The organism is Halomonas sp. McH1-25, from assembly GCF_022348165.1.
Classification (GTDB): domain Bacteria; phylum Pseudomonadota; class Gammaproteobacteria; order Pseudomonadales; family Halomonadaceae; genus Modicisalibacter.
Genome location: NZ_JAKRFI010000005.1, coordinates 57,672 through 115,342 on the forward strand (window position 1 = coordinate 57,672; position 57,671 = coordinate 115,342).

Annotated in this window: 51 protein-coding genes and 1 tRNA gene (2 of these 52 cut by a window edge); 27 read left to right on the forward strand and 25 right to left on the reverse strand. The window is 57.7% G+C overall.

What is annotated here, in order from left to right; all coding sequences use genetic code 11:
• The 3 genes from MHM84_RS13870 to MHM84_RS13880 all read right to left on the reverse strand — a co-directional run.
• A protein-coding gene (locus tag MHM84_RS13870) for a cation-transporting P-type ATPase (RefSeq protein ID WP_239266954.1) crosses the window boundary here: on the reverse strand, positions 1-1,643 show its 5' portion. 1,093 nt of this gene lie to the left of the window's left edge; 1,643 of the gene's 2,736 nt are visible here — the first part of the coding sequence; the start codon lies at positions 1,641-1,643; its stop codon lies off the left edge, out of view.
• A 610-nt stretch (positions 1,644-2,253) separates the two neighbouring features.
• Complete coding sequence (locus MHM84_RS13875) at positions 2,254-3,258, reverse strand: zinc-dependent alcohol dehydrogenase family protein (protein WP_239266955.1); 1,005 nt, start codon at positions 3,256-3,258, stop codon at positions 2,254-2,256.
• 57 nt (positions 3,259-3,315) lie between these two features.
• Positions 3,316-3,819, reverse strand: coding sequence for an Hsp20/alpha crystallin family protein (locus tag MHM84_RS13880; RefSeq protein ID WP_239266956.1), 504 nt, complete (start codon positions 3,817-3,819; stop codon positions 3,316-3,318).
• Between the two features lie 547 nt (positions 3,820-4,366).
• Here MHM84_RS13880 and MHM84_RS13885 point away from each other — a divergent pair.
• From MHM84_RS13885 to MHM84_RS13975, 19 genes are all read left to right on the forward strand, one after another.
• Complete coding sequence (locus MHM84_RS13885; RefSeq protein WP_239266957.1) at positions 4,367-5,395, forward strand: zinc-dependent alcohol dehydrogenase family protein; 1,029 nt, start codon at positions 4,367-4,369, stop codon at positions 5,393-5,395.
• Positions 5,396-5,592: 197 nt separating this feature from the next.
• Positions 5,593-5,952, forward strand: coding sequence for a hypothetical protein (locus tag MHM84_RS13890; protein WP_239266958.1), 360 nt, complete (start codon positions 5,593-5,595; stop codon positions 5,950-5,952).
• A 52-nt stretch (positions 5,953-6,004) separates the two neighbouring features.
• Complete coding sequence (locus tag MHM84_RS13895) at positions 6,005-6,463, forward strand: hypothetical protein (protein WP_239266959.1); 459 nt, start codon at positions 6,005-6,007, stop codon at positions 6,461-6,463.
• 20 nt (positions 6,464-6,483) lie between these two features.
• The gene (locus tag MHM84_RS13900) at positions 6,484-8,211 is read left to right on the forward strand and encodes an alpha/beta fold hydrolase (RefSeq protein ID WP_239266960.1); all 1,728 of its coding nucleotides are present in this window, start codon (positions 6,484-6,486) and stop codon (positions 8,209-8,211) included.
• A gap of 83 nt (positions 8,212-8,294) precedes the next feature.
• Positions 8,295-8,621: a TraR/DksA family transcriptional regulator gene (locus MHM84_RS13905; protein WP_239266961.1), complete on the forward strand. Its 327-nt coding sequence runs from the start codon at positions 8,295-8,297 to the stop codon at positions 8,619-8,621.
• A 53-nt stretch (positions 8,622-8,674) separates the two neighbouring features.
• Positions 8,675-10,525: an ATP-dependent zinc metalloprotease FtsH gene (ftsH, locus tag MHM84_RS13910; RefSeq protein ID WP_239266962.1), complete on the forward strand. Its 1,851-nt coding sequence runs from the start codon at positions 8,675-8,677 to the stop codon at positions 10,523-10,525.
• A 298-nt stretch (positions 10,526-10,823) separates the two neighbouring features.
• Entirely contained in the window at positions 10,824-12,251 is a 1,428-nt protein-coding gene (gene arcD / locus MHM84_RS13915) for an arginine-ornithine antiporter (RefSeq protein WP_239266963.1), read from the forward strand.
• 60 nt (positions 12,252-12,311) lie between these two features.
• Positions 12,312-13,565 (forward strand): arginine deiminase, encoded by a 1,254-nt coding sequence (gene arcA, locus MHM84_RS13920; protein WP_239266964.1) that lies wholly within the window; start codon positions 12,312-12,314, stop codon positions 13,563-13,565.
• A gap of 39 nt (positions 13,566-13,604) precedes the next feature.
• Positions 13,605-14,615, forward strand: a complete 1,011-nt coding sequence (locus MHM84_RS13925) for an ornithine carbamoyltransferase (RefSeq protein ID WP_239266965.1) — start codon at positions 13,605-13,607, stop codon at positions 14,613-14,615.
• A gap of 19 nt (positions 14,616-14,634) precedes the next feature.
• Entirely contained in the window at positions 14,635-15,564 is a 930-nt protein-coding gene (arcC, locus tag MHM84_RS13930; protein ID WP_239266966.1) for a carbamate kinase, read from the forward strand.
• 385 nt (positions 15,565-15,949) lie between these two features.
• On the forward strand, positions 15,950-17,377 hold the full coding sequence (gene atpD / locus MHM84_RS13935; protein ID WP_239266967.1) for a F0F1 ATP synthase subunit beta: 1,428 nt from the start codon (positions 15,950-15,952) through the stop codon (positions 17,375-17,377).
• Complete coding sequence (locus MHM84_RS13940) at positions 17,374-17,820, forward strand: F0F1 ATP synthase subunit epsilon (protein WP_239266968.1); 447 nt, start codon at positions 17,374-17,376, stop codon at positions 17,818-17,820. The genes atpD and MHM84_RS13940 overlap by 4 nt, the downstream gene beginning before the upstream one ends.
• The gene (locus tag MHM84_RS13945) at positions 17,810-18,091 is read left to right on the forward strand and encodes an AtpZ/AtpI family protein (RefSeq protein ID WP_239266969.1); all 282 of its coding nucleotides are present in this window, start codon (positions 17,810-17,812) and stop codon (positions 18,089-18,091) included. The genes MHM84_RS13940 and MHM84_RS13945 overlap by 11 nt, the downstream gene beginning before the upstream one ends.
• A gap of 37 nt (positions 18,092-18,128) precedes the next feature.
• Positions 18,129-18,398 carry an ATP synthase subunit I gene (locus MHM84_RS13950; protein ID WP_239266970.1) on the forward strand — a complete coding sequence of 90 codons (270 nt, stop codon included), beginning with the start codon at positions 18,129-18,131 and terminating at the stop codon, positions 18,396-18,398.
• Positions 18,395-19,090, forward strand: a complete 696-nt coding sequence (locus MHM84_RS13955) for a F0F1 ATP synthase subunit A (RefSeq protein WP_239266971.1) — start codon at positions 18,395-18,397, stop codon at positions 19,088-19,090. The genes MHM84_RS13950 and MHM84_RS13955 overlap by 4 nt, the downstream gene beginning before the upstream one ends.
• 1 nt (position 19,091) lies before the next feature.
• Entirely contained in the window at positions 19,092-19,340 is a 249-nt protein-coding gene (locus MHM84_RS13960; RefSeq protein ID WP_092844411.1) for a F0F1 ATP synthase subunit C, read from the forward strand.
• A gap of 4 nt (positions 19,341-19,344) precedes the next feature.
• Entirely contained in the window at positions 19,345-20,094 is a 750-nt protein-coding gene (locus tag MHM84_RS13965) for a hypothetical protein (protein WP_239266972.1), read from the forward strand.
• The gene (locus tag MHM84_RS13970) at positions 20,075-21,613 is read left to right on the forward strand and encodes a F0F1 ATP synthase subunit alpha (RefSeq protein ID WP_239266973.1); all 1,539 of its coding nucleotides are present in this window, start codon (positions 20,075-20,077) and stop codon (positions 21,611-21,613) included. Before MHM84_RS13965 ends, MHM84_RS13970 begins: the two co-directional genes overlap by 20 nt.
• Positions 21,610-22,461 carry a FoF1 ATP synthase subunit gamma gene (locus MHM84_RS13975; protein ID WP_239266974.1) on the forward strand — a complete coding sequence of 284 codons (852 nt, stop codon included), beginning with the start codon at positions 21,610-21,612 and terminating at the stop codon, positions 22,459-22,461. Before MHM84_RS13970 ends, MHM84_RS13975 begins: the two co-directional genes overlap by 4 nt.
• Before the next feature lie 95 nt (positions 22,462-22,556).
• Here MHM84_RS13975 and glgX read toward each other — a convergent pair whose 3' ends face one another.
• The 7 genes from glgX to MHM84_RS14010 all read right to left on the reverse strand — a co-directional run bounded on the left by glgX (position 22,557) and on the right by MHM84_RS14010 (position 31,553).
• Entirely contained in the window at positions 22,557-24,734 is a 2,178-nt protein-coding gene (gene glgX, locus MHM84_RS13980) for a glycogen debranching protein GlgX (protein WP_239266975.1), read from the reverse strand.
• A gap of 122 nt (positions 24,735-24,856) precedes the next feature.
• Positions 24,857-25,381, reverse strand: coding sequence for an outer membrane beta-barrel protein (locus tag MHM84_RS13985; protein ID WP_239266976.1), 525 nt, complete (start codon positions 25,379-25,381; stop codon positions 24,857-24,859).
• 70 nt (positions 25,382-25,451) lie between these two features.
• A complete protein-coding gene (locus MHM84_RS13990; RefSeq protein WP_239266977.1) occupies positions 25,452-25,640 on the reverse strand; it encodes a hypothetical protein in 189 nt (62 codons plus the stop codon).
• Between the two features lie 862 nt (positions 25,641-26,502).
• On the reverse strand, positions 26,503-27,048 hold the full coding sequence (locus MHM84_RS13995; RefSeq protein WP_239266978.1) for a phasin family protein: 546 nt from the start codon (positions 27,046-27,048) through the stop codon (positions 26,503-26,505).
• Positions 27,049-27,273: 225 nt separating this feature from the next.
• Positions 27,274-27,975 carry a helix-turn-helix domain-containing protein gene (locus tag MHM84_RS14000; protein ID WP_239266979.1) on the reverse strand — a complete coding sequence of 234 codons (702 nt, stop codon included), beginning with the start codon at positions 27,973-27,975 and terminating at the stop codon, positions 27,274-27,276.
• A 643-nt stretch (positions 27,976-28,618) separates the two neighbouring features.
• Positions 28,619-30,520 (reverse strand): heavy metal translocating P-type ATPase, encoded by a 1,902-nt coding sequence (locus MHM84_RS14005; protein ID WP_239266980.1) that lies wholly within the window; start codon positions 30,518-30,520, stop codon positions 28,619-28,621.
• A gap of 52 nt (positions 30,521-30,572) precedes the next feature.
• Entirely contained in the window at positions 30,573-31,553 is a 981-nt protein-coding gene (locus tag MHM84_RS14010) for a histone deacetylase (protein WP_239266981.1), read from the reverse strand.
• A gap of 491 nt (positions 31,554-32,044) precedes the next feature.
• Between MHM84_RS14010 and glgP the strand changes: the two genes are divergently transcribed.
• Complete coding sequence (gene glgP, locus MHM84_RS14015; RefSeq protein ID WP_239266982.1) at positions 32,045-34,558, forward strand: alpha-glucan family phosphorylase; 2,514 nt, start codon at positions 32,045-32,047, stop codon at positions 34,556-34,558.
• A gap of 86 nt (positions 34,559-34,644) precedes the next feature.
• Here glgP and MHM84_RS14020 read toward each other — a convergent pair whose 3' ends face one another.
• Entirely contained in the window at positions 34,645-35,118 is a 474-nt protein-coding gene (locus tag MHM84_RS14020) for a host attachment family protein (RefSeq protein WP_239266983.1), read from the reverse strand.
• Between the two features lie 52 nt (positions 35,119-35,170).
• Positions 35,171-36,493 (reverse strand): erythromycin esterase family protein, encoded by a 1,323-nt coding sequence (locus tag MHM84_RS14025; protein ID WP_239266984.1) that lies wholly within the window; start codon positions 36,491-36,493, stop codon positions 35,171-35,173.
• A gap of 238 nt (positions 36,494-36,731) precedes the next feature.
• On the opposite strand from MHM84_RS14025, the gene MHM84_RS14030 reads away from it, so the two are divergent.
• The 4 genes from MHM84_RS14030 (at position 36,732) to MHM84_RS14045 (ending at position 39,319) form a co-directional block, all read left to right on the forward strand.
• Complete coding sequence (locus tag MHM84_RS14030; RefSeq protein WP_239266985.1) at positions 36,732-37,286, forward strand: nicotinamidase; 555 nt, start codon at positions 36,732-36,734, stop codon at positions 37,284-37,286.
• 18 nt (positions 37,287-37,304) lie between these two features.
• Entirely contained in the window at positions 37,305-37,859 is a 555-nt protein-coding gene (locus tag MHM84_RS14035) for a hypothetical protein (RefSeq protein ID WP_239266986.1), read from the forward strand.
• Between the two features lie 160 nt (positions 37,860-38,019).
• Complete coding sequence (locus MHM84_RS14040) at positions 38,020-39,000, forward strand: DnaJ C-terminal domain-containing protein (RefSeq protein ID WP_239266987.1); 981 nt, start codon at positions 38,020-38,022, stop codon at positions 38,998-39,000.
• A gap of 4 nt (positions 39,001-39,004) precedes the next feature.
• The gene (locus MHM84_RS14045) at positions 39,005-39,319 is read left to right on the forward strand and encodes a chaperone modulator CbpM (protein ID WP_239266988.1); all 315 of its coding nucleotides are present in this window, start codon (positions 39,005-39,007) and stop codon (positions 39,317-39,319) included.
• Positions 39,320-39,323: 4 nt separating this feature from the next.
• Here the strand turns inward: MHM84_RS14045 and MHM84_RS14050 are convergent, their stop codons facing one another.
• Entirely contained in the window at positions 39,324-40,058 is a 735-nt protein-coding gene (locus tag MHM84_RS14050) for a murein L,D-transpeptidase catalytic domain family protein (protein ID WP_239266989.1), read from the reverse strand.
• 110 nt (positions 40,059-40,168) lie between these two features.
• Between MHM84_RS14050 and MHM84_RS14055 the strand changes: the two genes are divergently transcribed.
• Complete coding sequence (locus MHM84_RS14055) at positions 40,169-41,809, forward strand: L,D-transpeptidase family protein (protein WP_239266990.1); 1,641 nt, start codon at positions 40,169-40,171, stop codon at positions 41,807-41,809.
• A gap of 316 nt (positions 41,810-42,125) precedes the next feature.
• On the opposite strand, the gene MHM84_RS14060 is transcribed toward MHM84_RS14055, so the two are convergent.
• The 5 genes from MHM84_RS14060 to MHM84_RS14080 are packed head-to-tail and all read right to left on the reverse strand — an operon-like array spanning position 42,126 to position 50,295.
• Complete coding sequence (locus tag MHM84_RS14060; protein WP_239266991.1) at positions 42,126-44,558, reverse strand: glycosyl hydrolase family 65 protein; 2,433 nt, start codon at positions 44,556-44,558, stop codon at positions 42,126-42,128.
• Entirely contained in the window at positions 44,555-45,328 is a 774-nt protein-coding gene (locus MHM84_RS14065; RefSeq protein WP_239266992.1) for a beta-phosphoglucomutase family hydrolase, read from the reverse strand. The genes MHM84_RS14060 and MHM84_RS14065 overlap by 4 nt, the downstream gene beginning before the upstream one ends.
• Positions 45,329-45,384: 56 nt before the next feature.
• Positions 45,385-46,500 carry an ABC transporter permease gene (locus MHM84_RS14070; RefSeq protein ID WP_239266993.1) on the reverse strand — a complete coding sequence of 372 codons (1,116 nt, stop codon included), beginning with the start codon at positions 46,498-46,500 and terminating at the stop codon, positions 45,385-45,387.
• Between the two features lies 1 nt (position 46,501).
• Positions 46,502-49,222: a ribosome-associated ATPase/putative transporter RbbA gene (gene rbbA / locus MHM84_RS14075; RefSeq protein ID WP_239266994.1), complete on the reverse strand. Its 2,721-nt coding sequence runs from the start codon at positions 49,220-49,222 to the stop codon at positions 46,502-46,504.
• Positions 49,219-50,295 (reverse strand): HlyD family efflux transporter periplasmic adaptor subunit, encoded by a 1,077-nt coding sequence (locus tag MHM84_RS14080; protein ID WP_239266995.1) that lies wholly within the window; start codon positions 50,293-50,295, stop codon positions 49,219-49,221. The genes rbbA and MHM84_RS14080 overlap by 4 nt, the downstream gene beginning before the upstream one ends.
• 124 nt (positions 50,296-50,419) lie before the next feature.
• Between MHM84_RS14080 and MHM84_RS14085 the strand changes: the two genes are divergently transcribed.
• Positions 50,420-50,977: a hypothetical protein gene (locus MHM84_RS14085; RefSeq protein ID WP_239266996.1), complete on the forward strand. Its 558-nt coding sequence runs from the start codon at positions 50,420-50,422 to the stop codon at positions 50,975-50,977.
• A gap of 197 nt (positions 50,978-51,174) precedes the next feature.
• Here the strand turns inward: MHM84_RS14085 and MHM84_RS14090 are convergent, their stop codons facing one another.
• Entirely contained in the window at positions 51,175-52,884 is a 1,710-nt protein-coding gene (locus MHM84_RS14090; RefSeq protein WP_239266997.1) for a methyl-accepting chemotaxis protein, read from the reverse strand.
• Between the two features lie 434 nt (positions 52,885-53,318).
• Here MHM84_RS14090 and MHM84_RS14095 point away from each other — a divergent pair, with 434 nt between their 5' ends.
• Positions 53,319-53,609 carry a hypothetical protein gene (locus MHM84_RS14095; RefSeq protein ID WP_239266998.1) on the forward strand — a complete coding sequence of 97 codons (291 nt, stop codon included), beginning with the start codon at positions 53,319-53,321 and terminating at the stop codon, positions 53,607-53,609.
• Between the two features lie 234 nt (positions 53,610-53,843).
• Here MHM84_RS14095 and MHM84_RS14100 read toward each other — a convergent pair.
• From MHM84_RS14100 to MHM84_RS14125, 6 genes are all read right to left on the reverse strand, one after another.
• Positions 53,844-53,931, reverse strand: a tRNA-Ser gene (locus tag MHM84_RS14100).
• 91 nt (positions 53,932-54,022) lie between these two features.
• The gene (locus MHM84_RS14105; protein ID WP_239266999.1) at positions 54,023-54,535 is read right to left on the reverse strand and encodes a YiiD C-terminal domain-containing protein; all 513 of its coding nucleotides are present in this window, start codon (positions 54,533-54,535) and stop codon (positions 54,023-54,025) included.
• 3 nt (positions 54,536-54,538) lie between these two features.
• Positions 54,539-55,099 carry a nitroreductase family protein gene (locus MHM84_RS14110; RefSeq protein WP_239267000.1) on the reverse strand — a complete coding sequence of 187 codons (561 nt, stop codon included), beginning with the start codon at positions 55,097-55,099 and terminating at the stop codon, positions 54,539-54,541.
• A gap of 48 nt (positions 55,100-55,147) precedes the next feature.
• Positions 55,148-55,981 carry an NADPH-dependent 7-cyano-7-deazaguanine reductase QueF gene (gene queF, locus MHM84_RS14115; RefSeq protein ID WP_239267001.1) on the reverse strand — a complete coding sequence of 278 codons (834 nt, stop codon included), beginning with the start codon at positions 55,979-55,981 and terminating at the stop codon, positions 55,148-55,150.
• 4 nt (positions 55,982-55,985) lie between these two features.
• Positions 55,986-56,759 (reverse strand): ABC transporter permease, encoded by a 774-nt coding sequence (locus tag MHM84_RS14120; protein WP_239267002.1) that lies wholly within the window; start codon positions 56,757-56,759, stop codon positions 55,986-55,988.
• Positions 56,756-57,671: the 3' portion of an ABC transporter ATP-binding protein gene (locus tag MHM84_RS14125; RefSeq protein WP_239267003.1), read on the reverse strand. The gene runs 47 nt beyond the window's last position; only the last 916 of its 963 coding nucleotides appear in the window; its start codon lies beyond the right edge, outside the window — the gene reads right to left on this strand; the stop codon is at positions 56,756-56,758. The genes MHM84_RS14120 and MHM84_RS14125 overlap by 4 nt, the downstream gene beginning before the upstream one ends.

Sequence of the window (57,671 nt, forward strand, 5' to 3'; positions counted from 1 at the left end):
AACCCCACCAGGCCGATAAAGACTAGGCCCTCCTCGAGGTCGGCGAAGCCCACCTTGTCGACATCGGAGGATGCCGGCTTGACGGCAACACCGAGCACACGCTCGCCCTGGGCCGCCGCGTCCGCGATCCGTGCCGTCCATTCGTCCCGATCCAGCGGCACAGTCCCCTCGCCATTCGGCTGGGCGGAACATAGCTGCAGGAGTTCGTCCGGCGCGCCCTTGACGAAGATATGACGCTCGCCCTTCGCACTACGGTTGAGCGTGGCCATGAAGCGATGCTTGGCATCGAATGGAATCTGATCGAGGCGTGTCCATTCATGCCGTGCGCGCTCTGGGTCCAGGCCTGCCTTGATAGCCAGTGCCACGAGCGCCCCCTCCATCGGGTCGCCAATGACATGCCATTCCCCGTCGGCCTGGCTCAGTTGGGCATCGTTACAGAGCAACCCAGCCAGGATCAGCCGGTCACTGTCCTTCGACGTACTGGAAATACCCTTTGCCGGCTCGGCTTCCAACCGTCCTTCCGGCACATAGCCCGACCCGCTCACGGTGACTCGGCCACTGGGCACGTCCAGCTGTCTTACAGTCATCTCGTTGCGGGTCAGGGTGCCGGTCTTGTCGGAGCAGATTACCGAGGTCGCCCCGAGTGTTTCCACGGCGGGTAACTGCCGTATTGCGGCGTTGCGCCGCGCCATGCGCTGCACGCCAATCGCCAATGTAATGGTGATGACCGCCGGCAAGCCTTCGGGAATGGCCCCCACTGCCAACGCCACCACGGCAATCAAGGCTTCCGGCCAGGCATAACCGCGCACCAGCACCGCAAAGGCGAACAATGCCGCGGCTACACCCAACGTGATCCAGGTAAACTGCGTCCCAAAACGATTGATCTGACGCAGCAAGGGCGTTGTCAGTGGCTGAACTTCACGCAGCAGCGTGCTGATACGCCCGATCTCGGTCTCGCTGCCCGTGGCCACTACCACCCCGGTTGCCTGTCCGGTGGCCACCAGCGTGCCCGAGTACGCCATGGAGTGACGATCACCGAGTGCCGTCTCCTTCGGCGCAGGCGTTTCCCGCTTTTCTGCCGCAATAGACTCGCCCGTCAGGATGGCTTCCTCAATGCGCAGCGAACTGGCCTGCATGAGCCGCAGGTCAGCAGGCACACGATCTCCTGCTTCCAGCGTTACTATATCGCCGGGAACGATCTCATCGACCGGTACATTGACCCGCCGGCCTTCGCGGACCAGGTGAGCGTGCGGTGCAATCAGGTTGCGGATCGCATTCAGCGCCTTTTCCGCCTTGCCTTCCTGAACGAAGCCGACCACAGCGTTAATGACCACAACGGCAACGATGACTGCTGCATCGATGATGTGCCCCAGCAGCAACGCCGCTATAGCCGCTGCAATAAGAAAGTAGATCAGCGCATTATGAAAATGTCTGAGAAAGCGAAACAGCGGATGACGGCCGGCCACCGCCGGCAGCTGGTTGCGCCCGTATGAGGCCAGGCGTCTGGTCGCCTCGTCTTCCGTCAGTCCGGAAGGTGACGACTTCAGGACCTTGATGACCTCATCGACGGGCTGGGCATGAACGTCCCCGGGCTGGCTATCTAGCGAAGACTCGGTATCTCGAGTGGCAGTGGGTGTCTCCATGCCGCCTCCCTGGTATCGGAATGAGAGAGTAATGAGGCATTGCCGTTACACGTTGAGCGACTTGCCATCCATACGCCCCCCCCTAGCCGAAGCCTGCCGTGATCACTAAGCTCCTTAATCAACCTCGGGGCAGTGTCGGGAGGAGTCGCGATAATCGCCATATCCGGTGCCAGCGGCAACTCACTGATGAGTAGTAGTTCAGATCGAGCGAATGGCTCCGTTCCCTCGGGCTCACGGTCAGGATAGACCCAGCGAAGCCGGTATCGGCTAGCACAGCCCCTGAGCGGTAGATGCCAAGAGCCAAGTCATTGTATGGTAGTTTGATGCTTGTGGCGGCATTAACATGCGTTATGCAGGTTGATCTAAAACAATATTTGTGCAAATCGAAGAACAAGGCTCGGTTATAAAACCAGAATTTATCCTGATGCTGCGAGCGGTAAGCGGGAGTGAAGAGAAAACAATTAGTTTTTACGGCTTAGAAGGTCTTTTGCGGGGACAATGGCTGACCTGAGTCGAGCATGCCTTTGCGCTAAAAACAGCATGACAGTATTATCGAGCACATCGTGTCTAGTCTTGAATTCACCAGCGCTTAGCTAAGTGATGTAATTAATTAGTCTTGACTGTTCACTTCAGCCATTACCAACACAGCGGCACCGGTCAGCTTGCCCTCTCTTAGATTTGTAAGTGCCTCATTAGCAGCATGAAGCGGATAACACTCTACCTGAGTATGGATTGTCGTATTGGAGGCCAACTCAAGGAATTTCTCACCGTCTTTGCGGGTCAGGTTGGCAACCGAGCGCAACTGGCGTTCGCCCCAGAGCAACGCATAGGGGAAAGAAGGTATGTCACTCATATGAATGCCGCCGCAAACAACCGAACCGCCTTTACGCACTGCACGTAGTGCAGCGGGTACAAGATCACCGACAGGTGCAAAGATGATGGCTGCATCCAGTGGCACATCGGGAAGTTGATTGGAGCTACCTACCCAAGTTGCACCTAGATGATGCGCAAACAGTTGGGCACGTTCGTCTCCTGGACGAGTAAACGCGTACAGTGCGATGCCCTGCCATAAGGCTACTTGGGCTACGATATGGGCCGCAGCGCCAAAGCCATAAATACCTAAGCGTTGCAGGTCGTTGCCACACATGCTTAACGAGCGGTAACCAATCAGGCCAGCGCACATTAATGGCGCTGCTTCTGCAGCACTATAGTCGGAACTAATAGGAAAGCAGAAGCGATGATCCGCCAAAGTATATTCGGCAAATCCACCATCGATCTGGTAGCCAGTAAAGCGCGCCCGGTCACAAAGGTTTTCCTGTTCATGTAAGCAATACCAGCACTCGCCACAACTATATCCCAACCACGGAACGCCCAGGCGCATTCCATTCTCTAGCATAACCCCGGGCCCACAACTAGCAACATGGCCAATGATTTCGTGTCCGGGAACGATTGGGTAGTGGATTTCGGGTAGCTCTCCATCCAACAGATGGAGGTCAGTGCGGCATACCGCACAGGCTTCTACCTTGAGCAGCACCTGCCCCGGGCCAGGTACAGGAATAGGCCTTTCCCGCGCCTGAAGCGGGCCGCCTCGTTTTTCAAGCACCATAACTTTCATGCGATTGTGCCTGTACTCAAGTTAGCGTCGGTGAGGAATCTCACCGACGCCATCAGCTTATTTGACTTCTAGCTTGCGCCGCGCATCATGTTTTGTCTTGGGCAACGTGATCGTAAGTATGCCGTCCTTGAAAGTGGCTTCAGCATGGTGAGAGTCCACATCAACAGGTAGAGCGACAGTCCGGGCGAACGAGCCCTGCCACATTTCAGAATGGTAGTACTTTTCCTTTTCTTCTTTGGCTTCTCCCGCACGGTGTCCCTTGATCGTCAAGGAATGGTCGGTTATCTCGACATCTATTTCCTTGCGGTCTACGCCAGGCATTTCTGCGCGAACGATGATTTCCTTGTCGCGGTCAACAATATCTATCTTGGGGTTATGTTGCCCAAAAAAGCCCAAGCGTTCCTTCATAAGGTCATCCCTGAAGAAAGGCTTCATCCAACTACGCTCGAAGAACCCTTCTATCATACGATCGAACTCTTCCAGAGGACTTAACGAATGATGGGCCGGCGCCGGGTCGGGTTCTTGGCCGGCTTTCACAGGCTGGACAGCGGTCTTATCCATGGTGACGCTCCTGTATCATGCATTCCCAGAGGCTACAACAGAGGTTGGGGTCGTTATGCCGTATTAACCCGCCTTTTTCGCAGTACAGCTTCACGACATGAATAGTTATAGCCGGAAGATCTGTCTTGAAAAGCTGCGTCAGGGACCAAAGAAGCCGAATTGATGGGTATTTTGATCTGCAACAAAAATTCATAGATTCTAAATAAGCTTTCATTAATAAAGAATTAAATCTATACTATCACTTGCGAGTGGTAGATTTAAGCATCACTCAGTCACTTGGCTTGTGCGCCATGCTGCGCGGCGGTGCCCACCGAGGTTTTACCCCCATAGGCCTTTACTAAGCAAAGCCTGAGAACGAGCAATCTGATTAATTATAATGAAGCCATACTGTACGATAAACGCTGACAAAAAAACGACCTTCCCTTCCATAGTTACAACAAAATATTTTCCTGCACCACCTTTGATGCCGGTCAAACTATTTTATCGTCTCACGTCCATGGAATGGTCAATAATCAACCAAACAGCAACCACAGGTGGGAGCAAGATAATGAAAGCGCTTGTCTACGAGGGGGTGGGTCAACGTAACTGGAAAGACAAATCCCATCCTGGCATCGAGAAGCCCACAGATGCCATCGTTCGAATCACCCACACCACTATCTGTGGTACTGACCTACACATTCTCAAAGGCGACGTTCCTGCGGTCGAACCCGGTCGGACGCTGGGCCACGAAGGCATTGGCATCGTCGAAGAAATAGGCGATAGTGTAAGCAGCCTCAAGCCTGGCGATCAGGTGCTTATCTCCTGCATCACGTCCTGCGGCCATTGCGACTACTGCAAGCAGGGTATGTACGCGCATTGCCGCGATGGTGGCTGGATACTGGGCCACAAGATCGACGGTACCCAGGCCGAATTCGTGCGGATACCGCATGCCGACAACAGTCTCTACCGCTTACCGGCGGGACTCGACCCTGCCGCTGCCCTGATGCTGAGCGATATTCTACCGACTGGCCATGAGATCGGCGCGCTCAATGGAGAGGTCAGGCTCGGTGATACCGTGGCCATCGTCGGGGCCGGCCCGATCGGTCTGGCGGCTCTACTCACTTCCCGCTTTTACTCGCCAGCCCGCATCATCATGGTCGACCCCGACGAGAATCGGCTGTCTGTGGCCCGCCAGTTGGGCGCAACCGACACCGTCAGTGCCGACCCGGTCGAAGCGATCATGGAACTCACCGATGGCGAAGGCGTCGACGTGGCCATGGAGGCAGTAGGTATTCCCGAGTCATTCGATACCTGCCAACGTATCCTGCGTCCCGGCGGTCGGCTCGCCAACATCGGGGTGCATGGCCGTAGCGTCGAATTCCGGATCGAGGAACTGTGGATCAAGAATGTCACGGTCCGCACGGGGCTGGTTAACACCAACACTATTCCAGTGTTGATGCGTTTCCTCGAGGCCGGGGGCATCGAGGCAGAGAGCCTGATCACGCACCGGTTCGCCCTGAGCGAGATAGACCAGGCCTATGATGTGTTCGCACGCGCCGCCTCGGAAAAAGCGATCAAGATGTTACTGACAGCTTGATCATTGAACCGGCCCAAACTCAGCCATGGGTTTAGGCCGGTCTTTCACTTGCCTCTTTTGCCAATTAACCAGCTAACAACCTTAATTAAAATTACTTCACTAAATTAAAAATGACGCCCGTCAATTATCTGACCGGTAAATGATACAGGAAAACTGAAGGCTTCTATACTTCTTTCCTTCACTGGGGAGATGAGACAATGACAACGTTAGAATTACCCAAGGCATCCTTTAACACGTTCAATAACGATAACCTGTTCACATGGTGGTATCAGCCTTGGATGGAAACCACCGATTCGGCGGCTAAATTACAGCGTATCTGGCTGGAGACGTTCAATGACGCCATGCGTCATGAATTCGAGTTCTTTTCGACCATGGCAACCTCCTATAGCAAGCTCACCCACTGTATGCTGGGTCTTGGCGGACCGCAGACTCCGGCGTCAATGGCGTCTTGCTATCATGAGGTCGCCAGCGACATGACCGAGGCCACATTGAAACGTATGCGCAAGGTCTCGGAACTTAGCGATGATTTGAGAGAGCGCATTTGGTGCGAGATCTGAAAAGACTCGATCCATTTAACTCAGCCTCGCCAACCAGGGGATGGAACGGGCCATGACGGTTGAAACCATTCAAGACGTGCTGGAGCTGACCCGACAACTGCATGCCAATCTGGCCAATGCGCTGGAGCGCGCTGCCAAGGAGGCACAGCAGGAAAGGCTGCGCATGTTGCTCGATTACCTCTCCCTGCACGAGCGGGAACTCAGCCGCGTCGTGGCACTGAGCGAAGACGATGCCCAGGCGGCCACCATTCATACTTGGTGTACCGACTATTTCGATAAGTACACCTTTGACCAAAAAGCTCTCGAGCGAATCGATTATGCCAACATGAGCACGTCCGACATCATGCGCTCATTGTTGGCAATACATGACCGTATCATTGATCTGTATCGTTATTTGGCCACGCATGCTGAGGTATCGTCTGTAGAAGAATTATTGCACAGTCTCCTCGCTCTGGAACAGCATGAAGCCATGCGCATGGTACGTGACGCTGAAGAGCTGGAGGACCTTTAATCAGCTTCGAGGGCACTCTCATGCTTTTCGACGATACCCAGCACGATAGCCTGGACAGGTTCGTGCGCGCCTCGCTGGCACGGGTAACACTAGGCATTTCGCCTGCCTCGGTCATGCTGACGTATCTGGACTGGCTGTCCAGTATCACCCTCTCCCCCGGCACCCAGGTCCACCTATGGCAGAAAGCCCTGAAGAAGCAACTCCGTCTGGCGCACTGGACCAGCCATTCGGCCTTCGATCCCAAGGCGGAGCCTTGCATCGAGCCGTTGCCTCAGGATCGCCGGTTCCGCGATCCTGCCTGGCGGCATTTCCCTTACAACGTGCTGTACCAAGGCTTCCTTCTGCAGCAACAATGGTGGCATAACGCTACCACCGGTCTGCGTGGCCTGTCGCCTCATCACGAACAGGCCATCGAGTTCGGAGCCCGCCAGTGGCTCGACGTGCTATCGCCTTCCAACTATCTATTAACCAACCCCGTCGTGCTCGAGCGGACGGTGACCAGTGGTGGGCTCAACCTGCTCCAGGGTATGGCGCACTGGTGGGAAGATACTCAGACTCTGTGGAGCGGCAAGACGCCGGCCGGCACCGAAGCGTATGTCGTGGGTCGCAATGTCGCAGTCACGCCAGGTAAGGTCGTGTACCGCAATCACCTGATCGAACTGATTCAGTACACGCCGACTACTAAAGATGTCCACCCGGAGCCCTTATTGATCGTGCCGGCTTGGATCATGAAGTACTACATTCTCGACCTCTCGCCTCATAACTCGCTAGTCAAGTTCCTTGTCGATCAGGGTCATACCGTCTTCATGATCTCCTGGCGCAACCCGACGGAAGAGGACCGTGACATCGGGATGGATGACTATCGGCGACAAGGCATCCTGGCCAGTGTCGATGTCATCAATCATCTCATGTCCGACCATAAGATACATGCCGTAGGCTACTGTCTGGGTGGAACGCTACTGGCCATTACCGCCTCGGCCATGGCTCGCGATGATGACAATCGACTGGCATCGATCACCTTGTTCGCTGCGCAGACCGATTTCCGCGAGGCCGGCGAACTCATGCTGTTCATCGACGACAAGCAACTCGCTTTCCTCGAAGATCTCATGTGGGCCCAAGGGATGCTCGATACCAAGCAGATGGCGGGAGCCTTCCAGATCCTGCGCTCCAACGATCTGATCTGGTCGCGGATCGTCAACGAGTATCTTCTTGCCACCCGTCAGCCCATGAACGATCTGATGGCCTGGAATGCCGATGCGACCCGCATGCCCTACCGCATGCATTCCGAGTATCTGCGCCAACTCTTTTTGAACAACGATTTTGCCGAAGGCCGGCTTCGAGTGGACGCTCGCCCAGTAACCTTCAGTGACATTAAAATACCGATCTTTTGTGTCGGCACCGAATGGGATCATGTCGCGCCCTGGCGCTCGACCTACAAGTTGCATCTGCTCGCAGACGCGCCGGAAATCACCTTTCTCCTCACCAATGGCGGGCATAATGCTGGCATCGTCAGCCCGCCGGAGTATCCTCGGCGCCATTACCGCATGACGACCGCTTACGCCGAGGACACTTACATCGACCCGGATACCTGGCTAGCGCATACGCCGGCTCAATCCGGCTCCTGGTGGCCCGCCTGGCAGGCGTGGCTGGCGGAGCGCTCTGGGCCACGTATCGCTGCGCCAGCCGTTGGCTCAAGGGATTATCCGCCGCTAGACGACGCACCGGGCAGCTATGTACGACAAGCGTGAGCTGTCGTGACCTGCGTCAAGAACATTGTGTCTCACATGCCGTTAAATGGAATTGATCCTGAATCGACATTGCCGGGTGCATCATGACGACACAAGAGCGAAGGGCCAAGCTGGAAGAACTGCGTGCCGACCTTCAGACACGCATTCAGCGTTACCAGAACCATCAGCACCGTACCAATGGTGCCTTGGACAAGGATCTCGAAGAGCAAGCCCTGGAGATCCAGAACGACGAAGTGGTCGAGCGGCTGGAGGATGAAGCCAGGGAGGAGCTGAGCCAGGTCGAACGAGCCTTGGCGCGCATCGATGCCCAGGTAGGCGATCGCTGCGAGGAGTGTGGCGATCCGATTGCACCCGGGCGCCTGGAAGCCCTGCCCTACACGACCCGCTGCAAGGATTGCGCCAATCTCTAAGGTAAACGGTCTATCCTCCGCTTTCGCCTTGCGACAATGCCAGGGAGGTCAGCATGGACAAACGATACCAGGCCCACGTTTTGTTCTTCGTCATCGGCTTTATTTTCGTGCTGATCGCACAGGATTTCATCGCCGCAGGGCGTACCTACGCACCGATTGCCTATTCCGAGTTTCGCCAGCACCTCGAGCAAGGCGATATCGATACCCTGGAAATCAGTTCGGAACGCATCAAGGGAACCTACAAGTCGCCGCTCGCCGATGGTACCAGTGGCTTTACTACCCATCGCATCGATCCCGAGCTGGCCACCGAGCTAGCCCAATACGATGTCACGTTCGACGGTGAGCCGGATCAGACTTGGCTGGCCTCCCTGCTCTCCTGGCTACTGCCGGTACTGTTCGTATTCGCCATCTGGGGCTTTTTCCTGCGACGGCTAACCGCAAGTCAGGGCGGCCTCGGCGGCATGATGACACTAGGCAAATCCAAGGCCCGCGTTTATGTCGAGACCGAAACCAAGGTAACCTTCGCCGATGTGGCGGGTATCGACGAAGCCAAGGACGAGCTCAAGGAGGTCGTGGCGTTTCTGCGCGACCCTCAGCGCTACGGCCGTTTGGGCGCTCACGTGCCCAAGGGCATCCTGTTGGTCGGCCCGCCGGGCACCGGCAAGACACTGCTCGCCCGGGCCGTGGCCGGCGAGGCCGGCGTGCCCTTCTTCTCGATTTCCGGATCGGAGTTCGTTGAAATGTTCGTCGGGGTCGGTGCTGCCCGGGTGCGTGATCTCTTTGCCCAGGCTGCCAAGGCTACGCCGTGCATCATTTTCATCGACGAACTGGATGCGCTCGGCGGCGCTCGCGGCTTGGGCATGCCTGGTGGCGGCCACGATGAGAAGGAGCAGACGCTCAATCAGCTACTGACCGAGCTCGACGGCTTCGATACCTCGTCCGGCATCGTGCTGCTGGCCGCTACCAACCGCCCCGAAATTCTCGACCCCGCGCTGCTACGCGCCGGACGCTTCGACCGTCAGGTGCTGGTCGATCGCCCCGAGCGCAAGGGGCGTATCGCTATCCTCAAGGTGCACCTGAGGAAGATCAGCAAGTTGGCGCCCGATGTCGATGTCGAGCAGATCGCCGCCCTGACACCAGGCTTTACCGGCGCCGATCTGGCCAATCTGGTCAACGAGGCAGCCCTGCTGGCTACGCGTCGCGATGCCGACGCAGTCACCTTGGATGATTTCACCCAGGCTGTGGAACGTATCGTTGCCGGACTGGAAAAGAAAAGCCGCGTGCTCAATGTGCACGAACGAAATGTAGTGGCACATCACGAAATGGGCCATGCCCTGGTCGCTGCATCGCTGCCGGGTATGGATCCCGTGCACAAGGTCTCGATCATTCCACGTGGTGTCGGCGCCTTGGGGTATACCATTCAGCGCCCTACCGAAGAGCGTTTCCTGCAGACCGTCGCCGACCTGAAAAGCCGCATGGCAGTACTGATGGGCGGTCGGGCCGCCGAACGCCTGATCTTCGATGAGATATCCACGGGAGCGGCCGATGACCTAGCCAAGGTCACCGATATCGCCCGTAGCATGGTCACTCGCTTCGGGATGAGCGACGAGGGTGGCCAGGTCATCTACGAGGAGGACCGCCAAGCCTTTCTGGGCGACAAGTTCGGCCTTACCAAGCCCAAGTCCTATTCCGAGGCAACGGCTCGCGACATCGATGCCGCCGTGCGCCGGCTGGTAGACAACGCCTTCGACCACGCCATACAGATCCTGACCCGCCGCCGCGAGGATCTGGAGAAAGGTGCAGCAATGCTGCTGGAACGTGAAACGCTCACCGCTCAGGATTTTCCGCCTATCGCAGGAGCAGCGAAAACTCCTGCCCCGATAGCGCCGCATCGCCAAGTATAACTGGGTTCTTAACTAAAATTTAATGCAAAGTGATCGAGCAAGGTTGTTATTCATACAAGCGTAAGAAAATTCGCCCTAGAATTTATCACTCCCAAGCTACGCTGCCAGAACTTAGCTAATGTTGATATAGAGCAAATTACATAAACATGCTTGTGCGTAGAATGGATTTTTAACAGCACACGAGTCACCTTGATCGTAATGATGATCTTACTTTGCTTGCCGATCAGCTAAAGAGATTCATGAAATCAAGTTTGAACTTACCAGTTACGAAGACATGCTTCCTTTAGTGAGGCTAAAAATGACGCAGGCTACACAGAAACTAAAACTCGGGGCACTCATCGCTCTTGTTGTCGGCTCGATGATCGGTGGAGGAATCTTCTCCCTGCCACAAAACATGGCCTCAAGCGCCAGTGCCGGTGCGATACTGATCGGCTGGGCGATAACCGCGATCGGCATGTTGACCCTAGCCTTCGTCTTCCAGACGCTGGCCAACCGCAAGCCTGACCTGGACTCGGGTATTTATGCCTATGCCAAGGCGGGCTTCGGCGACTACATGGGGTTCTCGTCCGCCTGGGGCTACTGGATCAGCGCCTGGCTAGGCAACGTCAGCTATTTCGTCCTTTTGTTCAGCACCCTGGGCTATTTCTTTCCCGTATTTGGCGAAGGCAACACGCCTGTTGCCATCGCATGTGCCTCGCTGCTGTTGTGGGGCATCCACTTCCTGATACTGAACGGGATCAAGGAAGCCGCCTTCATCAACCTCGTCACAACCGTGGCGAAAGTCGTGCCGTTGATCCTATTTATCATCATTACGCTATTTGCATTCGATGCCGACATTTTCCTGACCGACTTTTGGGGGGAGAAGAATCTCGAACTTGGCAGTGTGATGGATCAGGTCAGGAACATGATGCTGGTGACTGTCTGGGTATTCATCGGTATCGAAGGTGCCAGCATCTATTCGGCTCGAGCCGAGAAGCGCAGCGACGTCGGCAAGGCTACGGTAACCGGCTTCCTGGGCGTGCTACTTTTACTGGTGCTGGTCAACGTGCTATCCATGGGCGTCATGCAGCAGCCCGAACTGGCAGCTCTGCAAAACCCCTCCATGGCCGGTGTGCTGGAGCAGGTTGTGGGTCGTTGGGGGTCCATCCTGATTAGTGTTGGGCTGGTGGTTTCGTTGGCCGGCGGCCTGTTGGCCTGGACGCTACTGTGCGCGGAGATTCTTTTCGCAGGCGCACGCGACCACACCATGCCGAACTTCTTGAAGAAGGAAAACCGTAAGCAGGTCCCCAGCAATGCCCTATGGATTTCGAACGGTCTGGTTCAGTTATTCCTGGTCGTCACGCTATTTAGCGAGTCCACGTATCTAAGCCTTTTTTATCTGGCCACCTCAATGATCCTGGTGCCCTACTTCTGGTCAGCCGCGTATGCCTTACTGGTGAGCTGGCGAGGCGAAACCTATGAGTCCCAACGGCGTGAACGCCGCAAGGACCTGCTCATTGCACTAATTGCTGTGATCTATAGTGTCTGGCTGATTTATGCGGGAGGTATCCAGTACATCCTGCTTTCGGCGTTGCTATATGCCCCTGGCGCTCTGTTCTTTGCCCAGGCCAAGCGGGAACAGAACAGGCCGGTCTTTCGTCCTGTCGAAAAGCTGATCTTCGCTGGCGTGCTGGCCGGCGCCGTCATTGCTGCCTATGGCCTATATACCGGTTATCTGTCGCTCTGAACACGGTGCCCTGTCGATTACCGAGCCGGCAGGGTCGGCATAGTATCCAAGGAGAATCCCATGACTGCCCCCCTGCAACTCGGCGTGTACTCGGAAATCGGCAAGCTGCGCAAGGTGCTGGTCTGCTCGCCGGGTCTTGCCCATCAACGCCTCACCCCCAGCAATTGCGATGACCTGCTCTTCGACGACGTTCTTTGGGTCAATCAGGCCAAGCGCGACCATTTCGACTTCGTCACCAAAATGCGCGAACGCGGTGTCGACGTTCTCGAAATGCACAATCTGCTGACGGAAACGGTCAAATATCCCGAAGCTCGACAGTGGATACTCGACCGAAAGGTCACGGCCAATCAGGTTGGCCTGGGACTGCAACAGGAAGTTCGCGCCTGGCTTGAAGAGCAGGAGCCACGCCGACTCGCCGAATTCCTTATCGGAGGCGTCTCGGGGAATGACCTGCCTGGCGATCACGCCAGTGCGATCGTCAGGATGTTCCGCGATTACCTTGGCCATTCGAGCTTCATTCTTCCCCCGCTGCCCAACACGTTGTTCACCCGGGACACCACCTGTTGGATTTACGGCGGCGTGACACTGAACCCCATGCACTGGATGGCACGCCGTCAGGAAACCCTGCTGACCGCCGCGATCTACAAATTCCATCCCGAATTCGCCAACGCCAGCTTCCAAGTCTGGTATGGCGATCCCGATATCGATCATGGCATGGCCTCGCTGGAGGGTGGCGACGTCATGCCGCTCGGCAAGGGCATCGTGCTGATCGGCATGGGAGAGCGGACCTCACGCCAGGCGATTGGCCAGCTTGCACAGTCGTTATTCAACCAGGGTGCGGCCGAGCGGATCATTGTCGCGGGCCTGCCGAAATCCCGTGCTGCCATGCATCTGGATACCGTATTCAGCTTCTGTGATCACGATCTTGTGACGGTCTTTCCGGAGGCCGTGCAGTCCATCGTCGCGTTCAGTCTGCGCCCGGATGAAAGCAAGCCGGGCGGCATCGACGTGCGCCGTGAAGAGCAGGGCTTCCTCGAAGTTGTGGCACAGGCGCTGGGTCTGGAGAAGCTACGTACGGTCCAAACCGGAGGCGACAGCTACGAGGCCGAGCGGGAGCAGTGGGACGATGGCAACAACGTAGTGGCCCTAGAGCCCGGCGTCGTCATCGGCTATGACCGCAATACCTATACCAATACGCTGCTGCGCAAGGCCGGGGTGGAAGTCATCACGATCGACGCCAGTGAGCTGGGCCGAGGCCGTGGAGGCGGTCATTGCATGACTTGCCCGATCATTCGAGACCCCGTGGATTATTGATTCAGTCCTACTCTATTTGCATCTCCGAGGAGAACCTGTATGGCCTTCAATATTCACAATCGCAGCCTGCTCAGTCTGATGCGCCACGACCCACGCGAGCTGCGCTATCTGCTGGATCTTTCCCGGGATTTAAAGCGCGCCCGGTACACAGGCAGCGAACGGCAACACCTGAAAGGCAAGAACATTGCGCTAATCTTCGAGAAGTCATCTACCCGTACACGCTGCGCCTTCGAGGTAGCCGCCTACCAGCAAGGGGCCAACGTGACCTACATCGACCCCTCCTCTTCCCAAATCGGCCACAAGGAGACGATAAAAGACACAGCACGAGTCTTGGGGCGGATGTACGATGCCATCGAATACCGGGGCTTCAGCCAAGCCATCGTTGAAGAGCTGGCCAGGTATGCTGGCGTCCCGGTATTCAATGGACTGACCGATGAATACCATCCGACCCAGATGCTCGCTGACGTATTGACCATGCGCGAACACAGCGACAAGCCATTGCATGAGATCCGCTACGCCTATCTGGGTGACGCTCGCAACAATATGGGCAACTCGTTGCTGCTGATCGGTGCCAAACTGGGCATGGACGTTCGCATCGGGGCACCCAAGGCGCTGTGGCCTCACTCCGAGCATGTCGAGGCATGTCGACGATTCGCCGAGGAATCAGGTGGCCGATTGACACTCACCGAAACACCTGCCGGTGCGGTCCAGGACGTCGACTTCATTCATACCGACGTCTGGGTCTCCATGGGTGAGCCCTTGGAGACCTGGGACGAGCGAATCAGGCTCCTGGAAGCCTACCAAGTGAACAAGGCCCTACTGGACGCCAGCGGTAATCCTCGGGTGAAGTTCATGCATTGTTTGCCGGCCCTGCACAACGCCGACACCAAGATCGGCAAGCAGATCGCTGCACAGTACCCTCAACTGGCGAACGGCATCGAAGTCACCGAGGAGGTCTTCGAATCCCCCGCCTGCATCGCCTTCGAACAGGCCGAGAACCGCATGCACACGATCAAGGCGGTGCTGGTTGCTACCCTCGGCGATATCTGACACCTGGGAGATAAACTCGATGCGCATCGTCACTGCCCTGGGCGGCAATGCCCTGCTTCGCCGTGGTGAGCCGTTGACGGCGGATAACCAGCGCGAAAATGTGCGGGTAGCCTGTGCCCAGCTCGCCAGGATCATTCCCGGCAACGAGGTGGTGATTGCTCATGGCAATGGCCCCCAGGTCGGCCTTTTGGCGCTGCAGAGTGCAGCCTACAGCGATGTACCCCCCTACCCACTGGATGTACTCGGTGCCCAGACGGAAGGCATGATCGGTTACATGATCGAGCAGGAACTGGGTAACCTGCTGCCTGTCGAGGTCCCGTTCGCCACCATTCTCACCCAGGTCGAGGTGGACGCCTCCGATCCGGCCCTCCTCCACCCGAGCAAGCCCATCGGGCCGGTATACTCGCAGCAGGAGGCCCAGCGTCTGGTCAAAGAAAAGGGCTGGGACATCGCCCCCGATGGCGATGCTTTTCGCCGCGTGGTTCCGAGCCCGCGGCCCAAACGAATCTTCGAGCTCCGTCCCGTTAAGTGGTTGCTCGAAAAAGGCAGCGTCGTCATCTGCGCTGGTGGCGGTGGCATTCCGACCCTCTACGATGAAGGACGCAAGCTGCATGGTATCGAAGCTGTCATCGACAAGGATTTATGCTCGGCACTCCTGGCACAGGAGCTCGACAGTGATCTGTTGGTCATTGCCACCGATGTCGATGCTGCCTATATCGACTGGGGTCATCCCTCTCAGCGGGCCATAGCATGCGCTCATCCCGATGTGCTGGAAAAGTTGCCCTTCGCGCCAGGCTCGATGGGTCCCAAGATCCAGGCTGCCTGCGACTTCGCTCGTAATACTGGCAAGGAAGCCGTCATCGGTTCCCTGGCGGATATCGAGGCCATTGTCCAGGGCACGGCCGGAACCCGCATCAGCCTGTCGACATCGGGAGTCGAGTATCGCTGAGCAACGATTCGGCAGGCCGCGGACGCCCCGACCGGGCGCTGCAAACCTCGCTCGGAAGCGACATGTATCCCCGTATGCATTTTATGCTACTGGTGCAAGGCATTTTGTTTCGAGGTGCAGGCCTATTGATCGTCTGGCCACAGTTAAGGGCATTAGTGGCAATTGGTGCTGCCTTCATCAAGCTTGATGTCGGTCAAAGCTTACCGGCGCTCCACTGCCATACTCACAAAAGGGATATCTCTGCAGTTGAAGCCGATCGCACCTTAAGTCATGAGGTAATTGTCCAGAGGTGTGGCTGGCAAAACGCTCGGGGCCACGTGTCGTTGCATCGTCCGTTGGCTCCACCTGACCGGCGCGGCACTAGGCATAGGAATCCAGCGTCATCATGACTGACAAGCTGCAGGGGCGAATCAGTGCTATACGAGGCGCGGTGGTTGACGTCGCCTTTCCGCATGGCTTGCCATGCATCAACGATGCTCTGGCCATCCCGCGCGATGATGGCTCTTCGCTGCTGGCCGAAGTGCAAGCCCATCTCGGCGATCAGCACGTGCGCTGCATCGCTTTGGCAAATACCTCGGGCCTGTCCCGAGGCGGCCCAGTCCGTGCACTCGATGGGCCGCTAAGCGTGCCAGTGGGCGATACCGTGCTGGGGCGTCTGCTCGACGTGACTGGTGCTTTGGGTGACGCGGGCCCTACCCTGCCCGACGATATCGCAAGGCGCTCGATTCATCGGTCACCCCCGGCACTGGCCGCCCAGCATGCAGCAAGCGAGCGCTTTGCCACTGGGATCAAGGTCATCGACCTGCTCACGCCATTGTTTCAAGGAGGCAAGGCCGCCATGTTCGGTGGCGCTGGGGTCGGCAAGACTGTGCTGGTCATGGAACTGATCCACGCGATGGTCGAGCGCTATCAGGGCATTTCCGTGTTCGCCGGGGTTGGCGAACGCTCCCGCGAGGGCCATGAAATGCTCCTAGACATGCGCCAGTCCGGTGTCCTGCCACATACCGTGCTCGTCTACGGCCAGATGAACGAGCCTCCCGGCGCGCGCTGGCATGTTCCGCTAACGGCGCTTTCCATCGCCGAATACTTTCGCGATGAGCGTCGCAAGAATGTGCTACTGCTGATGGACAATGTGTTCCGCTTTGTGCAGGCCGGCGCCGAGGTGTCCGGCCTGCTCGGTCGACTGCCCTCGCGTGTCGGCTATCAGCCTACCCTGGCCGATGAGGTGGCCGCGCTTCAAGAGCGCATCGTGTCGGTCGAAGGTGTCGCCGTTACCGCCATCGAAGCCGTCTATGTGCCCGCCGACGACTTCACCGACCCCGCAGTCACCGCCCTTGCCAGCCATGTCGACAGCATGGTCGTGCTGTCCCGAGCCATGGCAGCACAAGGCATGTATCCGGCCATTGATCCCATTGCCTCGTCGTCGATACTGCTTGATCCGTTGGTGGTTGGCGAAAAGCACTTTGCCATCGCCACCGAGGTGCGCCGCACCATTGAGCATTACCGTAGTCTGCAGGATGTCATCTCATTGCTCGGAGTCGAGGAGCTGGGCAGCGAGGATCGGCGTATCGTCGCACGAGCCCGGCGGTTGCAGCGCTTCTTGACCCAACCGTTCGCGGTCACGGAAGCATTCACGGGCATGCCAGGTCGCTCGGTATCGCTCGAGGACACCCTGGCAGGTTGCCAGACTATCCTGGCTGGGGAATGCGATGATTGGCAGGAACGTTCGCTATATATGGTCGGGACGCTCGATGAAGCGCGCAGCAAGGAACAGGCGACCCGACAGGACAGGCACGGGAAAACGCCTACATGAGTCGGGCGCCTTTTCATCTAGTGGTCGCCGCACCGCAGCAGATCCTCGTTGACCGCGACGATATCGTGGCCCTGCGCGCCGAAGATGCCAGCGGCAGCTTTGGACTGCTGCCTGGCCACGTGGATTGCCTAACGGTGCTCACCCCCACGGTGGTGCGCTGGCGCTGCCAGGCGGGTCGTCTGGGGTACTGTGCGATAAACAGTGGCGTATTGAGTCTGGTTGGCCATGAATTGCGTATTGCCTGCCGCGAGGGAGTGACCGGTGATGATCTCGATGCGCTCGAAGCCCGGGTTCATCAGGCCCGCGAATATCAGCAGGACAATGTTCGGCAGGCGCGCGTGGAGCATCTTCGCCTGCATACCCAGGCAGTACGGCAACTGGTGCGCTATCTGCGCCCTGGCAGTGAAACGACGCTGCATGAGGATGGCAACCATGAGCCGTGAATCTGAACGCAATCATATTCACGATGCGGCTCGCCGTGCCGCGGAACGTGCTCGTCAAGGCAGAGAGGACCCCGAACCGTCGCTGGCAAGGCGCCTGGGCCAGATCGGTGTGCTGGGATGGGTCATCGTCATTCCACTGCTACTGGGCCTGTTCCTGGGACGCTGGCTGGATCGCCTGTTGGGAACGGGAGTGCTGTTTGCAGCGGCGCTGTTATGTGTCGGCGCGGGGATCGGGCTGTGGTCGGCCTGGCGCTGGATGCATCACCAATGATGTACCTGAAGGGCACTCTAACGAGGAGGCTTGTCGCATGAGCCTGATCGGGCATGGTGCAGCGGGGCTTTTCCTGGGTCTGGTAGGCGGGTTTGCTCACTTCCTGTCGCTGAATTGGAATCTGAAGTTGTTCCTGGGCGGCAGAACATGGCAAGCCCTGGGGCTACAGGGGGTGCGTCTGACGTTGACAGTCGCCCTGCTGGCCGGTTTGGCCCATTGGGGCGTGTTCGCCGTTTTGACCGGCCTGGCCGGGCTGCTGGCAGCTCGCCACCTGACACTATGCACCCGCAAGACAACAGCGCCATGACCGAATCTCCGCTGCTCACTCCCGTTCTGTTTCATGCCGGCCCGATACCCATCAGTGGCGCCGTTGTGGTGACATGGTTGCTGATCGCAGTGATGACCGCGACCAGTTGGGCGCTGACCCGACATCTCTCGCTGCGCCCCGGTAAAGCCCAGTGCATTCTCGAGCTGTTCGTCGAAACGCTCGACAATCAGATTCGCGATACCATGCAGGTGCCGCCCGAACCCTATAGAGCCCTTATCGGCACCCTGTTCCTCTATATTCTTGCAGCCAACTGGTCGTCGCTGATTCCTGGCATTGAGCCGCCAACGGCACATCTGGAAACCGATATCGTGCTGGCCATGATCGTGTTGCTAGCCAGTATCGGTTACGGCATGGCGACCCGTGGCATTGGGGGCTATCTACGCACCTTCGCCGAGCCGAGCTGGGTAATGATTCCATTGAACCTCGTCGAACAGCTCACACGGACTTTCTCGTTAATCGTGAGGCTGTTTGGCAACGTCATGAGCGGCGTGTTCGTGCTGGGTATTACCTTGTCACTGGCCGGCCTGCTGGTGCCGATCCCGTTCATGGCGCTGGATCTGCTGACCGGTGCCATCCAGGCCTACATCTTCAGCGTCCTCGCCATGGTTTTTCTGGGTGCAGCCATAGAGGCCCACCCGCTACCCGAGCCACTGAAACACAAGGAGCCCTGAGTTGGATAACCTGATCCAGATCGTTAGCATTCTTGCGGCGGCGATTGCCGTTTCCTTCGGCGCCATCGGCCCAGCACTCGCCGAAGGGCGGGCCGTTGCCGCTGCCATGGATGCCATCGCCCGTCAGCCCGAGTCGGCCGGTACGCTGTCACGAACGCTTTTCGTGGGGTTAGCCATGATCGAGACAATGGCCATCTACTGTCTGGTCATTGCCGTGCTGGTTTTGTTCGCCAATCCTTTCGTCGGGTAACATGATGGCGCTCGATTGGTGGACCCTAGGGCTGCAAACCCTCAATGTCCTGGTCCTGCTCTGGTTGCTGTCACGCTTTTTGCTGCAGCCGATAGCGGCAATCATTGCCGCGCGTCAGCAGTCAGCCAGCCACCTGCTCGACGACGCCGCGACAGCGAAGGACGAGGCCCAGCAAATTCGCGAGGCCGCCGAACAGGCCCGTGCCGAGGCCAACCGCCAGCGCACCGCTGCCTTGCAGAAAGCCGAACGCGATGCCGACCTAGCCCGACGCCGGCGGCTTCAGGAAGCCGATGCCGAGATCGAGCGTCGCCGCCAGCAGGCGCAGGAAGCACTAAATACCGAGCAGCAAATGCTGCAGACCGCTATTGAGGCGCGTGCCGGCCATCTGGCTCTCGCCATTGCCGACAGGCTCATGCAGCGTCTGCCGGACAGCGCTCGAGTCGAGGGTTTCATCGATGGCCTCGTCGAAGGGCTGGAGTCGTTGCCGGCGGAGACGCGTCGTTCATTGGCTCAAGCCGATGCCGTCCTGCGTCTCAAGGCCCCCCGGCCATTGACCGGGACCGAGCATAGCTCCTGCATGGCTGCCCTTCGACGTGCCATAAAAATTCCGCTCGAGCCTCAAGTCATCGTCGACCCTACGCTGATCGCCGGATTAGAACTGGAAACCGAGCACGCTATGGTGCGCAACAGCTTGCGCGCCGATCTGGCACGTCTGCAGACGGAGATCTCCCCGCATGACATCGAGCAGTCCTGAAGCCATCGCCGATGCTTGGCTGACCCGCAACCAAGCCGTACTTGAACGCACGCCCTTCGGGGTAGAGGTCGGAGAGATCGGACGTGTCAACCAGATCGCTGATGGGATCGCCCGAGTCACGGGCCTGCCAAATGTGAAGCTCAACGAGTTGCTGCGCTTTGCCGATGGCAGTATGGGCTTTGCCTTGTCGCTAGATGCGGCAAATATCAGTGTGGTATTGCTGGACGATACCAGTGCCATTGCAGCCGGTAGCGAGGTGCATGCTACTGGGGAAGTACTGCAAGTCCCGGTCGGCGAGACACTGCTTGGGCGTGTCATAGATCCACTGGGCCGCCCTCTGGATCGCGATGAACCGATCGAGCCCGAAGGCATGTTGCCGATCGAGCGCCCCGCCCCCGCCATCATCGAGCGCGATCTGGTCAACGAGCCGCTCGACACGGGTATCCTTGTTATCGACAGCCTGTTTCCCATCGGTCGCGGTCAACGCGAACTGATCATTGGCGACCGTGCCACGGGCAAGACGTCTCTGGGCGTCGATACTATCATCAATCAGAAGCACAGCGATGTGATCTGCGTATATGTCGCCGTCGGGCAGCGTGCCCGGGCGGTACAGCAAGTCATCGAGTCGGTGCAAAGGCATGGCGATCCGAGCCGCTGTATCTTCGTCATCGCTGCTGCATCGGCGACCGCCGGCCTGCAGTGGGCAGCCCCTTTCGCGGGATTCAGCGTCGCCGAGTATTTTCGGGATCGCGGCCAACACGCTTTGGTGGTCATTGATGACCTTAGCCAGCATGCCGCCACGCATCGCGAACTCGCCTTGCTGACCCACGAGCCACCGGGCCGCGAAGCCTATCCCGGCGATATATTCTATCTGCATGCCCGTCTTCTCGAGCGGGCCGCCAAGCTCAGCCCCGAGCGCGGTAGCGGCTCGCTGACGGCGCTACCGATCGCCCAGACCGAGGCCGGCAACCTTTCTGCCTATATCCCTACCAACCTTATCTCAATTACCGATGGTCAGATCGTACTCGATGCGCATCTGGCTGCAGCCAATCAACGGCCTTCCGTGGATGTGGGCCTTTCGGTAAGCCGTGTAGGTGGCAAGGCCCAGCCCCACGCCTTGCGCGATGTTTCAGGACGACTGCGGCTGCAGTATTCGCAATTTCAGGAACTCGAAATGTTCACCCGTTTCGGTGGGCTGAGCGACGATCACGTCAAGCAGCAGATCCTGCGTGGGCGTATCATACGCACCCTGCTTACCCAGCCACGATTCGACGCCCTGCGCCGGATAGATCAGATTGCCCTGTTGGCAGCCCTGGCCGAGAGTCGCTTCGATAATTTCCCCCTGTCCCGCATCGCCCGGCTCAGGGCCCACCTCCCGACCTGGCTGGATGCTCGCCTGGGCGCCGACATGCCCGATGCCTCCAGGCTGGCTAACGAGCCACTGGATGATGCGTTACGCCACCGATTGATGGAGGAAGTACAAGCCTTGGCTGACGACATAGCGGGTCGGGCCTCATGAGCGGGCACCTGAACGACGTCACCACGCACCTCGGCACGACCCACGAGCTCGGTCTGGTTATCGCTGCCATGCGGGGTATCGCTGCTGCACGCTCCCGTGAAGCCCAGCAGTACCTGCAGGGTATTCGTACCTATGCAGACACCATCGGCACGGCTATCGGCGAGGCTTTGACGCTGCTTGATACCACAGAGCGACTAACCGTCTCCTCGGCCAAAACTCAGCGGCACCTGCGTATCGTCCTATGTGCCGAACAGGGTTTTGCCGGCAGTTTCAGCGAGCGCATCCTGGCAATGGCATCGGAATCGGAAAACGCATCGGAAAACCCCCTGTTTCTCGTGGGTGAACGTGGTTTGCAACTCGCTGCGGAGCAGTCGATAACACCGACCTGGTCGGCTTCCATGGCAATTCACCCGGACGCCATGCCTTCACTGGCGGGTCACATTTCAGACGCACTCTATGCACAGCTCGACCACGCTGTTCCCACCCGCGTGACGCTGATATACGCCCTACCAGACGGGACTGAGGCCCAACCCATCGTCAGTCGCCCTTTGTTGCCGTTCGATTATTCGCGCTTCCCCGCGACACGCCATGCTCGTCCACCGCATGTCACGCTGCCACCTACCCAGCTGATAGCCAGCCTGGCGGAAGAATACGTCTACGCGGAACTGCACGAAGCCTTGATGTTGTCTTTTGCCGCAGAAAATGAAGCACGCATGCAGTCCATGGTGACCGCCCAAAGCAATATCGAGCAACGGCGAGACACCCTGCTGGCTGAATTTCGGAGCTTGCGCCAGGAAGAGATCACGGAAGAGATCATCGAGCTATCCGCTTCTCGGCTGGGACATTGACAACTCAGAAGTGAAGTTTAAAGACAATACATTTAACGTACCGCATTGCCTGTACACCAGCTTTGCGGGTTCCAGCGCTAATGGAACGCAGGACACTACTCCCTACAAGAGTTTTCGCCCATCGCTCGGGTAACGTAATCGTGCTGTGCGCACTGTCTCGCTAAGAGAATTGCACTGGATCGCATGCTGAGCTGGTAAGTAGTCGCATCCTTTAGAACATGTTCCGTTTCCGCGGCAAACAGGTCCTGTAGCGCTTCGTGGCCGGTATCCACGACGAGACGCCACCGCATACCAGAAGCTACGGGAGGCAAGTGAAAATCCACGGCATCCGCCCCGGCGTTGAACATCAAGAGTAGTGCATGCTCTGCATCCTCCCGGATCAAGCAGGCGCATTGCTTTGCGTGGGGGTGATGCCATTCGGGCGGCCCACCCTGCGGTCCAAGCCAGAGGATCTCCTCGCTTGTGTAGAAGCTTTCCCTGCTCAACACCGGATGAGCATGGCGAAAAGCGATCATGCTCTGCACGAAGCGGAAAAGCCTCGCATGCTTTTCCAGACAGCGCCAGTCACACCAACTCGTCTCGTTATCCTGACAGTAGGCATTATTGTTCCCACCTTGGGTACGACGAAACTCATCGCCACCAAGCAGCATCGGTACGCCGCGTGAAATCAGTAGAGTCAGAAAAAAATTCTTGATCTGTCTCTCACGCATCATTTCGATAATGGCATCGGAGGTTTCGCCTTCCGTGCCGTAGTTCGCACTATAGTTTTCATCGGTGCCATCACAATTGTGCTCACCGTTAGCTTCATTGTGCTTTCTGCTGTAACTCACCAGATCGTTGAGTGTGAAGCCATCATGACAGGTCACGAAGTTGATACTGTTCTCGGGTCCTTTACCCGACACCGCGTAAATGTCGGCACTACCACAAATGCGGCTCGCAAATACCCCGAGCATGCCCTCATCGCCGCGCCAAAAACGTCTGATATCATCCCTGTAGCGGCCGTTCCACTCCGACCAGCGTCGCTCAGAAAAGGTACCCAACTCATAAGCGCCAGCAATATCCCACGCCTCGGCAATGAGCTTCACGTTCCGTAGTACCGGATCTTCGGCAATTTGTGCAGGAAGTGGCGCATTAGCCAATAGCTTGCCATCGCAGTCCCGTCCAAGGATCGATGCCAGGTCAAACCGGAACCCGTCCACATGCATTTCCACGACCCAATAGCGCAACGAATCCAGAATATAGCCGCGCACCACCGGATGATTGGCATTGAACGTATTGCCGGTTCCCGAGTAGTTTCTATAGCGCCGCTTGTCATCGGCCAGCATGTAATAAATGCTGTTGTCTATTCCACGGAAACTCAGGGTGGGACCGAGTTCATTCCCTTCCGCCGTATGGTTGAATACAACGTCCAGAATCACCTCGATACCCGCCTGATGTAGGGTTCGTACCAGCGTTTTGAACTCCCTCACCTGCTGCCGCTGGCTCCCGGCACTGCTGTAGGAGGCTTTCGGTGCAAAATAGCCCACCGAGTTGTACCCCCAGTAGTTGTAGACAGTAAACGACTCTCCGGTAAGTGGATGAATCTCGGGTAGTTGGCGTTCGTTGAACTCGTGTACCGGCATCAATTCTAGTGCCGTCACGCCCAACTCCTTCAGGTAGGGGATCTTTTCCATCAGGCCGCGATAGGTGCCAGGATGCATCACGTCAGCGCTCGGATGCCGAGTGAAGCCACGCACATGAGTTTCGTAGATGACAGTCTTCGACCAAGGGTGACGGGGCGGTAAATCGTCCTGCCAGTCAAAGTCATCTTGTATGACGATACACTTCGGCATGGCATCTGCGCTATCGAGCATGGAGCGCGTCAGCTCCAATGTCGAAGGGTCATAGTCCCGCGCCGGCCCGTAATCCCAGTTAGAGTTTAGTGTGATTGCCCGTGCATAGGGGTCTAGGAGCAGTTTATGAAAATTGAACCGGTGGCCCTCCTCGGGCTGGCACGGGCCATCCAGTCGATAGGCATAAAGCTGGCCCGGGCGAATGCCGTTCACCCAGACATGCCATACGTCTCCGGTGCGGTTACGGAACGGATCGAGCCTAATGACCCTGGCAGGTTCGGCGTCTTCGGGAAGCTCAAAGAGTTCTAAGTGAACGCGGCGGGCATGACGACTGAAAAGAGCAAAGTTGGCTCCCTCGCCATGGATGTGCGCTCCCATGGGAAGAGGAGCGCCTCTTTGAACTTCGATCAGTTCCGCAACCGGCTGGGTGCCTTTCGCCATGGTTTCTGCCGCGGTCTGTCAGGTTACGGAAGAACGTTATCGAGCTTTCCGCCTTTCGACTGGGACCTCATGAGTGGGAGGCTATATGAATTACCGCCCATTCACGAAAATCGCATCTCCAACTAATGGAAATGATAGACCACCCCTACACTGATCGCGTCGAAAATAGCATCTGAAGTATCGGTATAGCGCATATAGTCGGCATTGATCACCAGGTTGGGCGCTATGCTCATTTCAGTTCCGAACCCACCTGAGAGATCGGCCACGTTATCGTCGCCGGGAGAGAAATCGCCACCGAGTACGCTAAACCCCAATAATGCATAAAGATGTAGCGCACGATCGATAGGCAGTATGAACTTCCCATAGGCTCCTGCCAGAAAATCCAGGTCACCGCTCGTGCGCTTCTCCTTGTCAGTTCCACCCGTTGCTAACTGACCTTCCACACCGAGAAATTCATTGAACAACTCCCCGGCACGAAGCCGCACGCCAAGATCGTTAACGGCAGGCGCCCCCTCGGGATCGTACTCCCACAAGAAGGCATCGGCAGCGACATACTGCTCGCTGTGGCTGTCATGATATGCATGTACAGGCACAGCAAGCAGTCCAAGGCATATGACGAAACTACCGAACACAAGAGGAGAGTTCATGCAGTGTCTCACTTCGAGAGAAGTAGTTTCTGTCCTGTCTGACTATCGTTTGCCATGGCTCAGGCGAAGCTCAAACGGCGTGTTCCTTATTCAAGCGTTCTGCCTGTGCTTCAGCGTCTCTCTGGTTGTCAAAACGATCCACGACCAGGCGATCCGCATGGGAACTGGGCGATCGACTATCGACGACCCAGAATTCTTCTTTTTCTTGAGCACTGGCTGGCGAAACGCAAACAGCTTTATAAACATGATAGATAGGCATCTTCCCCTCCAGTATTGACTATTAGCAACATTTATTAAGACAGCTGATAGATCATAGATTTTTGCAAAGGAAGTTATGCGTGTCAGGGCCAACCTCTTTTCTTCCTCTATAATGAAGTATAAATCATTTTCACCATCTACGCCCCATGATGTATGCAATCTATGATCCGCATCAAGAAAACAATGAAAACCAACTAACACCTCAAGAATTTAGAAAATACTGGCAATAACGTTTTATGAATTTCAACATTTATATCTCTATTTTAGGTTGTTGGCATGCAAAGAAAAGTTCCTATAGAGATGGCTACTATTTCTGACATTCTTGGACAAGCCATCGAGCACGAATCCGATGAAATGAAGCGTTACCATAGCTTGGCATTGCGCTATGTCACGTTCCGATCCAGCCTGGCACAACAGATGGCAGATATAGCCAATGAATGCTAGGCCCGGCTGAATAGGCTCGTCGATGCGGATATCACCGCTAATGCCGTACATTGCGACAGTTTCATGTCCTTGCCATTAATGACCAGCGTAACGCTGAAAGGCAGGCCCTTCTTTATTTTCAGCGAAGCGGCGGCATTTCAATTACTGGACGAAGCGCATTACCTTTCTCATCGTTCCTTACGTCAGTACCAGACATGGACACACCGACTCCACCATGGCAAACTAGGCACCTTGTTCAGTGATATTCTTGCACAGAAAGGCGCCGAATGCAGAGTTCTGCATGTCTACCAGACTCAATGGCCCTATTGTTCTCCTTGCCTTGCAGCCTGGCCCCAGGCTTGTGATAAACGATACTGATACACAGCAAAGACAAGCGGGCCAGCAATCCTCTCTTTGTTATTCGTTAGCTCACCATTGTTTTATGCCCGGCTTTTGCCTTGCCTGGAAGATGTACTCTCGGCCCTGCTTCGAGATGCTGTGGACTTAGAAGAAGCAGACGCTACATTTTTTTCTGTTGCTTCCTTGGTAGCGGCCTCTATCTCGCTCCCGGCAGCCTCCGATGCCTTATCTATCGCCTTATCGACTATCTGCTTGCTGGCCTCGTTGACATGATTGGATAAATCTTCAACTTGATGGGCAACTTGGCTTCCCGCTACGGAGAACGCCTTGCTCAACTCATCCCGGAATTCCATGCTTAGATCGGTCATGGTTCGGAAGTCACCCATCATCTGATCGACCCAGCTGCCGAATAGATCGCCGTAATGCTGGGCATCGCCAATGCTCCGCAATCCATTGGCCACTTTCAGTTGCTCGGTGCCCAAATGACTGTAACGCTGCATGGTCTCCAACTGAAACTGGATAGCCTTCTGCATATTATCGAACATGACATTGTTTACTCTGGCCCACGGTTCGAAGGCATTAAGCACCTGATCGAAATAGCTACTGGCATTTTGTTCGCGTTGCATAACAGCCTCCCATAGAGAAATTACAATTCTGTGACGAGCGCTACATTAAAGCCAACACAGCAAACGTAACTTACTGTTCATTTTGCCAATTCCCTTTAATTCGCGTTACGCACATTGTATAGCAAGAAATGGTTACTTTTTATTGACAGAAATCATAAAAAACACCAACAAGCATTTTCCTCGACTCTCACGCAACCTAAGAAATATAGTTTATAGAAAGGCTTATCATTTCACCGACTCAGCAATATCAATCAAGGATTCGTAATCCTTGATACAATACTCATGACCATGCGCAGTCAGAATCCCAGTTTTTTGAAGTCGGCTGATCAGACGGCTGGTGGTTTCAAACGCCATGCATAGATAATTGGCAATATCACACCGGGTCATCGGTAACCTGAACTGATAGGGAGAGAACCCCTGAGCCTTGAAACTATTGGACATGATCAAAAAGAAACGCGCCAAACGAACATCCGAGGCTTGGCTCATCATGTGCCGCATACATGAACGCTCTCTCTGCATGGCCCGGCTCAAGTAACCCAACAATTGCAAATGATTTTCTTGTGCACCGGGAAACTCCTCGAGTCGCGCAAACGGGATATGCACCAGACCGACAGTATCCAATGCTGTGACTTTTCCTAGGTATCGCCTGTCCTCGATGGCGTCCAGCCCGATGACATCACCAGGAAGAAAGAAATGCGTGATTTGCTCATCGCCGTTTTTGGACCGGTGACTCTGCTTCAACATGCCACACCGGACGATGTACAGGCCATGAAAGGATTCATCTTGCCTGACAAGCACTTGCTTTCTTCTAAGTGCAGGCAGCGAACGGCAGGCGCCTCGGAGGCCATCAGTTTCAGTCAAACCGGCAACTTTCCCCGTCGAGGGCTGGTTGAACAGGCTGGCTGTTCTTGGCCGCGCCAACTTCATGCTCGGCAGCTCCTTCACATATTCATTCTAGCATTGCGCCTCAATGATCACTAGCGCTCGTATAATGAGACCCGATGAAAATTAATTCTTTCATCCACTTGACTGCTAACACAGTGGATGCGACGGGCTCAGCCAGTATTTGAAACTCGCTATGCTGGCAATGCGGGCAGGTAGGCAAGGGGAACCCTACCGGGGCGTAGACCATACCTTGACAGCATCGGCACTCAAAAAGACGCCGACTCTGCTCAATACTACCAGTCTTATTGTACACTCCCTGTATCATTCCCTCCCCCTTGCACAACTAGCATATAAATTAACGACTAATAATTTTCCGTCATGGCAGCAGGACCCAATTCGCCTCTAACCTAACAAATGTTAACTACGCATCCAACTAAAAAGCATGCTCCATTAGCCACTACCAGTTAATCAAAGACCACACTTTGAATATCTTTTTAGGACAAACTTAAGTTAACCTCAATTCTTTTTTACAAAAAAAATTACACAACAAAATCCCGCACAAGAAACAGCAATGAAAATATAATATATACCGTCTCCTTTAAGTGACAAAAAAGCCGAACTGTCGCCATACACAATCTAAGTAAATTCGAATGATTAAATTTAAACCAAAGTTTACTGTCACAATTTAAGACGGCCCATCTTTATTAACTAGGTCGGAAAGCGGATGAGGCGTGAGCGCAGCTCGTAAGGCATTGAGTATCGCCATGACATCAATGACTTCCTGAAGAATCGCCCCATGGACGGGAGATAAGTAGCCCATGGAAGCGATGCCGACTGCCGCCAGGCTCAGGCCCATGCCACCGACGGCGCTTTGCAGGGCGATCGTCCGCATGCGCCGTCCGATATGCAACAATTCATCGACACGGCCCAGGCTGCTATCCAGCACGACGGCGTCAGCGGCTTCCGAGGCAACCTCACTGCCCTGCCCAAAGGCTATCCCGACAGTCGCAGCAGTGAGCGCAGGTGCATCATTGGTGCCATCGCCCATGAACAGAGTCGGCGCATCCCGGGTCGCCTCGCGTACGAGAGCGAGTTTCTGTTCCGGACTTTGGCCAGCGTGGATCTCGAATACGCCTATCTTGTCAGCGAGGTAGCGCACTTCGCTCTCGCGATCGCCCGACACGATCATCACCCGCTCGAAGCCGTGCAAGGGAGCTAGATGATGGATAAAGTCGCGTCCTTCCAGGCGCGGCTCGTCACGCAACCGAAACAAGGCTGCGTAAGCGTCGTCGACCAGGACGACACACTCCAGCCCACCAGCAGGAGGTGGCAACGTTGCAAGCAACTTCGGATGACTGGTCAGGAGCTTGCCACGTCCGGTGATCTCCAGGCGCTTGCCCGCCACCCTACCCTTTAACCCCTCGCCTGAGCATTCGCTGACTTCATCAGCGTCGCTCAGCGTCAGGCTTTCCTTCCGAGCCACTGCCAGAATAGCAGCTGCTAGAGGGTGTCGAGAGTAGCGCTCAAGGCTGGCCACCCAAGCCAGAACGTCTTCACGCGCCATGCCAGGCGCTGTCAGGATGTCCGTGACTGCTGGGTGGCCATAAGTCAAAGTACCAGTCTTGTCGAAGATCGCTATTCGGCAGGTGGCAATCTGTTCAAGCAGGCCGGGGTTGCGGATGACGATCCCTCGCCGTGCCGCCAGCGAGACCGAGCCAATCACCGCCACGGGAATGGCGAGCAGCAATGGGCAAGGCGTCGCCACGACGAGAACACTCAAAAAGCGTACAGGGTCGCCGCTAATCACCCAGGCCAGCAAGGCAATACCTAGCGTCAGCGGCGTATATAATGCGCCAATACGGTCGCCGAGCCGGCGAAGCCGTGGCCGCTTCTGCTCCGATTCGCGCATGACCTGCATGATCTTGGCGTAGCGCGAATCGACGGCGCGAGACGTAGCCCGGATCGTTAGCCTTCCCTCACCATTGACGGTACCCGAAATGACGTTGGCGCCGACAGCCTTGGGCAACAGAAATGGCTCACCCGTCAGATAGGCTTCATTCATGGTACTCTGGCCTTCGAGCACAATGCCGTCGACAGGGCATGTCTCATGCGGGTAAACCGAGACTGAGTCGCCTACCGCAACGTCATCGAGCGCGACATCCTCTGCTTGCCCATTGCAGAGACGGTGCACCACGCTGGGCATGCGATTCGCCAACGCCTCAAGCGCGAACGAGGCACGGCGTACGGCCCACCCCTCGAGCGCCTGCCCTCCCGACAGCATTAATACGATCAACGCCCCCGCCAGGTATTCATCGAGCAATAGCGCGGTAAGAATGGATGACCCGGCCAGAAGGTCGGCGCCAAATTCGAACTTGACCAGCTTCTTCGCCAGGTCGAACAACAGCGGAATACCGGCAGCCAAGGCCAAGAGCAGAGGCAGATCGACCATTGCGATACCAGATTGCTCGGTCCGATACCCTAGCCCAAAACGCAATACAAGATGAATGGCGATGGCCAGCAAGACCACCAAAGCAATCAGGGATTCCCGGTTGCTGACAAGCCGACCAAGCAAAGGGAAACTTGGCATCGTCGCGATCTCATGAAACTAACACGACACTTCTTTTATAAGGCTGGAGTGTTCAGTTGTTGTCTTCCGGCGGGATAAATGCCTCCCGATGGAAAGCGATGGCGTTATCGACTTCCTTAAGGCCGGTGACCCCTGGTACGGGTGGCTCGCTCCCCGCCAAGACATCAAGCACGCTTCTTACCCCTTGCGACAATGACGTGAGGTTGTACCCCCCCTCCAGCACGAAAACCAGGCGACCATCACAATGTCGACGAGCCAGATCCTGAACGATACCGGTCATTGCGCCGAAGCCTTCATAGGAAACACTAAGTGCCAAATCGTTCCAATGCGGATCGAATCCCGCCGAGACGAGAATCAGGTCAGGCTGGAACCACTCGGCGGCAGGCACGAGGATTTCGCGAAAGGCTTTTATATAGGCCGTATCCCCGGCGCCGGCCGGCAGCGGCACGTTGACCGTCGTGCCCTCCCCCAAGCCACCTCCAACATCTTCCAGGTTGCCAGAACCGGGAAAGAACGGTGCGGCACGGTGAATGTCGAAAAATAGCACACTAGGGTCGGCCCAGAAGATCTCCTGTGTACCGTTGCCATGGTGGGCATCCCAGTCGACGATCATTACTCGAGAACAGCCAAGGGCAGCCCTGGCATGTGCGGCAGCCACGGCGACATTATTAAACAGGCAGAAACCCCGGGCGCGCACCGACTCGGCGTGATGGCCAGGGGGCCGAACCAGGGCAAACGCCGATTCCGCCCGTCCCGACATGACTGTCTCCACAGCAGCCACAGCGGTACCGGCGGCGACTTCCGCCGCTTCGATACTGCCTGGCGATATGGCCGTTGTATCCACATCAAGCCATGCCTTCTGACCACGCAATCGATAGAGGGATTCCAGATAGCCCATCGTATGCACTCGGCACAGCTGCTCGTGAGTCGCCTGGGCACCTGTCTCAAAACGCACGCCGGGGACAGGACTGCGCTCGAGCAGTTCAAGTATCGCGGTCAACCGGCCAGGATGCTCGGGGTACTTCCAAGCCACTCCCAATCCCGCCAAAATTTCCCGCAGGCGCTTATCCATGCGCCGGGAAAGAAAGGCACCATGACTGTCGGGCTGATGTGCCAGTACGCGGTCATCATAAAAAACTATAACACTACCTCTTTCAGCCACTTTGCCTCCTTCGAGAGCTTGCCCTCCTTCAACGCCGTGTGCGGCTACTTCAGATATTTATAGTCTAGCCAACAAGCGAAATCTGACATTTAGAGAACAGGATATAGGTCAACAAATTCCCGATTCCTCCAGGCGATGCCTGAGAACTGAAATGGCATCCATCAAGGGAGACAGAGGCGGCCACCGAGCGCATCACTTTAGATGCAGAGGCGTCTCGCTCCTTGCCGATTGCTGACTATGCTGACGTTTGTGGAAGCCAAACGGCCATGGACAGCCATGTGTTTCCTCACGTTCAGAACAAACAAATCTTTCATGGTATTTCAACTTTGCCCATATCACGCGTTACCAAGATCACTGCCAACATGTGCGCAGATGTTGAAGGGTTCGATGCTCTGGCCGAGCTTGCCCTGGATCTGCGCTCGTCTTGGAATCACACGACCGATCGGCTATGGCGCACGCTAGACCCGGAACTCTGGGAACTGACCCATAACCCTTGGGTCGTGCTGCAGACGGTTTCCCGGCAAACGTTGGAGCGGCTGCTCGCTTCGCCCGACTTCCGCCAGGAAATGGAAGCGCTTCTCCAGGCTCGGCGGCACGCCAATCAGCTACCTTCCTGGTTCCAGAACTCCTACCCTCAGGACTCGCTGGGTACGGTCGCCTATTTCTGCATGGAGTTCATGCTCAGCGAAGCCCTGCCGATCTATTCCGGCGGTCTGGGTAACGTCGCTGGCGATCAGTTGAAAGCCGCCAGTGACCTGGGTCTGCCAGTCGTGGGCGTGGGCCTGCTGTACCAGCAAGGCTACTTTCGCCAGATCTTCGACCTGCATGGGAGACAACAGGCGCTCTTTCCGTATAACGACCCAGGGCAATTGCCGATCGTTCCCTTACGCTCCGCCGATGGCGAATGGCTGCGGATCAAGGTCGAGTTGCCGGCGCATGCTGTCTGGCTGCGTGCCTGGGAGGCCCAGGTCGGTCGCGTGAAGCTGTACCTGCTGGATAGCAACGATGCCGCCAATATCCCCGTGCATCGAGGCATTACCAGTGACTTGTACGGTGGGGGACCGGAGTTGCGGCTGTTGCAGGAGTTAGTGCTCGGCATCGGTGGATGGCGCCTATTGACGATGCTGGATATCGAACCGGAAGTCTGCCACCTGAACGAAGGGCACGCTGCATTCGTCGTGCTTGAGCGGGCGGCACATTTCATGCGCTCACATGCCTTGCCATTTGACGCTGCCCTGGACGTTACCCGCGCAGGTAATGTCTTTACGACCCATACTGCAGTAGCGGCGGGGTTCGACCGCTTTGAACCCAGCCTGATCAGGCAATACCTGACGGCTTATGCCGAGCAGACATTGGGTATACCCGTAGAGTCGTTACTGACACTGGGGCGGCAAGATCCTGAAAATCCACATGAACCATTGACTACCGCTTACCTTGCGATACGTGGCAGCGGTGCGGTCAATGGCGTAAGTCGCTTGCACGCTCGCGTCAGCCGCCATCTGTTCGCCCCGCTCTTTCCCCGCTGGCCTATCCACGAGGTCCCGGTTGGCCATGTCACCAACGGTGTTCATGTACCAAGCTGGGACTCGGTGGCAGCCGATGAATTATGGACCGAGGCCTGCGGGCACGATCGCTGGCTTGGCACAGTGGCGGATGTCGTCGAGCCAATCCGTCACGTCTCCATCGCGCAACTCTGGCAATTTAGGTTAGCGGCAAGCACGGTACTGGTCGACTATATTCGCGAACGGCTGTCTCGCCAGTTGGCGGCTTCCGGTGCGCCCTCTCATGACATCGAAGCGGCAAGACATGTCTTCGATCCCGATGCCTTGACGTTGGGCTTCGCTCGCCGCTTCGCCGAATACAAGCGACCTAACCTGCTTCTGCATGATCCGGAGCGCCTGCTCAGGCTATTGAACGACCCTGCCAGGCCGGTACAACTCGTTATCGCTGGCAAGGCTCACCCGGCAGACCTGAGCGGCCAGGCCATGATTCAGGCATGGCTGCGTTTCATCCACCGTCCGGAAGCCCGGGGACGTGTCGTATTCCTGAGCGACTATGACATGCAGGTTGCCGAGCAATTGGTCCAGGGCGTCGATGTCTGGCTCAACACCCCACGCCGACCCTGGGAAGCGAGTGGCACCAGTGGCATGAAAGTGTTGGTGAACGGCGGCATCAATCTTTCGGTTCTGGATGGCTGGTGGGCGGAGGCCTATTCCCCTGGCGTGGGCTGGTCGATAGGAGACGGTCTCGAGCATGACGATGTTGCCGCCTGGGATGCTGCCGAAGCTAATGAACTGTACGAACGTCTCGAACGGGAAGTCATTCCTGCTTTCTATGATCGCGATGAATCGGGAGTCCCCTATGCCTGGGTCAGCCGCATGCGTGAGAGCATGGCCACGTTGACATCGCGGTTTTCCACTAATCGTTCGCTACGCGACTACCTCATACAATATTACCTTCCCGCTGCCAGGAACTTTCGTCATCGCGTTGCCGAGTGTCAATGCGGCGCCTACCTTCACCGGACACGGTACGGCCAGCAGCTCTTCGATACCCGGCGCTGGGCTGGAGTGCATTTTGGCAGATCCTCGACTGTCAGCCATGAGGGCCAGCGCCACTACGAAGTCGAGGTTTACCTGGGTGATGTTGCTCCCGACACCGCACAGGTCCAACTCTACGCCAGTGAAATGGCGGGAGGGGATCCCGAGATCATTCCCATGAAGCGTGTACGACAACTGGCCAACGCCGCCAACGGTTATGTCTATGAGGCCATGAGCACGACACACCGGCCCGAGACCGACTACACGGCCAGGATCATCCCTCGCCTTCACGACCGAGCGATCCCCTTGGAAAATCAGCATATCGTCTGGCAGAGATGAGACCAATCAGCCTCGCGCCCTTTCAATCATAGCGATACGAGCAGCGGAGGAAACACTCCTACATATGTGCTTCCGAAAACAATCGCCTACGCCGCTGGCGACCTGGCCGGCTGAACGATGGCAGGTAACTCTTTCATCAGGTGTGCCCGAATGTCCTTTTCCTCCAAATGCACGAAGTCCTTGCCCAGCTCCATGAATACGCTTTCAACCACCGGCTCGGACAAGGCCTCGCGGAGAAAGCCAAGCAGCTTGGGCGGCGCGCACAGCACAAGACGTTGGAAGTCGTCCCGGCGCAGATGGTCAGCCAGCAAGTCACCGATCAGGCCGGCAAAGCGAATTTCCTGCTGTGTCGTCGCGGAATGCTGTTTACTCATGGCATGCCGGCCCATGCCCATGGTATCGAAGGTTCGTCCGGGGCGATCGGAGTCGATGTCACTGTCATGCAAACGCCCCTTGGCATTGTTCAGATCCGCAATTTCCTCGAGTGGATCTTTCGGATGGCGAATGGTGAACAGACGAGCCAAGGTCTGGTCTGCGACTAAGATGCCAGTGGTCTTCATATGTTAACCTCGTATCAGGCGCGGCCAGTCAATAAAAAGTGATCTGCGTATATCAGGTGCCAAACGGATAGGTTTCTGGAATGTCTTCTCGCTGCCAGGGCTCACGTTTGTCGAAAGGCTCCGCGGCACTCGTTTCATCCAGATGGAAAAGTGCATCGAACTGCTGAGGCAAGGAGGCGCGAAGATAATGACTGCCCCGCTCCGTCTCGGGGCGATAGATCACCCCAATGGCCCGCTCCAGCAACCTGGCACGCAAAGGGTCGGCATGCATGCCTTCCAGTGGCAGATAGAAACGGTCCAGTCCGCTGCGGTGAAATAGACGTTCGTAACTGTCTTCGTGTGAAGGCCGGACCCAGCGGTGCTCGACCGGAGCATCCCAGTCCCGGGCTGCCGAGACATAGCCCGTATGCGTGGTGAAGCCGACCAGCAGTACACGACGGCGACCGAAGCGCTGCCGAGCCAGCTGGCCAATACTATGCTGGCGTCGCCCCCACCCCATTTCCGTTCCACGCGCGTCGCCAAGGTGAGAATTGTGCGCCCAGACAACGACTCGCCCTCGCCCGCCCTGACTGCGAAGGTAGTAATGCAGTTCGGTCAAGGTGTCAGTCATATGCTTGTCGCGCAGGTTCCAGGTATCGACTCGCGCCTGGAACGTGGCGCGGTAATACTCTTCAGCATTGACCACGACCCGCGCATTCTGCTCGGCAAAGAATTGTTCATCCGAGGCCAGCCGCCCGTCATGAGCGAGGTAATCCCCAGCCTTGTTGATCAACTCGCATAACAGCTGCACGGAGGCTTCTTCACAGGAACGACTCAGCCCAAAGGCGACATTGCGGCCATACTGGAAAGGGTCGCCATGATGGTCGAGACAAGCATAACCATGTCGCGCCAATTCGGCCTGCTCGGGGTCGATCTGCGATAAATAGGCAATCACAGCCTCGGCGGAACGATGCAAGCTATAGAGGTCGAGACCATAGAATCCAACCTGCTCCGCCAACGGCTTATCAGCGTTATGCTCATACAGGTTAGCAATGAAGTCGCGAACATCGTCGTTGCGCCACATCCATTGGGGAAAACGCTGAAAATCGCCGAAGGCTTCCATCAAGGAATCCTGGCTGATGCCTCTCACGTAGCGGTTGAGGCGCAGTGCATCGGGCCAATCGGCTTCGACCAGAACCGCTTCGAACCCCTTTTCCTCGATCAGACGCTGGGTAATCTCCCCGCGCATGAGATAAAACTCGGCCGTGCCATGGGACGCCTCGCCGAGTAATACGAAATCGCGTTCCCCGACTTGTTCGAGCAACGCGTCGTAATCGCTGGAGCGTTCGTTGAATCGGGTGGCAAGCTGACGAACGCAAGTGAGTGAAGTAACCATGGCTGCGGCCTCTCGCCAAGCTCAACCAAAGTCTAGAAGACAGGGAGAAGTCGTGAGGAACTAGTCGTCAAAAGCTTGTCGCGGAGCAAACTTGGCTAGATTAATGCTGGTTCTTCAAAAGCTTGGACCAAGCTAGCCACTTCAAAATGCATACTTCCGCACCATTATTTTCCAGTAGCTTGGCTACAATGAGTGTTACCTCCCTTTATCAAAGCTCTGACATCGTATGGAGTCACTCATGGCTTATCAGCTCGGTGATGCCTTGTTGGTTGTCGATATGCAACGTGACTTCTGTGAAGGCGGGGCCTTGCCCGTCCATGGGGGAGCGGCGCTGATGGAAGGTATCAATGCCGAGGCGAATGATGCCCAGGCGGCCGGCGCCCTCATCATTGCTACCCGGGACTGGCACCCGGTCGGGCACTGTAGCTTCTCCAGCCAGGGCGGACCGTGGCCTGAGCATTGCATTCAGGACACGCTGGGCGCTGAATTTCATCCCAGCCTGCAACTACCCGAAGGCACCATCATTGTCAGCAAGGGTACCGCATTCGACCGCGACGCCTATTCCGCCTTCGAGGGCACGGGCCTGGCCACGTATCTTAGAAAGCATGGCATCGTTCGTGTCATTGTCTGCGGCCTCGCCTTGGACTTCTGCGTCAGGGCGACCGTACAGGATGCTATTAAGGCTGAATTTCAGACCCGCCTGTTGAGCCGATTCACGGCCCCGGTGGTTACTTCCAATTGCGAGGCCTGTGAACAGGAGCTGCGTCATACCGGATGCGAGATTGTGGCATGAATAAGCCGGTACCACCCCTTGAGCCCGGTTCAGATCTGGCTCTATTTACCGACCTGTATGAACTCACCATGCTTCAGGCCTACTGGCATGAGGCGATGTCAGATCGCGGCTAGAAGCGGGCTGGACGAATACCTGATCGAGCGTTTGGTGAATACCGGCGCTCCCATCGATGTCTTTGGTGTCGACACGGCATTGGGCGTATCGTCGGATGCGCCAGCCATCGAGCTGTCCTACAAGCTGGTCGACTATGCAGGCGAACCCAGGTCAAAGCGCTCTCCGGGCAAGGCAAACCTGCCAGGCTGCAAACAGATCTATTGGCGTACGGATGACGAAGGGCTCTTTGTCAAAGACATACTGGCGCTGCGCGATGAAACGGTCGCGGCCGTTCGCGCCCTACTGCGTCCCCAAGTCACGCAGGGGGCGGTTGATGCAGCTTTTCTAGCCGAGGCCAGAAAAGCTGACGAGACGGTACGCGCCAATCTGGCCGGCTTGCCCACAGGCTTGATGCATCTTACGCAGCCTTGCCCCTATCCTGTTGTGCTGAGTCCACAGCCCTCTGAGCTGTGTATCTGATTATGTCTCACCCTGTTCTCAAGGCTTCCAAACGCGCCAGATAAGCACAGGTTTGTTGATAATCGTCAAACGCAAGATGGGAAAAGCGCGTTACAACAGCATGGCTTCTTTACGTTAGAAGGAAGTGACACTTGGCCAGACAAAGGAACATCGTCAACCCATGTGTCGCCCACGCAGCCCCGATCGAGAGTGGAGCGATTCCGTGGAATTCAAGGATTATTATCAGGTATTGGGCGTCGACAAGGCCGCGACCATTCCCGACATCAAGAAGGCCTATCGCAAGCTGGCGCGAAAGTATCACCCGGATATCAGCAAGGAACCCGACGCGGCTCTGCGCATGCAGGAAATCAACGAGGCCAAGACGGTACTTACCGACTCCGAGAAACGGGCTGCCTATGACCAGCTTGGCGAGCGCTATCATGCCGGACAGGAATTCCGCCCACCGCCGGACTGGGATGCCGGCTTCGAGTACTCGGGCGGTAGTTTCGAGGATGTCGACCTGGGCGAGTTCAGCGATTTCTTCGCCAATCTGTTCGGCCGTGCCAGCCGTGGGCGCTCACGCGCCCACCACAGCTACCAGATGCGTGGCGGTGATCGTCATGCCAGGATCTTCATTGACCTGAGCGATGCCTACCACGGCGCTACACGCACCGTGACGCTGCATGTCCCGCAGACCGATCCTGAGGGGCATGTCTCGCTGCAGGAGCACAACCTCAAGGTACGCATACCCAAGGGCATCAAGGAAGGGCAGCACATTCGTCTGGCGGGCCAGGGGCACCCCGGGGCCGGCGGAGGCGAGCCCGGGGATCTCTATCTGGAAGTGCATTTTACGCCGAGCCCGGATTATCGCGTGGAGGGCAAGGATGTCTTTGCGATCTTGCGGGTCGCTCCTTGGGAAGCGGCTCTCGGCAGCGCCATCAACGTCCACACGCCCTCCGGCGAGGTACATCTGAAGATACCCAAGGGCTCGCAGGGTGGCCGCAAACTACGCCTGAAGGGGCGCGGCATTCCCGGCGCTGAGCCCGGCGACCTGTACTTCGTGCTGGAAGTGGTACTTCCACCGGCCAATACCGACAAGGCGCGTCAGCTTTATGAAGCCATGGCGCGTGACATGCCGTTCAACCCGCGTCAAACGAGGTAGGAACATGGCTGAAAACAATCCAGTCAACGGCGTCGTACTCGACGAGGCCAGTCTGACCCTGGAGGAGTTCGCTCGTGCCTGTGCCGTCGAGCGGCAATGGGTGGTGGAACGAGTCGAGGGCGGTATGCTCGGCGACGGCTCGCGCTATGCCTCGCAATGGCGTTTCACCAGTCGCGACCTGACCCGAGCACGACGCCTGCGCCAGATGGAATACGACTTCGATGCCGAGCCGGAACTGGCCGCTCTTGTCGCGGACCTGTTCGAAGAAGTGGAGCACCTGAGGAAACGGCTCAGGGCTGCCGGAATCGACACCGGTTGAGCCGCTACTGGCTGGCCAGTTGCGGGGCTGGGCTGTCGCAATGAAGAAAGCGGGAAGAGTTCAGCCAGTCTGCATCGGGATAATAAACGAACAGGTACTGGCCATCCTTGATGCTATCGATCAGTGGAGAGGCGATGTCCTCTCGCACTGCCGGGCATCCGTGACTACGCCCCAGCCGCCCGGTCTTTGCGATGAATTCCTCATCGGCGTAGTCGGCGCCATGGATGACAATCGCCCGCTCGAACGCCTTGTCGTTGACGCCCGGCTCCAAGCCTTCCAGGCGCAACGAGTAGCCGTTACTGCCCTGGTAGCTGTTCAGGGTCCGGAACAGCCCCAGGCTTGACTGCCAACTATCGGGTACGTTTGAAAAAGCCATTGCCTGGGCGTTGCCCGAACCACGACCATGCGCGACGAGTTCCTTGAACGTCAGCGTACGATTCACGAGATCGAAGACCCAGAGCCGGGGCTGGGTGGATGGTAGTGAGTAATCGATGATGGCCAGCTGGTCGGCATCTCTCCCGGCACACGAGACTGCGCGTGCCGCCAGGCGCAGGACCCGACGATCCGCCTCAGGAGCCAGCGTAGACAACATGCGGGCCAGTGGCTGCGTTTGCGACGAATGTGCCGGGACAGTGCTTGTTTGGGCAAGGAGCTCGCCGGCTCGCGCTTGCTGCCCCAGCAATGGCAGGACAAGGACCAGCGTGGCGAACAATAGGTTAGGCAAAGGGCGGCGTAACATGAAAACGATACCAGTCTGAGTATACGACACAGGATAGTTACCGAAATAGTACCCGAGAGATCGGGAATCGACATGCCTAAAACCAGCGAGATGTTGCGATGCGCTTTCAAATGACGCCAAGAGGCCTTCTGCCCGGCTTTCTTCTATTGCTGATTTGCCTAACGATAGCCTCGGTCCAAGGCGACGACGCGATCCCCAAGGAAGGCATCAAGGCTCTCATCATCGGACAGGAAGGAGACGGCGATAGCCTGCTCCGCCAGGTTTACGAAGAGCGCGATTTCGAGCCCGCCTGGAATGATGAGGCCACGCTTGCCGCTTTCATCGAGGCGTTGCCCTCCTTGGCCGACGATGGCCTGGATCCGGCCGACTATGCCGTAAACATTCTGCAGGAAGTATATCGGCAGGTTCAGGCGACGGGAACAGCACTCCAACGTGCACGCTTCGATGTTAATGCCACCCGTACCTTCCTGTTGGCACTGCGTCATCTGCAGCGTGGCAAGGTCGACCCCTATGCCATCTATGCCCGCTGGGAGGTGCCTATCGCCGAGGCGACGCTAGCTCCCTCGGACGTATCGAATACCATCGATACCCGGCAATTCGCGCAAGCCTTTGCCGATGCGCGCCCAGCCTATCCTCCTTACGAACACCTCCGCTCGGCGCTGGCAAAATACCGCCGTATTCAGGCCCTGGGTGGCTGGCCCATGCTTCCTTCCCGCGATCAATCGCTGCAACCGGGCGAGACACACGAAGACGTTTTGCTTCTTCGCCAGCGACTGGCCATGATCGGCGAGACCATGCTGTCGCCCACCAACGCCCCCGACATGTTGCCGACCCGCTATGATGAGGCCTTGGCGGCGGCAGTCCGCCGGTTTCAGAAGCGCCACCTGCTCCAGGCAGATGGCATCGTCGGTCCGCGTACACGAGCCGCTCTCAATGTCCCGGTCGGCACACGGATCGATCAGATCCGGGTCAATCTCGAGCGGGCTCGCTGGCTACTGCATGAGTTGCCCGACACGTTCGTGCTGGTGGATATCGCCGGCTATCGGCTCAGTTACTTTCGTCCCGATGGCCGGGTCTGGCGCACCCGTATCGTGGTTGGCCAGCCCTATCGCCAGACCCCGTCGCTTCGCTCCGAGATCACCCACGTCACAGTCAATCCGACCTGGACCATACCACCCACGATCCTGCGCCAGGATGTGCTGCCCCAGGTGCGTCGCGATCCGGGCTACCTGGTCCGGCATAGGATCCAGGTACTGGACGGGTCGGGGTATCGCCTGGACCCCTTTACCATCGACTGGACACGCCCCGGCAATGTCATATTGCGCCAGGTAGCTGGCCCCGGTAACGCGCTTGGCCAGGTCGTCATCCGCTTTCCCAACCAGCACCTGGTTTATCTTCACGATACGCCGGCGCAAGCCTTGTTCGCCCAGGAGCAGCGCGCCTTCAGCTCGGGCTGCATCCGCGTCCAACAGGTTCTCGAACTCGTCCAGCATCTGTTCGATGATACCGGTACCGACCAGCACCTCGCCTCGCTCGTCGCAACCGGACAGACGCGTAACGTGCCTCTTTCCCGCACGGCCCCACTTATCCTGAGCTATTGGACCGCCCAGGCAGACGAGGCCGGCTTCGTCACCTTCCGCCCGGACATCTATCAGCGAGACGCTCCCCTGCTCGCGGCTCTGGATCGTCCTTTCATCTTGCCCGACATGAGGCCAGCATTTCACGCTAGCGATCAAGCAACGAATGACTAGCCTAAAATATTTGTAAATTTTAGTTACCATAAACGTCGCTTTGTTGACGAGCATCACGGTTTTCCACCGCAGGGTCTGGAATGATGCTTTCATGACAAAGGGAAAGTGTCTAAGGAAACGATGCAGGAAGCATCAGGCCTCAAGGACGCAAGAGGCAGGACGCCTCAGGATAAGGCAGGATGACCGGCAGGATGCCGTTTGGCCAGGAGGCCGACGCAGGGAGCGATTTGGTTACAGCAGGACGCGAACAGACATAAGGGCCTCGTCCAGGGACTGGCGAGGCCTTTTCATTGCCAGCTCAGGCTCGTTCAATCGGTCAACGGCATTCCCGGCTCGGCTGCCAGCAGCGCTCTTCCGTGGAATAGCGCAATTCCAGCCGCTGCCCGGCGCCGAACGGGTGTATCTCGTCGCGGAACATGACCCGTTCCGGCCCAGACCAGCCTTCCGGCGCCGTTAGGGTTAGGTGCTCGCCTTCCACATCGAGTTCGAGCCAGCATCCGCGATAGCGCAACCGCAGATGCAAGCCACCCAATGCCTCGGGCAGGCAAGGATTGAGCCGCAGCATGCCGTCGCGGACTTCCAGCCCAGTGTGGCCGCGCTGGATCAAGTCGACGCTTCCCGCCATGGCGCCTAGGTGGATGCCTTCCGGGGTCGTGCCGCCCTGGCTGTCCTCGATGTCACTCCGCAGCACCTGCTGGAACAGCTCCCAGGCCTGAAGTCGGTCTGCACGCGCCAGTACCCAGGAGCTCACGACCCGACTGAGTGTCGACCCGTGCGAGGTGCGCTGCTGATAATAATCGACAGTGCGCGGAATCAGCTCACCGGAGAACGCATAGCCGAGCTGGGCGAAGATGTCGCCCAGTTCCTCGGCGGAAAAGAGATAAAACAGCATTAGTACATCAGACTGCTTCGAGGCCTTGTAGCGATTGACGGTATCGCCCTCCGCCTCGAGCAACCGGTCCAGGCGATGGATATCGCCATAGCGTTCGCGATAACCGGCCCAGTCGAATTCCTGCAATTCTTCGTACCCCTCGAACTGACTGGGAACTCCATCGGCATGGAAGGGCACGAAGAGCTGCTGGCCGATGGTCATCCACTGGCTAACCTCACGGTCCGAAAGCCCCAGCGCCTCGTTCAGTTCCCCTCGCCGCCGCTCGCCGATCAGGTCGTAGGCATTCACTGCACGCCCCAGCACCCAGGCCACCATGACATTGGTATAGGTATTGTTGTCGAGCCCTGGAATCTGGATATCGGGGTAGCGGTCGTGAAATTCGTCGGGCCCCATCACGCCACGAATGTCGTAACGCTTGCGCTGCGTATTCCAGCTGGCGGCACTCGCCCAGAAACGAGCGATCTCGAAGAGCATCTCGGCGCCATAATACGCCAGGAACTCACGATCCTCGGTGACCTCGTAGTAACGCCAGACGTTATAGGCCACGGCGGCATTGACGTGGCGCTGTAGCGAACTGTTGTCGGGTATCCAGCGCCCTGACTTGGGATTGAGATGGACCTGCTGGCTTTCCTCGCGCCCATCGCTGCCGCTTTGCCAAGGATACATGGCGCCCCGGTAACCGGCCTGGCGGGCCAAGTAACGGGCCTCGTCCAGGCGCCGATAGCGGTAGCGCAGCAGCGCACGGGTAATCTCGGGAATGCGATAGTTCAGAAACGGAAAGATGAACAACTCGTCCCAGAAAATGTGACCACGATAGGCTTCGCCATGCAGTCCCCGGGCCGGCACGCCGATATCCAGATCGACGCTGTGTGGCGAGACCGTCTGCAGCAGATGGAAGATGTGCAGACGCAGGATCATCTGCATACGCCCACCGCCATCGAGCCCGATATCGCATCGCTGCCAGAGATGCTGCCAGGCTCGCCGATGACTATTCAGCAGTTCGTCGAACGCTCCTGCCCTGGCCGCCGCCTGACAAGCGGCGAGCCTGGACTCGGCAATCGCGCGGTCGCGCGACGTATACAACGCCACGACCTTTTCGACCACGGCCTCGCCGCCTGCCGCAAGTTCGCACGTCATCTCCTGGGCGATGTAACCGGCGTCTTCGATGAGCTGCCGCTTGCCCTCGATCTCCTGGCCGGCGACGCGCAGATGCGTGCGTGCCGCCTGGGCGATGCGTAGTTTGGATTGACGGGTTTCGACCTGCAGACAGATCGTGTCGTCGCCCGGCGTATCCGTCGATAGCGGGGCCAGGTGGGTGCTGGACAACTGCCGATAACGCTCAACGCCGGCATTGATCACCCGCCCATCCAGGGCCGACCGCACGGTGATGCGCCCCGCCCAGTTTTCGGGGCGAATGCGCCATTCGATGGCGCCCAGATGAGGCTGGGCCATATGTACCAGTCGCTGTGTGATCAGCGTGGTCTCACGCCCCTGATGGTCGCGAAAGAAGAGCTGACGCTTGAGCACGCCAGCCTCGATATCCAGGGATTGGCGATAATCGAGCAGTTCCACCTCCATGAGGTTGAACCAATCGCCGCCCTCGGGCCGAAAGGTCAGGCACAGCCAATTGGGCAGGTTGACCAGATCCTCGTTCTCGATGACTCGCCCGGCAATTTCCGTCGACAGGCGATTATAGCCTCCTGCCAGGTAGGTTCCCGGGTAGTGGAACTCGCCCGCCTCCGTCTCGCCAGCAGCCCCACGAGTCGCAAAGTAGCCGTTGCCCAGCGTACATAAGGCTTCGCGCAAGCCCTCCTGGGCCGGGTCAAAGCCATGATAGTCAAGCGTCCAGTCGTTCATGGCTCGCCGTCCGGCATCATCATTTCGGCCAGATCCTCGACGACGACGTCAGCGCCATGCGCCAGCAGCTCGTCGCGCTGCTGGGCACGGTCAATGCCGACCACCAGCCCGAAGCCTGCTTTGTTGGCTGCCTCGACGCCCGAGAGCGCATCCTCGACCGCAAAGGCCTCCCCCGGAAACACCGACAGCAGGCTGGCCGCATGGCGGAAAATGTCGGGGTTAGGCTTTCCATGTAGCTCCAGCCGCTCGGCCTCGATACCGTCGACCACTGCATCGAATAGGTGGTCCAACCCTGTCCTGATGAGGATACTTTGGGCATTCTTGCTCGACGAGACCAGTGCTGTCTGCAACCCGGCCTTGCGTATCGACTCGATGAACGCTACCGACGAGGCGAAGACATCAACCCCCTCTGCCGCCAGGAACTGCTCGAAGTAACGCTGCTTGCGATTGCCCAGACCGCAAATGGTCTCCTCATCGGGCAGGTCCTCGGGCGAGCCGAACGGAAGCTGAATGCCGCGGGCTTCCAGAAAGCTGCTGACACCGTCATAGCGTGGCTTGCCGTCGACGTAACGGCGATAGTCGTGTTGGGGATCGAATGCCCGGAAGGGCTCACCATCGCGCTCGGCACGCTCGGCCAAGTAGCCATCGAAGAGCTTTCGCCACGCCTGGCAATGAGTACGTGCCGTATCGGTCACGACGCCGTCCAGGTCGAAGATACCGGCCCGATAGTCGGTTGGCCTTATATCCTGTGAGTGCACTGCTGGTCGCATCGCAAGCCCTCGCTGCAGCTCATTTGAGAACTGTACCGATAGTGTAGCTGGCTGTCTCAGTCCAGCGCCTTTCTGAGCCTCGTCAAGGCTCCAAGAAAGAACGCACTGCCGATGACGGCTAGCGCCAGCAATTGCGGCCAGACGATTCCCAGTCCGGCACCACGAAACAGAATGGCCTGGGCCAGCTCGACGAAGTGGGTGGTCGGCGCGATGAGCATAATGTTCTGCACCAGCTCGGGCATGCTCTCTCGAGGAGTCATGCCGCCCGATAGGATTTGTAAGGGAATCAGCACCAGAATGATCAACAGGCCCAGTTGCGGCATCGAGCGCGCCACTGTTCCCAAAAAGATCCCTATAGAGGTGGTGGCAAACATTAGCAGCGTGGCGCCGAAGAGATATAGCGAGAGCGAGCCGTGAAGGGGCACTTTCAGCCAGCCTTCGACAATGACGCGTAGCGCGAATACCGAGGCCAGCAGCACTACCAGCCCCATCGACCAGACCTTGGCCAGCATGATCTCGAGCGAGGTGACCGGCATGACCAGCAGATGCTCGATGGTGCCGTGTTCCCGCTCACGGATCAGCGCGGCACCGGTCAGGATGATTGACAGCATGGTGATCTGGTTGATGGCCTCGTTGATGGAACCGAACCAGCTTCGGTTGAGATTGGGGTTGAACTCGGCGCGTACCACCGCTTCGATGGCCTCCGGCGAGGGTTGCCGGTATCCCTGCACAAAAGCGGCCACTTCATCACTGATGATTCGCTGGATATGCCCGGCCCCGGTGAATGCCTGGCTGACCTGGGTAGCATCGACGTTCAACTGGATGGTCGGTTGGCGGCCGGCCAGCAGGTCTCGCTGGAAGTCGGGGGGGATGTTAAGCGTAAAGGTATATCGCCCAGCATCCATGCCGCGGTCCATCTCGGCAATATCGATGAACTCGGGCGGCAGGAAATAGGGCAAATGGAAGGCATTGAAGATACGCAACGACGCCTGCGAACGGTCCTCGTCGACGATGGCCACACTGGCCCGGAACGGCGCTTCGGGCTCGCCAGTGGCGCTCAGATAGATCCCCAGGGTAAACGAGTAGAAAATCAGCAGCATCAGGGCAGGATCGCGACAGAGACTGCGTATTTCCTTGATGCCGAGTTGCAGGATATTGCTGAGCCTGGCCATGTCAGCGCTCCTGCTTTTTCAGCCCCACGACGCTGAACAGCGTCAATATGGGGATGGTAATAAGCAGGGCCAGGAAATACGGCATCAGATCCCCCAGGCCCAGCGCCTTGGAGAACACGCCGCGACTGATGATCAGGAAATGACTGGTGGGATAGACATGCCCGATGAGGGCCGCCCCACCTTGCAGCGCGGAAACCGGAGAGAGCAGCCCCGAGAACTGGATGGCAGGTACCAGGGTAGCGATGGCCGTACCGAAGATGGTGGCAATCTGGCTTTTCAGCACCGACGACATTAGCAAGCCCATCCCCGTGGAACAAATGACGTAAAGCAGCGCGCCGAAGCTCAACGTCAACAGACTACCCTTTACCGGCACGCCAAAGGCCAGTACAGCGAAGGCCACCAGGGTGGCGAAATTGATCATGGCCAGCGCGATGTACGGCAACTGCTTGCCAATCAGAAACTCCAGCCGCGAGACCGGCGTGACGTAGAGATTGATGATCGAGCCAAGTTCCTTCTCACGCACGACGCCCAAGGCAGTCAGCATCGCCGGTATCAGCATGAGCAACAGCGGAATCATCGCCGGGGCCATGGCCGGCAGACTCCTCACGTCGGGGTTATAGCGATAGCGAATGGCGATCTCCACCGTAGGTGATGCCGCACTGCCCTCGCTCAGGCGGGCCAAGGTGTCAGCGTGAATCCCCGCTACGTATCCCTTGATGGTATCGGCCCTGACCGGCATCGAACCGTCGATCCAGTACCCGACCTCGGGCACGTCGCCACGCTTGAGTTGGCGGCCGAATCCCGGCGGTATTTCCACCGCCAGGCTGATCTCGCCGCTGCGCAGGCGCTGCTGCATATCGCTGTAGTCGATCAGTGGAGGTTGTTCGTTGAAGTAACGCGACCCTGAAAGATTGAGCGTATAGGCCTGGCTGGTGGTGGTCTGGTCACGGTCGAGCACGGCGTAAGCCAGATTCTCGACATCCATGTTGATGCCATGTCCCATGATGAACATCAGGATCAGGCTGCCAAGCAGCGCCAACGTGGCACGCACCGGATCGCGGCGCAGCTCCAGCGTTTCGCGGTGGGTGTAACTGAACATTCGGCGCAGGCTGACGGCCAGTTGACCGGGCCGGGCCGACTGCTTCGGCGCCGCAGGCATGGTTAGCGGTGCGGTAGGCTCGGTGTCACTCGCGGTATCGGCCTCTTTCAGGTAAGTGATGAACGTCGCTTCCAGCGTGGGCAGCCCACGCGAAGCTAGCAGCCCCTCGGGGGTGTCAGTGGCCAGCACGCGCCCGGCATGCATTAGTGCAATGCGATCGCAGCGCATTGCCTCGTTCATAAAATGCGTGGAGATGAAGATCGTCACGCCTTCGTCGCGCGAGATCTGGCCCAGCAGCGCCCAGAAGCCGTCGCGGGCGACCGGATCTACCCCTGACGTAGGTTCGTCGAGGATCAACAGCTCGGGCCGGTGAATGATTGCCACCGCTAGTGACAGGCGCTGACGTACGCCCAGAGGCAGCGTGGCCGGCAACGTGTCGGCCACCGCCTCGAGCTCGAAGCGTTTCAACATCTCTTTTACGCGTATCTCGCGCTCGGCCTCGGAGAGTCGAAATAAGCGTGCATGCAATTCCAGATTCTGGCGCAATGTCAGCTCGCCATAGAGCGAGAACCCTTGCGACATGTAGCCCACCCGCTGACGCGTGCCGATGTCCCGCGGATCGACGGGGTTGCCGAACAGCAACGCCTGGCCCTCACTGGCGGACAGCAGTCCAGTGAGCATCTTCATGGTGGTGGTCTTGCCACAGCCATTGGAGCCGAGGAAACCGAAGATCTCGCCGCGTTCGATACGAAAATCGACATGGTCCACAGCAACGAAATCGCCGAATCGCTTGGTCAGGTCATGGGCCTCGATGGCGACACGTGCGTCCGGTTGGCGTGGCGCTATCTCGAAGACACGATGCTTGCGCCGCTTCGTCTCGGGCAACAATGCAATGAAAGCTTCCTCGAGCGTGGCACTGCCCGTCGATGCCAGTAGGTCACCAGGCGAGCCGGTACTCAGCACCTGACCGTCATCCATGGCTACCAGCCAGTCGAAGCGACGTGCTTCATCCATATAGGCAGTGGCAACCAGCACGCTCATATCGGGGCGTTTGCCCCGGATGCGCTCGATCAACTCCCAAAACTGGGCCCGGGATAACGGATCGACGCCGGTGGTCGGCTCGTCGAGAATCAGCAGATCGGGATCGTGAATCAACGCGCAGCACAATCCCAGCTTCTGCTTCATTCCCCCGGAGAGCTTGCCAGCCGGACGCTCCGTGAACCCGGCCAGCCCAGTGCTGCGCACCAGTTCGGCAATACGATCGCGACGTTCCTGGCGCCCCTGTCCGAAGAGACGGCCAAAGAAATCGAGATTCTCGAAGACCGTCAGAGTGGGATACAGATTCTTGCCCAGCCCCTGGGGCATATAGGCAATCCGTCGGCATACCTGGCGCCGATGACGACCAGCAGCCATGTCCCCGCCCAGCACAACGACCCTGCCCTGTTGAATTTTTCGGGCACCGGCGACCAGCGCCATCAGGCTGGACTTGCCGACACCATCCGGCCCGATCAGCCCCACCATGCTGCCGGCGGGAATGGACAGGTCCAGGGCGGATAGTGCGGTCACCGGACCATAGCGCAGGCTGACGCCTTCCAGGCGTATCACGGGATCGACAGGACTCATGGCGTCACGTTGACCTGGAGGTCTTCAGGCCAGTCGAGCGTGTCATCGAGCTTGAGATAGGCCATGCCCGGCAAGCCGGTCTTGACCTTGTCCACGTGCTGTTCGAGCAGTTGCGGGTCGATGCGCGCCTTGACCCGAAACATGAGCTTCTCGCGCTCGCTGGCCGTCTCGACGGTCTTGGGCGTGAACTGGGCCACGCTGGAGACGTAGCTAATGCGGGCCGGAATCACGTACTGCGGCGCAGCATCCAGCACCAGATGCACATCGGCGCCCAGCGCGACACGCCCGGCCTGACGCTCGGGCAGGAAAAAGGTCATGTAGACATCGGTCAGGTCGACGAGATTGAGCACCACGCCGCCGGCCGCGAGTACCTCGCCGGACTGGGCGACACGATACTGGACCCGGGCCACCCGATCGCTGCGCAGTTGGCTGTCTTCGAGATCGGCCTCCAGCTTGGTCACGGTCGCCTTTGCCGCCTCGATGGCGGATTGGGACTCGACCACCTGCGAACCGGCCGCCTCGATGGCCGCCTGGGCGGCAAGCACACCAGCCCGCGCCGCCGCCAACGCGGCTTCGGCACTTTGCAGGCTGGCCAGGTCATCATCGAGCTGCTGTCTCGACAGGGCATTGCGTGCCACCAACGCCCGGGTGCGCTCATAGCGCTTGCGGGCCGCCGTCAGCTCGGCCTGGCGCTGCAGTACGCTGGCCTCGGCTGCGGCCTTTTCGCTCTCGCGCTGGGTCACCTGGGCCTGGGCGGTACGCGTCGCATTCTCGGCCTGGCGTACCTGTGCCCTGGCCTGCCCCAGCTCAGCTTCCAGCACTTTCGTGTCCATGCGGGCCAATAGCTGATTCGGCTCGACCAGCTCTCCTTCATCAACCAGAATCGCCTCGATTCGGCCGGCCTGCTTGGTCGCAATATCGATCTCGGTCGCTTCGATCCGCCCGTTACCGCTGGCAAAGCCTTCTTCCAGACCCTCGGGACGCAGCCCCAGCCACGCCAGCGCACCGGCAATGAGCACGACACCAGTAGCAATCAGCGCTCGCCAAGCCACCTTTCTTAGCGTGGGGCTCATGGTATAGATTCCTTGACTAGCTAGTAACGGGAAAAGACGCGAGTTCTAACAACATGTGTCATCATGGACTTGATATAAGCACTATGGGGAGATAAAAAACGGTGTGATGACATGGATCAAGACTGTGGGAATTCGCACGGCCTGGGACCTGCGTAACACTGATCCCAAGCGCATCCGCCGCAAGTTCAGTGTCACGCTCGAGCGTACCGTCCTCGAGCTTCAGGGCACGCCCTGTATCGAGATGAACGACTTTGACGAACCCAGGCAGCGCATCATGACCAGCCGCTCGTTCGGCAAGCTCACCGGCAATTATCAGGAGATTCAGGAAGCCATTCGTCAGCACGGCCAGCGCGGCGCCGAAAAGCTCCGCCAGCAAGGCAGTCTTGCCCGGGCCGTGCTCGTGTTTCTCAAGACCAACCCTCACCGCACCGATCTACCCCAGTACTCGCCAAGCATGATCGTCGAGCTGGAGCGCCCCACCGACGACAGCCGCCCGATACTTCACGCAGCCAGCCAGGCGCTGCAGCGGATCTTCCTGCCCCGCTTCGCCTATATGAAGGCCGACGTGATGCTACTGGATCTCGTCGATGCCGACCGGCAGCAGCTTTCGCTACTCGACACGCCACAGAGCGCCACCGATCGTGCACGTAGCGAAAAGCTCATGGTCACCATGGACAGCTGAACCAGAAGATGGGCCGTGGCATGTTGCGCCTGGGCATGCCAACGGACGGCGCCGCCTAGCACTTGCGCTGTGCCAATCGTACGCCGCGATGGAGTACGCGCTGGGAAGAGATATCGAAGGTAAGGGTGCTGTAGGAAGCCAAAAGCCCCGGCAAATTGCCGGGGCCAAGCGAGAACTGACTAGCCTGAATAGCTCAATTAGAACTCTTCCCACTCAAGTTCAGCGGCTTGAGCTGCAGGCGTCTTCCTGACGACTGGCTGCGAAGCGCGGGAAGGAAGCGCAGAAGCTTGCTCAGGGGCAGAGATATGTCGGGAGCGCTGCATCCCGACCTTACGCTGCGCCTCACCTTCCGCTAGCCGGAAGATTGCGACTGCCGATTCAAGCTGAGCCGCCTGCTCCTCAAGTGATGATGCGGCAGCTGCAGCCTCCTGTACCAGGGCCGCATTCTGCTGGGTTACTTCATCCATTTGCGAGACGGCCTGATTGACCTGCTCAATGCCGTCACTCTGCTCCTGCGAAGCCGCAGAAATCTCATCCATGATGTCGGCAACCCGCTTAACCGAGGCCATGATGTCATCCATCGTCTGGCCTGCGCCTTCCACCAGACTCGCGCCCTGCTCTACCTGGCCTGCCGACGTCTCGATGAGGGCACGAATTTCCTTGGCCGCATCGGCGCTACGGCTTGCCAGGTTGCGCACTTCTGTAGCAACAACGGCAAACCCTCGGCCTTGTTCACCGGCCCGCGCAGCCTCGACCGACGCGTTGAGCGCCAGAATATTGGTCTGAAAGGCGATCGAATCGATAACGCCGATGATATCGGCAATCTTCCTTGAGCTTTCAGAAATGCCGCGCATGGTCACGATGACCTGGCCGACCGCATTACCACCACGCTCTGCTGTCGCAGAAGCTTCGCTAGCGAGGGTGCTGCCCTGACGCGCATTATCGGCATTCTGCTTCACTGTCGCCGTCAGCTGCTCCATGCTGGCAGCCGTTTCTTCAAGCGAAGCGGCCTGCTGCTCGGTGCGAGACGACAGATCGGTATTGCCGCTGGCGATTTCACGTGTGCCGATATGGATCGAACCGCTACTGTCACGAACCACGGAAACCGTCTGGGATAGCCCTGCCTGCATGTGTTTCATGGCAGTATACAATTGGCCGATCTCGTTACGCCCTCGATCAGCGATCCTATGCGACAGATCCCCTTGGGCAATTCGCTCAAAGTGCGTCGCAGCTTCCTGCAGGGGGCGAATGACGATACGCATCATGCCTACCCGAACCATGACGACACTCAGGATAACCAGCCCCAGGGCCGCCAAGCCGATATAGCCAAATGTGGTCATTGTCGTGCGGAAACCGGACAGCAGTTCCTGACCACGTGTCCTGGCAAAATCGATGAAGGCCTCATTGGCTTTGATATACGCCAAGTTCAGCCTGTCCCCCTCTCGCTTGGCTGCCCTGTATTCCCTTTCGTTACCGCGCTTGAGCGCTTCATACTGAGGAACCAGCCCCTTCGAGACGAGTTGGGAAAAAGCAGTCTCGACGGCATCAGCGAAGGGTTTGCCCTGTTCAGTTTTGGGAGCAGCTACGAAAGTCTCGAAACGCTGCTGAGCTACCTGCAGCTTCTCCCCGGCTGTCTCCAGATACATGGCCGCTGCGGCCTTGTCTCCTTCATTCAAAGCATCCAGATGGTTCAGAAAGAATAGCTGAGTGTCCGCGACATTGACCTGAGCACGGTTCAATGAATTCAACTGCTGCACATTGATTCGGTTCAGCTCGTCTATCGAACCAGACCCCAGGGTGCTGGATTGATAGCCAAGCGCAGCTACGAGCAGTATCAAGACTGTAAACAACACCAGGACGGCTGTTAACCCGGCCTTAACCGTCAGATTTTTCAATAAATTATGCATCTCTTGATCTCGCAGAGAGGAGGATCAGTCAGCCTTGATAATCCAGCCTAGATAGAAAAGTGCCCGCACTACGACGGTATGAGCGCAAGGCTAAGTGTCTTTTCCAAAGACAACTTAGGTATCGGCATACAGAACAAGGATATTTAGTATACAAAAAATTCGATTTGTAAATTTCAGATAACACAAGTTATTAAAACACGATGTTCATGAAAAATAGTTCGCAATTGGCGAGAACACTTGCCAAGCAACGGAAAGTCAGTCAGGGCTGTATCACGCCATTCTCAAGAGCCATAAGCCGGAGAAGCGCCGCTTCCGCCGCTGGGTTACCGGCGAGTTGTTACCCGAACTCCACCGCACTGGGAGCTATGCCCAAACGCGTCCAGGAGCTGAACCTGACCAAATACGCCCTTTAAGACGGGCCGCGCACTTCCGAAGTGCAGGCGCTCTTCTGGGAGGATGTACTGGATCACGAGCGTGGCATCGTGCGCTATCGGCGCGCCGTGGTGCGTGGTGCGTGGTCGCTTCAAGGTACCTACGAAGTGGTCGATCGGGACAGCCGCACCGTGCGTAAGAAGAAGCTACGGCTGGTATTCCTGAACTCCATGTCAGGCAAGCCGTTCTATGAAAACGCGCTGCGGGAGCGCTTCTGGAAGGTGCACCTGGAGAACGCGGGGTGCGGTATCGCGGGTCGAACCAGTGCCGGCTCTTCATCAGCTAGATGCTAAGCCTGGGCGTGGTGCCGCTGCACTGGATCTCGCAGCATGTGAGGCATGCCACGATCGACATGATCCAGCGCCGGTACGGAAAGTGGATCCGAACCGATGGACAGGACGTTCCTGAGATGATCGAGAAGCTGCTCGATCTATAAGCATTCCCAGAAATATTCCCAAAACCGTTTCCAAGGGACTAAAACGACGAAGGGGAACCAAGCTAAATGCTTGATTCCCCTTCAAATTCTGTGGCGGAGAGGGAGGGATTCGAACCCTCGAAGCCTTTCGACTTACACACTTTCCAGGCGTGCTCCTTCGACCACTCGGACACCTCTCCGCATTGTGGTCCTTGCGATGCGCTGGGCATCCCTCAAGAACGGCGCAAATGGTAGCGAGCTAAGCCCGCGATTGCAAGCCATTTTTCGGTTTCAAGGTGTGGATGCGGCAGGCAATACTACATAGTCGCCCTCGGCTTCGAGGCATAGCGTGTCGCCAACGAACAACTGCTGCCCGAGGGAAAGACGCCCTTTGCCGGTATCTTGCAGACGCTTTTCGAGCATGGCCGGTGCATCGGCGTCACGCGGCGTACATACCAGCCGATAATCGCCTGTAACCGGGGCAATAAAACGTTGGCCAGCCTGTGCGACAACGACATCCTGGGCACGCTGCCGACTGCGCAACCAGAGCGTGATCCAGCACCAGCCAATCAGTGTGGTCTGGGCCGCAAACGAACCACCAAACCCGGTCCCCTTGTCGTTGAGGTTGGGCCTCAATTGCAACTCCCACACCAGCGACTCCCCCTGCCAATGCATTCCCTTGATGCCCAACTGCCCGACCAGCGGAATGGCCTCACCTAGCCAATCCTGAAAGGCAGCAAGGTCATCGAGCTGGTTCGCTGCAGGTAGCGGCAAGCGAGGATGAGGAATGCCGGGTTGGCGCATGGCTTAGTCCCAATGCTCGACGAAATCGCTGGGATCGCGCTCAGGTAACGGCTTGAGACGCCCACCAGGCTGGCCCAGATAGATAAAGCCGACGATCTGGTCATGTTCGCCCAAGCCGAGCCCCTTTTTCACGGTTTCGTCGAAAGCGAAGGTGCCGGAACGCCACATGGCACCTAGCCCCATGGCATGGGCGGCAAGCAGAATGCCGTGTGCGGCACAGCCTGCCGATATTACCTGTTCGATCGGCGGTACCTTGGGCAGGTCAGGCGTTACCTTGGCGATAACGGCGATGATCATGGGTGCCCGCTTGGGCTTCTTGCGAATCGAGTCCAACTGCGCTTCATCGATACCCGGCTTGGCCTGACGCTCTCCCTCGGCAAACAACTCGCCTAGACGATCGATACCTTCCCCGCTGAACTCGATGAAACGCCACGGCGTCAGCTCCTTGTGGTCGGGTGCTCTGAGTGCGGCACGATACATGGCATCAAGTTGATCACGGCTGGGGGGCGGCCCGGCCAGTTTGCCCATTGAGTTTCTTTCGTGCAGCAGCGTCATTGCATCCATGGCGGTTCCTTTCAAACGAGAATATGTCTCAATACCTTATCGGATTCCTCACTGACGTGCCAGCCGCAGTGGCGCGGGCGGACGCTCGCCGGGCGTGCCACGCCACGGACTGATATCGAGACCGCCCCGCCGTACGTAGCGGGCCATGACCAACAGGCGCTCGGGATCCACCCTCGCCATCAGGTCGGTGAAGATATGCTCGACGCAGTGTTCGTGAAAGTCCTGATGCTGACGATAGGACACCACATAGCGCAGCAGCCCTGCACGATCGATCTTCGGCCCCCGGTAACGGATCAGCACACTGCCCCAATCCGGCTGCCCGGTCACCGGACAGTTGGACTTGAGCAAATGCGAGTACAGGCTTTCTTCGACGATCTCGTCGCTGGCAGTCAGCAACTCGGGATTCGGCGAATAATCGCTGATATCGACATCGAGTCCATCGATGCAGTGCCCGGGAAACTGGCGGGGCATCAGCGCTTCATCGTCGAGGTCGAGCAGCGCCACATCGATCTTGTCACCGGCGGCGGCGGCCAGGTCCCTCGAGAGGGTCTGCTGGACCTCGTCCCAGCCCGTGAAACAGCTCTGGTTGAAGCTGTTGAGATAGAGCTTCCAGGATTTGGACTCGATCAGATTGGGCGATGTCGCCGGCAGGCGGAACCTGGCGACAGCGACTATCGGCTTGCCACGCTCGTCGAGCCAGGACATCTCGAAGGCGTGCCACTCGTCCTCGCCGATGAACGGCAGGCTAGCATCGTCGATGCCCAACGGTGCGCGGTTGGCGGCCCGTGCTATGGGAAACAGCAGCGTCGGATCGTACTGTTCGGGATATGCCGAGTCGCGACCCAGCGGCGCATCCCTGAGAGTGTCGGGGCGATGTGTCATGGTGTCAGCTCCTGATGCCCTTGCCCCGCTCCAGCATCCACAGGGCCAGAACGAAAGATGCAACGATGAAAATCGCAATGGCAACGAGCGCGCCCCCCACCGGTATGTCGGATACGCCCAGAATACCGTAACGGAAGGCATTGACCATATACAGGATCGGATTGGCCAACGACACACTCTGCCAGAACTGCGGCAACATGCTGATCGAGTAGAACACCCCTCCCAAGTAGGTCAGCGGTGTAAGCACGAAGATCGGCACGATGGAAATATCATCGAACTTGTGCGCCAGCAAGGCATTGATGAAGCCACCGATCGAGAACAGCGTTGCCGTCATGGTCACCACCCCGAGAGTCACCAGTGGATGATGAATGTTCAGGTCAGTGAAGAAGAACGACACCAGAGTTACGATCAGCCCCACTCCTAGGCCACGCGCCATGCCGCCCAGCACAAATCCCGCCAGGATCACCCAGTTGGGCATCGGCGAGACCATCATTTCTTCTACCGAGCGCTGAAACTTGTTGGAAAAGAACGACGAGGCGACATTGGAATAGCTGTTGGTGATCACAGCCATCATGATCAACCCCGGCACGATGTAGGCCATGTAACTGATGCCATCCATCTCACCGATGCGCGAGCCGATCAGGTTGCCGAAAATGATGAAATACATGGTCATGGTGATCGATGGCGGCAACAACGTCTGCGGCCAGATGCGCGTGAAGCGGCGTACTTCCTTGACCACCAGGGTCCATAGCGAGATCAGGATCTGCTGGGGATTCATGAATTCGCTTCCTCCTGGGCCGCCCGCTTCACCTTGGCGTTGTTACCCTCGACCATGGACACGAACAGCTCCTCGAGCCGGTTGGCCCGGTTGCGCATCGACACCACCTCGATGCCCATGGCTGAAAGCTGGGAGAAGACATCATTGAGACGCTGCCCTTTCCTGACCGAAAGGGCGAGCTGCGCACTGTCGACCTTCTCGACCTCGAAGCCCTCGAGCCGAGGCGCCTCGACGACAGGTCGCGACAGGTCGAACAGGAAGGTTTCGGTATCGAGTTCGGTGAGTAGATCGCGCACCGAGGTATTCCTGACGATCTCGCCATGATTGATGATGGCGATATTGCGGCACAGGCTCTCCGCTTCCTCGAGATAGTGCGTGGTCAGGATGATGGTGGTGCCTTCTTCGCGATTGATACGCCGCATGTAATCCCACATGCTGCGCCGCAGTTCGATGTCCACTCCGGCAGTCGGCTCGTCAAGAATCAGCAGACGCGGTCGGTGAATGAGCGCACGAGCGATCATTAGCCGGCGTTTCATCCCCCCAGACAGCATTCTCGCCGGGCCGTGACGCTTGTCCCACAAGCCCAGGTCCTTGAGCAACTGATCGCAGCGAGGCTTGGCCTGGCGCAGCGACAAGCCATAGTAACCAGCCTGAGCAAGGATGATGTCCTCGACCTTCTCGAACTGGGAAAAGTTGAATTCCTGAGGCACTACACCCAAGTGGTACTTGGCCTTGGCGAAGTCGCGGTCGATATCGATTCCGTAGATCTTTACCTGACCGGCGGTTTTTTGAACCAGCGAGCAGACAATGCCCAAGGTGGTCGATTTGCCCGCCCCATTGGGACCGAGCAGCGCAAAGAAGTCCCCCTCGGGGACGTCCAGATCGATGCCCTTCAGGGCATGAAAGCCATTG

Coding starts and splice junctions, on each gene's coding strand:
- MHM84_RS13875 (WP_239266955.1), bottom strand. CDS start 3,258: ATGAAAGTTATGGTGCTTGAAAAACGAGGCGGCCCGCTTCAGGCGCGG.
- MHM84_RS13880 (WP_239266956.1), bottom strand. CDS start 3,819: ATGGATAAGACCGCTGTCCAGCCTGTGAAAGCCGGCCAAGAACCCGAC.
- MHM84_RS13885 (WP_239266957.1), top strand. CDS start 4,367: ATGAAAGCGCTTGTCTACGAGGGGGTGGGTCAACGTAACTGGAAAGAC.
- MHM84_RS13890 (WP_239266958.1), top strand. CDS start 5,593: ATGACAACGTTAGAATTACCCAAGGCATCCTTTAACACGTTCAATAAC.
- MHM84_RS13895 (WP_239266959.1), top strand. CDS start 6,005: ATGACGGTTGAAACCATTCAAGACGTGCTGGAGCTGACCCGACAACTG.
- MHM84_RS13900 (WP_239266960.1), top strand. CDS start 6,484: ATGCTTTTCGACGATACCCAGCACGATAGCCTGGACAGGTTCGTGCGC.
- MHM84_RS13905 (WP_239266961.1), top strand. CDS start 8,295: ATGACGACACAAGAGCGAAGGGCCAAGCTGGAAGAACTGCGTGCCGAC.
- ftsH (WP_239266962.1), top strand. CDS start 8,675: ATGGACAAACGATACCAGGCCCACGTTTTGTTCTTCGTCATCGGCTTT.
- arcD (WP_239266963.1), top strand. CDS start 10,824: ATGACGCAGGCTACACAGAAACTAAAACTCGGGGCACTCATCGCTCTT.
- arcA (WP_239266964.1), top strand. CDS start 12,312: ATGACTGCCCCCCTGCAACTCGGCGTGTACTCGGAAATCGGCAAGCTG.
- MHM84_RS13925 (WP_239266965.1), top strand. CDS start 13,605: ATGGCCTTCAATATTCACAATCGCAGCCTGCTCAGTCTGATGCGCCAC.
- arcC (WP_239266966.1), top strand. CDS start 14,635: ATGCGCATCGTCACTGCCCTGGGCGGCAATGCCCTGCTTCGCCGTGGT.
- atpD (WP_239266967.1), top strand. CDS start 15,950: ATGACTGACAAGCTGCAGGGGCGAATCAGTGCTATACGAGGCGCGGTG.
- MHM84_RS13940 (WP_239266968.1), top strand. CDS start 17,374: ATGAGTCGGGCGCCTTTTCATCTAGTGGTCGCCGCACCGCAGCAGATC.
- MHM84_RS13945 (WP_239266969.1), top strand. CDS start 17,810: ATGAGCCGTGAATCTGAACGCAATCATATTCACGATGCGGCTCGCCGT.
- MHM84_RS13950 (WP_239266970.1), top strand. CDS start 18,129: ATGAGCCTGATCGGGCATGGTGCAGCGGGGCTTTTCCTGGGTCTGGTA.
- MHM84_RS13955 (WP_239266971.1), top strand. CDS start 18,395: ATGACCGAATCTCCGCTGCTCACTCCCGTTCTGTTTCATGCCGGCCCG.
- MHM84_RS13965 (WP_239266972.1), top strand. CDS start 19,345: ATGGCGCTCGATTGGTGGACCCTAGGGCTGCAAACCCTCAATGTCCTG.
- MHM84_RS13970 (WP_239266973.1), top strand. CDS start 20,075: ATGACATCGAGCAGTCCTGAAGCCATCGCCGATGCTTGGCTGACCCGC.
- MHM84_RS13975 (WP_239266974.1), top strand. CDS start 21,610: ATGAGCGGGCACCTGAACGACGTCACCACGCACCTCGGCACGACCCAC.
- glgX (WP_239266975.1), bottom strand. CDS start 24,734: ATGGCGAAAGGCACCCAGCCGGTTGCGGAACTGATCGAAGTTCAAAGA.
- MHM84_RS13985 (WP_239266976.1), bottom strand. CDS start 25,381: ATGAACTCTCCTCTTGTGTTCGGTAGTTTCGTCATATGCCTTGGACTG.
- MHM84_RS13990 (WP_239266977.1), bottom strand. CDS start 25,640: ATGCCTATCTATCATGTTTATAAAGCTGTTTGCGTTTCGCCAGCCAGT.
- MHM84_RS13995 (WP_239266978.1), bottom strand. CDS start 27,048: ATGCAACGCGAACAAAATGCCAGTAGCTATTTCGATCAGGTGCTTAAT.
- MHM84_RS14000 (WP_239266979.1), bottom strand. CDS start 27,975: ATGAAGTTGGCGCGGCCAAGAACAGCCAGCCTGTTCAACCAGCCCTCG.
- MHM84_RS14005 (WP_239266980.1), bottom strand. CDS start 30,520: ATGCCAAGTTTCCCTTTGCTTGGTCGGCTTGTCAGCAACCGGGAATCC.
- glgP (WP_239266982.1), top strand. CDS start 32,045: ATGTGCGCAGATGTTGAAGGGTTCGATGCTCTGGCCGAGCTTGCCCTG.
- MHM84_RS14020 (WP_239266983.1), bottom strand. CDS start 35,118: ATGAAGACCACTGGCATCTTAGTCGCAGACCAGACCTTGGCTCGTCTG.
- MHM84_RS14025 (WP_239266984.1), bottom strand. CDS start 36,493: ATGGTTACTTCACTCACTTGCGTTCGTCAGCTTGCCACCCGATTCAAC.
- MHM84_RS14030 (WP_239266985.1), top strand. CDS start 36,732: ATGGCTTATCAGCTCGGTGATGCCTTGTTGGTTGTCGATATGCAACGT.
- MHM84_RS14040 (WP_239266987.1), top strand. CDS start 38,020: ATGTGTCGCCCACGCAGCCCCGATCGAGAGTGGAGCGATTCCGTGGAA.
- MHM84_RS14045 (WP_239266988.1), top strand. CDS start 39,005: ATGGCTGAAAACAATCCAGTCAACGGCGTCGTACTCGACGAGGCCAGT.
- MHM84_RS14050 (WP_239266989.1), bottom strand. CDS start 40,058: ATGTTACGCCGCCCTTTGCCTAACCTATTGTTCGCCACGCTGGTCCTT.
- MHM84_RS14055 (WP_239266990.1), top strand. CDS start 40,169: ATGACGCCAAGAGGCCTTCTGCCCGGCTTTCTTCTATTGCTGATTTGC.
- MHM84_RS14060 (WP_239266991.1), bottom strand. CDS start 44,558: ATGAACGACTGGACGCTTGACTATCATGGCTTTGACCCGGCCCAGGAG.
- MHM84_RS14065 (WP_239266992.1), bottom strand. CDS start 45,328: ATGCGACCAGCAGTGCACTCACAGGATATAAGGCCAACCGACTATCGG.
- MHM84_RS14070 (WP_239266993.1), bottom strand. CDS start 46,500: ATGGCCAGGCTCAGCAATATCCTGCAACTCGGCATCAAGGAAATACGC.
- rbbA (WP_239266994.1), bottom strand. CDS start 49,222: ATGAGTCCTGTCGATCCCGTGATACGCCTGGAAGGCGTCAGCCTGCGC.
- MHM84_RS14080 (WP_239266995.1), bottom strand. CDS start 50,295: ATGAGCCCCACGCTAAGAAAGGTGGCTTGGCGAGCGCTGATTGCTACT.
- MHM84_RS14090 (WP_239266997.1), bottom strand. CDS start 52,884: ATGCATAATTTATTGAAAAATCTGACGGTTAAGGCCGGGTTAACAGCC.
- MHM84_RS14105 (WP_239266999.1), bottom strand. CDS start 54,535: ATGCGCCAACCCGGCATTCCTCATCCTCGCTTGCCGCTACCTGCAGCG.
- MHM84_RS14110 (WP_239267000.1), bottom strand. CDS start 55,099: ATGGATGCAATGACGCTGCTGCACGAAAGAAACTCAATGGGCAAACTG.
- queF (WP_239267001.1), bottom strand. CDS start 55,981: ATGACACATCGCCCCGACACTCTCAGGGATGCGCCGCTGGGTCGCGAC.
- MHM84_RS14120 (WP_239267002.1), bottom strand. CDS start 56,759: ATGAATCCCCAGCAGATCCTGATCTCGCTATGGACCCTGGTGGTCAAG.